This window comes from Streptomyces sp. NPDC055189 (genome assembly GCF_053606765.1).
Genome location: NZ_JBSGSG010000067.1, coordinates 1 through 55031 on the forward strand (window position 1 = coordinate 1; position 55031 = coordinate 55031).

Sequence of the window (55031 nt, forward strand, 5' to 3'; positions counted from 1 at the left end):
GCGGATGAGAATCCGCCGGGGCCCGCCGTCAGTTGCGTACGACCGGTGTCCGGTGTCAGTCCGTGCCGAACTCCATCGCGGCGCGGTCCAGCATCGACTCCTCGTCCGTGGTCTCGCCGCGCGAGGCGATCACCTCGGCGCCGCCGCCGTCCATGGCGCCGATCAGACCGGTCGACGCGGCCTGCGCCGCGCCGATCGGCGTCGGGTGGCCGGAGCCGACCAGGCCGAGGCCCGCGTACTGCTCCAGGCGCGCGCGGGAGTCGGCGATGTCGAGGTTGCGCATGGTGAGCTGGCCGATCCGGTCCACCGGGCCGAACGCCGAGTCCTCGGTCCGCTCCATGGAGAGCTTGTCCGGGTGGTAGCTGAACGCCGGGCCCGTGGTGTCGAGGATCGAGTAGTCCTCGCCGCGCCGCAGCCGCAGCGTCACCTCACCGGTGATCGCGGCGCCGACCCAGCGCTGCAGCGACTCCCGGATCATCAGCGCCTGCGGGTCGAGCCAGCGGCCCTCGTACATCAGGCGGCCGAGGCGCCGGCCCTCGTTGTGGTACGCGGCGAGCGTGTCCTCGTTGTGGATGGCGTTGACCAGGCGCTCGTAGGCGATGTGGAGGAGCGCCATACCGGGCGCCTCGTAGATGCCGCGGCTCTTGGCCTCGATGATCCGGTTCTCGATCTGGTCGGACATGCCCAGGCCGTGCCGGCCGCCGATCGCGTTGGCCTCCATGACGAGGTCGACCGCGGAGGCGAACTCCTTGCCGTTGACCGTGACCGGGCGGCCCTGGTCGAAGCCGATCGTCACGTCCTCGGTGTCGATCTCCACCGACGGGTCCCAGAACCGCACGCCCATGATCGGGTCGACGGTCTCAAGACCGGTGTCGAGGTGCTCAAGGGTTTTGGCCTCGTGCGTGGCGCCCCAGATGTTGGCGTCCGTGGAGTACGCCTTCTCCGTCGAGTCCCGGTAGGGCAGCTGGTGCGCGACGAGCCACTCCGACATCTCCTTGCGGCCGCCGAGCTCCGTGACGAAGTCCGCGTCCAGCCAGGGCTTGTAGATCCGCAGGTGCGGGTTGGCGAGCAGCCCGTACCGGTAGAACCGCTCGATGTCGTTGCCCTTGAACGTCGAGCCGTCGCCCCAGATCTGCACCCCGTCCTCGAGCATCGCCCGCACCAGGAGCGTGCCGGTCACGGCACGGCCCAGCGGCGTGGTGTTGAAGTAGGGACGGCCGCCCGACCGGATGTGGAACGCGCCGCAGGCGAGCGCCGCAAGGCCTTCCTCGACCAGCGCTTCCCGGCAGTCGACGAGTCGGGTGATCTCGGCGCCGTACGCGGAGGCGCGGCCGGGCACGGAGGCGATGTCGGGCTCGTCGTACTGGCCGATGTCGGCGGTGTACGTGCACGGGACGGCGCCCTTGTCACGCATCCAGGCGACGGCGACGGAGGTGTCGAGACCGCCGGAGAAGGCAATGCCGACGCGCTCGCCGGTGGGGAGGGAGGTGAGGACCTTGGACATAGGAAGAGTATGCATGACTTCGCATGGTCATGCAACGCCGTTCACCGGCGGCAGGCCATATCGGCTTAATGCTTAGGGTGTGCAAGTGCTTGATTACCGCATCCGGACGGCCACCGCCGACGACCTCGGCGCCGCACGAGCCGTCATGCTCGACACCGTTTACCACGACTTCGGCACGGGTTACGTGCCGCGCTGGCACGGCGACATCATCGACCTCGACGGCGCGTACCTGACTCCCGCCCGCCACACCCTGCTCGTCGCGGTGGACGAGCGGGACGGGTCGGTCGCCGCCACCGGCGCGCTCGACTCCCGCGGCCCCGCGCATCCGCCGAACCCGAGCTGGATCGCCGAACGCTTCCCCTCGGGCGAGACGGCACAGCTGCGGCGCATCTATGTGCGCGCCGAGCACCGGCGGCGCGGACTCGCCCGGCGCCTGGTCGGCGAGCTGCTCGACTTCGCCGCGGCGGACGGCGGATACCGCTCCGTATATCTGCACACCGACCCGGAGGTGACCGGCGCCGAGGGCTTCTGGCGCTCCCAGGGGAAGGTCGTGCACGACGAGCGCGAGGAATCGGGCACATCGCGGGTCGTGCACTTCGAAGTCCCCATGCGGTCGTAGGCGCCGTCACATCCATCGCCCCCGCACGCATCCAGCGACCCCCAGAACGAGGACCATGCGCTCCGTCCGACACCGCCCGCTCATAGCAGGACTGCTCGTCGCACCCCTGCTCACCGGCTGTTTCGCCGCACAGAACGACTCATCGGGCGACACCGCGGGCGGCGCCCGGCTGAAGGTCGCGCTGGCCTTCCCGCCCTCCGAGAACTTCTCCCCGTACGGTGCGGACGCCACCCTCCTCAGCCGTCTCGGCGTCACCGAGGGCCTGACGAAGCTGGACGCGAACGGCACCGCCGCCCCCGCGCTCGCCGCCTCCTGGAAGCAGGAGAACGACCGCGGCTGGCTGTTCACCCTGCGCCAGGCCACCTTCCAGGACGGCACCCGCGTCACGCCCTCCGCCGTCGCGGCGGCCCTCACCCGGGCGGGCAAGGCCAAGCCCGTCACCGCAGCGCTCTCGGGAGCCGCGCTCACCGCAGAGCCCGTCGGCAAGGACCAGGTCCGGATCACCACCGCCGACCCGGACCCGGCACTCCCGCTGCGCCTGTCCAGCCCCGGCCTCGCCGTGCTCTCCGCGAAGGCGTACGAGAAGGGCGGCAAGGTCAGTCCGGTCGGCACCGCCACCGGACCCTTCGAACTCACCAAAACCACCGGCGCCACCGCGGCCACCCTCGACCGCTTCGACGACTACTGGGGCGGTCGCGCCCAGGCGTCCGGCGTCGACGCCAGGTTCGTCGCCGACGGCACCGCGCGCACGAACGCCCTGCGCACCGGCGACGTGGACATCGCCGAGGCGGTCCCCGTCTCCCAGGCCGCGTCCCTCGACAAGGGCCACGACCGCGAGACCGCCACGGCACGCACCACCGCGCTCCAGCTCAACACCGAGCAGGGCGTCTTCAAGGACCCCGGCCTGCGCGCCGCCGCCCGCGCCGCGATCGACACGTCCGCACTGGCCAAGGACGTGTACGAGGGCCACGCCGATACCGGCGAGGGCATCTTCGGCCCCGCCCTGACCTGGGCCGGCGGAAAGCGCGACAAGCCGAAGGGGCAGGCGAAGCCGACAGCGCCCGGCGGGAAGACGATCACCCTGGGCACCTACGACAACCGGCCCGAGCTGCCCGAGGTCGCCCAAGTCCTCAAGCAGCAGCTGCAGAAGGCCGGATTCAAGGTGAAGCTTGAGGTCCGCGAGTCCTCCCGCATCGAGGGCGACGCGCTGGCCGGGAAGTTCGACGCGTTCGTCGGCGCCCGCAACACCATGCTCGACACCGGCGACCCCGTCTCGGTCCTGGCCAGCGACTACACCTGCGACGGCAGCTACAACCTCTCGCTGCTGTGCGACAGCTCGGTCGACAAGGCCGTCAAGAAGGCCGAGAACACGGCCGACACGGCCAAGCGGCAGGACGCCACCATGGCCGCCGAGGCCGAGATCCTCGGCACCGACGCCGTCGTCCCGCTGGTCCACCAGCGGATCATCACGGGCGTCGGCGGCTCGGTGCGGGGCGAGATCCTCGACCCGTACGAGCGGACGCTGGTCTCCACCGGCACGCGGCGCTGAGGGCGGCATGCGCAGGTTCGCCCGCGCCGGCGGACCGGCGCTGCTCTGGCGCGCGGTCCTCGCCGCGGCGCTGCTGTGCCTGATCGGCCTGCTGCCCTGGCTCTCGCGCACCGACCCGGCGCTGACCGTACTCAAGGCCAGGTCGGCGGAGCGCACACCCACCCCGGAGGCGCTGGCGGCCGTCCGCGACCAGATCGGCCTGGACGACGGCCCGTTGCACCTGCTCGGCCAGTGGACGGGCGGGCTGCTGCACGGTGACGCCGGGCAGTCGTGGATCTCCGGCGAAGCCGTGCTGCCCTCCGTCGTGCAGTCCCTGGGCGTCTCGCTGCTGCTCATGTCCGTGGCGCTGGTGGTGGCCGTCCTCACCGCGGGCGCGGTGTGCGCCCGCACGCTGTGGCTCGGCTCCCGCCGCAAGCTCGCCGGGCGCCGCCACTCGGGCGGCGGCGCCGCGGTCCTTGCCGCGCTGCCCGAGTTCCTGACCGCATCGGTCCTTGCCACCGTGATCGGCGTCCATCTGGGCTGGCTGCCCGCGCTCGGCTGGTACGGGCCGCAGTGGATGGTCCTTCCCGCCGTCTCGCTCGGACTGCCCGCCGGGGCGCTGCTCGGGCGGCTCCTCGACGATCTGCTGCCCGGCGCCTTCGCCGAACCGTGGGCGCGGGCCGCGTCCGCCCGCGGCATCCCGGCCGGACGCATCGCGCGCCAGGCGCTGCGCCGCTGCGTCCCCGCACTGCTTCCGAACCTCGGCCTGTTCCTCGTGGGCCTGACCGGCGGCGCGGTCGCCGTGGAGCAGATCTTCGACATCCCCGGCCTGGGCCGCTCCACCCTGCAGGCCGCGGTGGCACAGGATCTGCCCGTCCTCCAGGCAGGCACCCTCGCGCTCGTCCTGCTCGCCGCCGTGGCGAGCGGCCTGTTCCGCCTCGCGGCCCGGCTCGCGAGCGGTCCGGCCCTCGGCGACGGCGCGCTGCCCACCCTGCACAGCCCGGCGCCGCCCGCCCCGAGCCGCCTTCCGCTGCTCTACGGCGGACTGCTCCTCGGCGTCATCCTGTTCAGCCTGGCCCGCGATCCCCTCGCCCTGGACACCGCCGCCCGGCTCCAGGCACCGTCCTCGGCACACCCGTTCGGCACGGACGCCCTGGGGCGCGACGTGCTTGCCAGGGTCGGACACGGCGCGCTCCACACCCTCGCGCTGGCCTTCGGGATCACCGCTTCCGCCCTGGTGGCGGGTGTCCTGCTCGGTCTCCTGCCCCGGTTCTCCGGTCCGCTGCTCGACACGCTCAACGCCGTTCCGCCGACGCTCGCGGGCCTCCTCGTCGCCGGTGTCGCGGGCAGCGGCGCCGCCACCCCCGCCATCGCGGTGGCCGCCGTCGCCTGGGTTCCCCTGGCCGCCCACACCGCCGCCCTGATCCTCCAGGAGCGCGCCACCCTCCACCTGACGGCGACCCGGAGTCTGGGCGCGGGCCGTCGCCACCTGCTCCGGCACCATCTGCTGCCCGCGGTCCTTCCGCCCGTCACCCGGCACGCCCTGCTGCGCCTGCCCTCCGTCGCGCTGGCCCTGGCCGCCCTCGGCTTCCTCGGCCTGGGAGCCCAGCCCCCGTCCCCCGAGTGGGGCCTGCTCCTCGCCGAGAACCAGCCCTACGCCGAACGCGCCCCCTGGGCACTGCTCGCCCCGGCAGCCGCGCTCGCCCTGCTCGGCGCCCTCGCGGCGACCGCTGCGGGCGGGGTGTGGACTCCCCGCAGGCTGCGGCGCGCGCGCCGGCCCGACGCGCCGACCTCCGTGGCCGAAGTGCGGCCTGCCGAGCGGGAATTGACCACGGCCGGGACGGTGGCCCGGTGAGCGGACGACGTCAACTGCTCCGGGCCCGGCCCGCGGAGCGCTCGCGCCGCGAACGGACCTGGCCGCAGCTCTCCCCCTTGCTGCGCCTGCTGATCCTGACCCAGCTCGCCTTCAACATCGGCTTCTTCGCCGTGCTGCCCTTCCTGGCCGAGCATCTGGGCGCGGCGATCGGCATGGCGGGCTGGCTGGTCGGTTTCGTGCTCGGCCTGCGGACCTTCAGCCAGCAGGGGCTGTTCGTGGTGGGCGGCGCCCTGACCGACCGCTACGGCGTACGGCCGGTCGTGCTCACCGGCTGCGTGTTGCGGATCGCCGGTTTCGCCTGGCTCGGCTACGCGCAGCAGACCTGGTCGGTCATCGGCGCGGTGCTCCTGATCGGGTTCGCCGCGGCTCTGTTCTCCCCGGCCGTGGAATCCGAGGTCGCCCGGCAGGCGGTGCTCTGGGAGGAGTCGGGACGCGGCCCGCGCACCCGCATCCTGGCCCTGCTCACCGTGGCGGGCCAGGCCGGCGCGTTCCTCGGCCCCCTGCTCGGCGCGCTGCTGCTCTCCGTCGACTTCCGCACCGTCTGCCTGGCAGGTGCCGGGGTCTTCGTCCTCGTCCTTGCCGGGCACCTGTGGCTGCTGCCCCAGCACATCCCGGGGCGCGAGCGCGTCCGCGTACAAGGAGGCATGGGCGAGCTGCTGCGCAACCGCCGCTTCCTGGCGGTGTGCTGCGCGTACGGCGCCTATCTCCTCGCGTACAACCAGCTCTATCTCGCCCTCCCGGCGGAGGTTGAGCGCACGGCGGGGTCACAGGCGCCGCTCGCCTGGCTCTTCGCCCTCTCCTCGCTGCTCGTGGTGACCACGCAGCTGCCGGTCACCCACTGGGCCGCGGGCCGGCTCGACCAGCGCCGCTCCATGGCGGCCGGGCTCGTGCTCATCTCCGCGGGGTTCGCCGTCGTGGCCCTCGCGCGCCCGGCCGCCTGGACCGGTGTCGCCGGGCTGCTGCCCGCCGCCGGTTTCGTCGTCCTGCTCACGCTCGGGCAGATGCTGGTGGCCCCGGCCGCCCGCGCCTGGGTCCCCGATCTCGCGCCCGACGGCAGGCTCGGCCTCTACACCGGCGCCCTCTCCTCGGTCTCCGGTCTGATCGTCCTCGCGGGCAGCGCCGCGACCGGCTCGCTCCTGGACGCCGGTCTGCCGTCCTGGGCGCCCTGGCTCGCGCTCGCCGCGATTCCCCTCCTGGCCACGGTGCTGCTGCCGGACCGCGGCCGGGCCGCGCGCACGTCAGCCGCCTGACGCACCGGGCAGCACCGGGGCCGTGAGGGCCGCCAACTCCTCCGGGGTGCGCGGCCCGTCGCCGTCCAGCAGGCCCTTGGTCCGTAGCAGCTCCGTGACGGCGATGCCCCACGGGAGGGTAAGGCCCGCCTGTGCCAGGAGGCCCCGGTGGGCCAGCATCTCGGCGACCGGGCCCGTGCGCACTCCCGAGGGGGTGAGCAGCGCCGCGTCGTCGGCCCAGCGCAGGGCCAGATCCACGTCGTGAGTGGCCATGACCACCGTCGTCCCCGCGTCCCGCAGGCCCTGGAGGGTGGTCAGGAGGCGTTCCTGGCCGTCGGGGTCGAGCCCGGCGGTCGGCTCGTCGAGGATCAGTACGCGGGGGCGCATCGCCACGGCGCCCGCGATCGCCGTCCGCTTGCGCTGGCCGTAGGAGAGCAGATGGGTGGGGCGGTCCGCCAAGCCGCTGATGTCGAGCGCGGCGAGCGCCTCGGCGACGCGCGCCCGGACCTCGCCGTCGGACAGGCCCAGGTTCAGCGGGCCGAAGGACACGTCCTGCTCGACCGAGGCGGCGAACAACTGGTCGTCCGGGTCCTGGACGACCAGCTGCACGGTGGTGCGCAGCCGCGTAAGACCCTTGCGGTCGTACGTCACGGGGACGGACCCGAGGGTCAATTGGCCCTGATCCGGGCGGAGTCCGCCGCTCAGCAGCCGCATGAGGGTGGTCTTGCCGCTGCCGTTGCGCCCCAGGAGGGCGAGGGCGCGGCCCTCGGTGACGTCGAAGTCCAGGCCGCTGAGCACGGTGGGCCCGTCCTCGTAGGCGTAGGAGGCGGCGCGCAGGGCGACCAGGGGCACGCTCGGCTCGCTCATGGACGAAGCCTTCATGGCAGAAGCCTTTGCAGTACGAGGGTGAGAGCCGTGAGGCCCGTGAGAAGGACCGCGCTCGCTGCCACGAAGCCCCGGGAGATCCGGGCGTCGGGCACGAGCACCCGCAGCGTTCCGTCGTAGCCGCGTCCGGCGAGCCCGGCCTGCAGCCGGGTCGCCCGGTCGAAGGCCCGCACGAACGCGGTGGCACCGAGTGAGCCCAGGGAGCGCCAGGTGGCGGCCCGGGTGGTGTGGCCCAGGCGTGCGGCCTGTGCCTGCCGGATGCGGCTCATGGAGTCCAGGAGCAGGAAGCTCATCCGGTACATGACCAGGGCGACGTCCACGACCGGCGCCGGTACGCCCGCCTTCACCAGGCGGGGCAGCAGGTCCGACATGGGTGTGGTGAAGGCGAAAAGCAGGACGCCGAGCGAGGCCGCCGATGTGCGCAGGAGCAGACCGCCCGCCCGTGCGGGGCCGCCGTCGGCGAGCGTGACGAACCCTTCGGGCCCGCCGAGTTGGACGATGAGGGTCAGGGCGCCGGTGACGCAGAAACCGAGCGGCACGCGGTAGGCGCGCCACAGTTTGCGCGGCGGCACACCGGCGGGTCCGAGCAGCACGGCGAGCGCGGTGATCAGTACCAGGGCTGCGCCGGGCCAGGGCGGCAGCGAGACGGCAAGGACAGTGAGGCCGAGACCGAGCACGGCTTTGTCCACGGGGTGGCGGCGGCGCCAGCGACTGCTGTGCGCCGCCGCGTCAATGGGCAGCACGCGGGCTCAGACCTGCTCGGTCCCGGGCCTGCTGCCCGCCGCGTCCGCCATCTGCTCCGCGGTCGCTTCCTGCGCCTGCGCCTGTTCGGCGCCCTGGCGGCGCCCCTTGCGCAGCCCGAAGTAGTACGCCAGGACGCCCGCGCCGAGGGCCGCCTGCAGAGCGAAGAGCGCCGACTCGACCTCCCCGGAAGGGGGTTCGTACAGCGGCGAGAACCAGGGCTCGTAGTCCGGCTTGATCTCGGTGATCGCGGTCTCGGCCTGGGCGTCGGCCCCGGTGAACGGCTCCTTCTTGTGGTCGCCGAGGCCGAGCACCAACGGCAGCACCGCGAGCGCGGCGACGATGACCAGGAGCAGGGTGTTGATCTTCGCGTTCCGGCTCATCAGGCGCTGGCCCCCGTCTCCGTCTTGGTGTCCGTACCGGCCTGCGCGGCCGGCTTCTTGCCCTGGAGCAGTACGCCGAGCCGCGTGAGCTCGCCCTTGCTCGACTGCACGAGCAGCCGCATCACCAGGACGGTGAGCAGGCCCTCGCTGACGGCAAGCGGGATCTGCGTGACGGCGAAGATGCCGCCGAACTTGCCCAAGGCGCCGATGAATCCGCTGCTCGGGTCGGGGAACGCCAGGGCCAGCTGGACGCTGGTGACGCAGTACGTGGACAGGTCGGCGACGAACGCACCGAAGAACACGGCGACCATGAGAGGCACGTCGTAGCGCTTCAGGAGGCGGTAGACGGCGTATCCCGCCCATGGCCCGATGATCGCCATGGAGAAGACGTTGGCGCCGAGCGTGGTGAGCCCGCCGTGCGCGAGCAGCAGTGCCTGGAAGAGCAGTGTGATCGTGCCGAGCACCGTCATGATCGGCGGCCGGAACAGGATCGCGCCGAGCCCGGTCCCCGTGGGGTGCGAGCAACTGCCCGTGACAGACGGGATTTTCAGCGCGGAAAGGACAAATGTGAAGGCACCGGAGGCGCCCAGGAGCAGGGTGCTCTCGGGGTGCTCCTTGACCTCACGGGTCAGGGAGCGGACTCCGTGGACGACGAACGGCGCGGACGCTACGCCCCAGGCGATCGCGTGCGCCGGTGGGAGGAAACCCTCGGCTATGTGCATGGCTAAGCAGACCCTCTCCAGCACCTCGTGGATGGACAACGCGCCTTGGTCGGTCTCCTGGCTTACGGGTCATACCGACCGGACTCCGCCTTCCCGGATGCTTGCGCACCCAGTGGCTGCCGCGAGGGCTGGAGCCGGACTTCCCGATTCACAGTGGCGAGGGCCGCACCGGCATCACACCGGATTTCCCGTTCACCAAGGCGTGGTGACCCTAGTGCGCAACCGAGTTTCCTGACAACTTGCGGGGATGCTGCACCTGTGGCACGCGCGAGCGCACACGACCAGGGCGTACGCCCCTGGTCAGCGCATGTGCCCCGGCCCGTGCGCACCCCCGTGGTCCGGCGGCCGTCAGTCCTTGTCCCCCGCCACCGGGTAGGGCACGAAAGTGCTGCTGTTCTCGTCGATCGCCAGGCGGCGGTCGAGGGGCGGCACCGCGCGCTGGGGGCAGTCGGTGCGTTCGCAGAGGCGGCAGCCCATGCCGATGGGCACGGCGGAGGACGCGCTGTCGAGATCGAGGCCGTCGGAGTAGACGAGCCGCGACGCGTGGCGGATCTCGCAGCCCAGACCGATGGCGAAGGTCTTGCCGGGCTCGCCCCAGCCGCCGCGGTGCCGGGTGACCGCACGGGCGGTCCACAGGAAGCGCTGCCCGTCCGGCATGGCGGCCACCTGGACGTGGATGCGGCCGGGGGCGGCGAACGCCTCGTACACGTTCCACAGCGGGCAGGTGCCGCCCGCGCGGGAGAAGTGGAAGGCGGTGGCGGACTGCCGCTTGGACATGTTGCCCGCCCTGTCGACCCGTACGAAGGAGAAGGGCACCCCGCGCAGCCGGGGCCGCTGCAGGGTGCTCAGGCGGTGGCAGATCGTCTCGTAGCCGAGCCCGAAGTGGTCGGTGAGCCGCTCGATGTCGTAGCGGAACTCCTCGGCTGCCGCGTGGAATCGGCGGTAGGGCAGGATCAGCGCGGCCGCGAAGTGGTTGGCGATGCCGATGCGGGCCAGCGGCCAGGCCGCGGCCTGCGGGTCGAAGTCCTCCGATGCGAGGGCGGAGACCTCATCGCCGTATTCGAGCAGCGCGAGTTGGGTGGCCATCCGGAACGCCTGCTGGCCGGGGCGCAGCCGGTTGGAGAGGTGCAGGACGCGGGCCGTCGGGTCGTAGTGGTGCAGCAGGCCCTCCGCGTCCGCGGCCAGACGGACCCCGTGCCGCTCGGCCAGGCGCGCGGACAGGGCTCGTACGACCTCGCCGGGGCGTACGCCGATCTCGGCGGCGAACTGTTCGGCGGCCAGGTCGATGTCGTGCAGGTAGTTCTGGCGCCGGTAGAAGAACTCGCGGATCTCCTCGTGCGCCGACCGGGGCTGCGCCGCCGTTCCCGGCCCGCGCCTCTCGGCGGCTTCGGAGAGCTGTTCGGTGAGGTGCTGGTTCCGGCGGCCGAGGTCCACCAGGACCGTCGCCACGGCGGGCATGCGCGATGCCAAATCCGAGAGGTCGGACGCGGAGACCCGTCCCGCGGAGACCTCGCCGGTCAGTGCGTCGCGCAGGTCGGCCACCAGGCGGCTGGTGTCGCGCTCGGAGAAGAAGCCGGGGTCGACGCCGAACGCCTCCGTCAGGCGCAGCAGTACGGGCACGGTCAGCGGCCGGGAGTCGTGCTCCATCTGGTTCAGATAGCTCGGCGAGATGGCGAGCGTCCGCGCCAGGTCGGCCTGGCTCATGCGGCGCTCCTCCCGCAGCCGCCGCAGCCGTGCTCCCGCGTACGTCTTGCTCACCCGTGGCTCCTCCTGTCCGGTCACGATCGCCCTCGTCGGCGCTGCCCGTGATGGTAGCCACGCGGACGGGACCACGGGCATTAACAGACTTGGCAATACGGCGGCGAAAGATGCGCAGAACTTGGCATCTTTCCCCGCTTGCTGGCACTGAGTGCCGATGCCAGAGTCGTACCGCGGCCCGCCGGACTCCGTCGGACGGACCGGAACCGGGGTACGACTCAATGCCCTGACGTCGGTGATCCCGACCCTTCCGGCCGGATAGGCACCATTGCTCGGATTGCCCGCCCACGGGACCAGCGGGCCGCACCCTCAGATCTGTCCGGCACTCAGTGCCAGACATTCGCAATGTTCACGAGTCTCCAGGAGACGGTCATGGCACAGGCAGGGACGACGACGGCAACGGCGCAGGAGCTGGCTCGGCGGTGGGCGGCCGACGCCCGGTGGAAGGGCATCGAGCGCACCTACACCGCCGAGGACGTCGTCAGGCTCTCCGGCAGCGTCCGCGAGGAGCACACCCTCGCCCGGCGCGGCGCCGAGCGGCTGTGGAAGCAGCTGCACGAGCAGGACTACATCCACGCGCTCGGCGCGCTGACCGGCGGCCAGGCGGTCCAGCAGGTCAAGGCCGGTCTGCAGGCGATCTACCTGTCCGGCTGGCAGGTGGCCGCCGACGCCAACCAGGCCGGGCACACCTACCCCGACCAGTCGCTCTACCCCGCCAACTCGGTGCCGCAGGTGGTCCGCCGGATCAACAACGCCCTGCTGCGCGCCGACCAGATCGCCACCGCCGAGGGCGGCGACGACACCACCGACTGGCTCGCGCCGATCGTCGCCGACGCCGAGGCGGGCTTCGGCGGCCCGCTCAACGCCTTCGAGCTGACCAAGGCGATGATCGCCGCGGGCGCCGCGGGCATCCACTACGAGGACCAACTGGCCTCGGAGAAGAAGTGCGGCCACCTGGGCGGCAAGGTCCTCGTGCCGACCGGCCAGCACATCCGCACCCTCAACGCCGCCCGTCTGGCCGCCGACATCGCCGATGTGCCCACGCTCATCGTGGCGCGCACCGACGCACTCGCCGCGAACCTCCTGACCACCGACATCGACGAGCGCGATGCCCGGTTCGTCACCGGCGAGCGCACCGCCGAAGGCTTCTACCGGGTGCGCAACGGCATGGAGCCCGTCATCGCCCGCGGCCTTGCCTACGCCCCGTACGCGGACCTCATCTGGGTCGAGACCGGCACCCCGGACCTGGCCCAGGCCCGCGAGTTCGCCGAGGCGATCCACGCCGAGCACCCCGACCAGATGCTCGCCTACAACTGCTCGCCGTCGTTCAACTGGCGTGCCGCCCTGGACGACGACCAGATCGCCAAGTTCCAGCGCGAGCTGGGTGCCATGGGCTACCGCTTCCAGTTCATCACCCTGGCCGGCTTCCACTCCCTCAACCACGGCATGTTCGACCTGGCCCGCGGCTACGCCGAGCACGGCATGACCGCCTATGTCGACCTCCAGGAGCGCGAGTTCGCCGCGCAGGCGCAGGGCTTCACCGCCGTGAAGCACCAGCGGGAGGTCGGCACCGGGTACTTCGACCTGGTGTCCACTGCCGTCAACCCGGCTTCCTCCACGACTGCGCTCGCCGGGTCCACCGAGGCTGAGCAGTTCCACTAGACGCTTCGCTGGGTCGCCGCATTGATGTCCGCGGGCCGGTGGGGGTCGAGCGCGCCCACGCGGCGGAGCCGCACATGTCGCGGCCCCGCTCCCCTGCGGGGCGGCTTCACCGGCCCGTCAGTCCCCACCACCCAGTTGAGGAGACCCGCATGTCCATCTCCGCTACGACCAGCCGTGCCCAGGTCCTCGGCGTACCGGGTCACCGGCACGACGAGGTCCTCACCCCCGGGGCCCTTGAGTTCGTCGGGCGTCTCGTCGACGCCTTCGCCGACCGCCGCCTGGAGATCCTCAAGGAGCGCACGCGGGTCGGGGCCCGCCTCGCCTCCGGCTCTCCGCTGGACTTCTCCATCGCCACCGCCCGCATACGGGCGGACGACACGTGGCAGGTGGCGCCCCCGGCGCCCGGACTGACCGACCGCCGCGTGGAGATCACCGGGCCGCCGGAGCGCGCGATGACGGTCAACGCCCTCAACTCCGGTGCGCAGGTATGGATGGCCGACTTCGAGGACGCCACCTCACCCACCTGGGACAACATCATCGGCGGCCAGCTGAACCTGCTCGACGCCATCGAGCGCAGGATCGACTTCGCCACGCCGGAGGGCAGGCAGTACCGGCTCGGCGAGCGGACCGCCACCATCGTCGTGCGCCCGCGCGGCTGGCACCTGACCGAAGAGCACCTGGAGATCGGCGGCAGGCCCGCCCCCGCATCCCTCGTGGACTTCGGGCTCTACTTCTTCCACTGCGCCCAGCGCCAGATCGACGCAGGGCGCGGCCCGTACTTCTACCTGCCGAAGCTGGAGAACCGCGACGAGGCACGGCTGTGGAACGACGTGTTCGTCCTCGCCCAGGACCTCATCGGCATCCCCCGCGGCACGATCCGGGCCACCGTCCTGATCGAGACCATCACCGCGGCCTTCCAGATGGAAGAGATCCTCTACGAACTCCGCGAGCACAGCTCGGGGCTCAACGCGGGCCGCTGGTACTACCTCTTCAGCCTCATCAAGACCTTCGGTCACCGCACCGATTTCCTGCTGCCCGACCGGGCGAAGGTCACCATGACCGCCCCCTTCATGCGCGCGTACACCGAACTCCTCGTAAGCACCTGCCACAAGCGGGGCGCCCACGCCATCGGCGGCATGGCCGCCCACGTGCCCGCCAAGGACCCCGACGCCCACCGGGCGGCCCTCGCCACGGTCCGCCTCGACAAGGAACGCGAGGCCGAGGACGGCTTCGACGGCTCCTGGGTGGCCCACCCCGCCCTTGTCCCCGTCTGCCGCGAGGTGTTCGAGGGGGTGCTCGGCGCCCGCCCGCACCAGATCGACCGCGTCCGCAGCGACGTCGAGGTGACGGCGGCGCAGCTGCTCTCCGTGCGCCGCATCAGCGCGCCGCCCACATCGGAAGGGCTGCGCACCAACATCGCGGTCGCCGTGCGCTACTTCGCCGCCTGGCTGCACGGGCAGGGAGCCGTCGCCCTGTACGGCCTCATGGAGGACGCCGCCACCGCCGAGATCGCCCGGGTGCAGATCTGGCAATGGCTGCGGCACCGGGCCGTCGGCCGGGAGACGGTGCTGGAGCTGCTCGGCGACGAGCTCGCCGCCCTGGGCGCGGAGTATCCATGGGCCCCGGTCGAGGACATCCGCGCCCTCTTCGAACGCACCGCCCTGGCACGGGAGTTGCCCGCGTTCTTCCCCACGGACGCCTACACCCGACACCTCGTGCACCGCCCGGAGCGACGGTCATGACCGCGGCCATCCGCCGGGTCGGCGTGGTGGGCGGGGGCCAGATGGGCGCCGGGATCGCCGAGGTGTGCGCCCGCGCCGGTCTGGACACCGTGGTCTGCGAGGCCGACGCCCTGGCTGCCCGCGCCGCCCGCGAGCGCGTGGCCGTCTCGCTCGAACGTGCCGTCCAGCGCGGCAAGCTGGACCGCATCAGCGCCGAGGACGCGCTGGCCCGCATGATCTTCACCGGCAGCCCGGACGATCTGGCCGACCGACAGCTCGTCGTCGAGGCCGTCGTGGAGGACACCGCCGCGAAGACGGAGCTCTTCGCGACCCTGGACAAGGTCGTCGAGGACCCCGAAGCGATCCTCGCCACCAACACCTCCTCCATCCCGGTCATGCGCCTGGGCATGGCGACCCGGCGTGCCGACCGCGTCCTCGGGCTGCACTTCTTCAACCCGGCCCCCGTCCTTCCCCTGGTCGAGGTCGTCTCCTCGCTGCACACGGGCGCGCGGACGCTCGCCGCCGTCGAGGACTTCGCTTCGCACACCCTGGGCAAGACGGTCGTCCGGTCCAGGGACAGAGCGGGCTTCGTCGTCAACGCCCTGCTCATCCCCTACCTGCTCTCGGCGATCCGGATGGCCGAGTCCGGCTTCGCCACGGCCGCCGACGTGGACGCGGGCATGGAGCTGGGCTGCGCGCACCCGATGGGGCCGCTGAAACTGGCCGATCTGATCGGCCTGGACACGGTCGCCTCCATCGCGGCATCGCTCTACGAAGAGTTCAAGGAACCCCTGTACGCCCCGCCACCGCTGCTGCGGCGCATGGTGGAAGCGGGTCTGCTTGGCCGCAAGAGCGGGCGCGGGTTCCACACCTACGACCAGGGCTGAGGGGCCCGGGTCCGCCGCCGGGCCGAGGGGCCTGCGGCTGCTGTGGGCGGGGGCGCGGAACAGAGTGGTGATCTGTTCCGCGCCCCCGCATGCGCTGCCCCGCCTCCGCATGCGCCGCCCGCCTCCGCATGCGCTGCCCCGCCTCAGGAGTTGGGGGCCGTGTCTCACCTCACGGTCCGGATTGTGATCAGTGGTGCCCAACAGGCCGACCACCCTTTAGCCTGGCCAGTGCAGCTGGTTCGCCCTGTCCGCCAGACAGGAGCGTCGCAAGAGGGAACCCGGTGGGAATCCGGGACTGCCCCGCAGCGGTGAGTGGGAACGACCGCCGTCATACGCACTGGATCCACGCGGATCCGGGAAGCGACGGCCAGTAGGAATCTGCCCCGGCAGATGTGCCCGCGAGTCCGAAGACCTGCCCGTTGCCCGTACGTGATCCCTCACGTACGGAAATTCCGGTGACCTCGTGGGCGGGTCGGCGTACAGATCAGGCGGAGCACCGCGCTCGTGGCGCGGGTGGGATCCGCCGGGTCCGTCACCCCTTCGCGCCCGTGTCCCGTCACCGGGGTTCTCAGGAGTCATCTCGCGAAGGAGATTTCCGTGACATCGAAGTCCGCAGCCGCGGCAGCACGGTCCACCGTGTACGGCTACCCCCGCCAGGGCCCCCACCGGGAACTGAAGAAGGCCGTCGAGGGCTACTGGAAGGGCCGCGTCACCGCCGACGCCCTGCGGGACACCGCGGCCCGACTGCGCGCGGCCACCTGGCAGCACCTGGCCGACGCCGGCATCAGTGAAGTGCCCACCGGTGACTTCTCGTACTACGACCACGTACTGGACACCAGCGTCATGGTCGGCGCCGTCCCCCAGCGGCACCGCGAGGCCGTCGAGAACGACGCCCTCGACGGCTACTTCGCGATGGCCCGCGGTACCCGGGACGTGGCGCCGCTCGAAATGACCAAGTGGTTCGACACCAACTACCACTACCTCGTACCGGAACTCGGTCCCGACACCGTCTTCACCGCCGACTCCGCCAAGCAGGTCGCCGAGCTGAAGGAGGCCATCGCGCTGGGCCTCGCCGCCCGTCCGGTCCTGGTCGGCCCGGTCACCTATCTGCTCCTCGCCAAGCCCGCACCCGGCGTCGCCGCCGGCTTCGAGCCGCTCACGCTGCTCGACCGGCTCCTTCCCGTGTACGCCGAGGTCCTCGCCGACCTGCGCGCGGCAGGCGCCGAATGGGTACAGCTCGACGAGCCCGCCCTGGTCCAGGACCGCACCCCGGCCGAACTCAACGCCGCCGCCCGCGCCTACCGCGACCTCGGCGCCCTCACCGACCGTCCGCAGCTCCTGGTCGCCTCCTACTTCGGCAGGCTCGGCGAGGCGCTGCCGGTGCTCGCCAAGGCGCCGGTCGAGGGGCTCGCCCTGGACTTCACCGAGTCCGCCGCGAGCCAGCTCCAGGATCTCGCCGCCGTCGGCGGGCTTCCCGGCAAGCGTCTTGTCGCGGGCGTCGTCAACGGCCGCAACATCTGGATCAACGACCTGTCGAAGTCGCTGTCCACGCTGGGCACGCTGCTGGGTCTGGCCGACCGGGTCGACGTCTCCGCGTCCTGCTCCCTGCTCCACGTCCCGCTGGACTCCGCCGCCGAACGGGACATCGACCCGCAGATCGCCCGCTGGCTCGCCTTCGCCCACCAGAAGACCGCCGAGATCGCCACACTGGCCCGCGGCCTGGCCCAGGGCACGGGCGCCATCACGGCCGAACTGTCCGCCAACCGGGCCGATTTGGCGTCCCGCTCGGGCTCGGCCCTGACCCACGATCCGGCCGTACGCTCCCGCGTCGCCGCCGTCACCGACTCCGACGCCCGCCGCGCACACGCCTACCCGGATCGGGCCGCGGCCCAGCGGGCCCGCCTCGGCCTGCCGCAGCTGCCCACCACCACCATCGGCTCCTTCCCCCAGACCACCGAACTGCGCACGGCTCGCGCCGATCTGCGCGCCGGACGCATCGACACGGCGGGTTACGAGGAGCGCATCAAGAACGAGATCCGCGAGGTCCTCGCCTTCCAGGAGAAGGCAGGCATCGACGTCCTGGTGCACGGCGAGCCCGAGCGCAACGACATGGTGCAGTACTTCGCCGAGCAGCTCACCGGCTACCTCGCAACGCAGCACGGCTGGGTCCAGTCGTACGGCACCCGCTATGTGCGCCCGCCGGTCCTCGCGGGCGACATCTCACGGCCCGAGCCGATGACAGTGCGCTGGACGTCGTACGCGAGCTCCCTGACCGAACGCCCCGTCAAGGGCATGCTCACCGGCCCGGTCACCATGCTCGCCTGGTCCTTCGTCCGTGACGACCAGCCGCTCGGCGACACGGCCCGCCAGGTCGCCCTCGCCCTGCGCGACGAGGTCAACGACTTGGAGAGGGCGGGTACTTCGGTCATCCAGGTCGACGAGCCCGCGCTGCGCGAGACCCTCCCGCTGCGCACCGCCGAGCACGCCGCGTACCTGGACTGGGCCACGGAATCCTTCCGCCTGACCACCAGCGGCGTACGTCCGGACACCCAGATCCACACCCACATGTGCTACGCCGAGTTCGGCGACATCGTCCAGGCCATCGACGACCTAGACGCCGACGTCATCAGCCTGGAGGCCGCCCGCTCCCACATGCAGGTGGCGCGCGAACTCGCCGAGCACGGCTACCCGCGCGAGGCGGGCCCCGGCGTCTACGACATCCACTCCCCGCGCGTACCCAGCACCGAGGAGGCAGCGGCCCTGCTGCGCAAGGGACTTGAGGCCATCCCCGCGGAGCGCCTGTGGGTGAACCCCGACTGCGGCCTCAAGACCCGCGGCTGGCCCGAGACCAAGGCCTCCCTGGAGAACCTGGTCGCGGCGGCACGCGAGGTGAGGTCGGAGCTGCCGACGGGCTCCTGACCCGAACACTCCGACCGGGGCGGCCATTCGAGGACGAGTGGCCGCCCCGGTCCGAGGCGTCGGCACTTCAGCCGCCGTCCGTATGCGCCACCCGCGACAGCAGCGCATGCAGCATCTCCCGCTCCCCCGCGCCCAGCGGAGCAAGCAGCTCGTCGGTCACACCCCGGGCCACCTCGTCCGAGTCCCGCAGGAAGTCATGCCCCGCAGGGGCGAGCGCCACGATGCGTCGGCGGCGGTCGTCGGGGGCCGGGCGGCGTTCGACGAAGCCGAGGCGTTCCAGGTCGTCGACCAGGCCGACGATCGCGCTGGGGTCGTAGCCCAGCTCCTGGCTCAGTTCGCGCTGGGCCGCGCCTTCCACGGTGGCCAGATAGCGCAGTAGCGCGTAGTGCCGCAGGCGCAGGCCGGATCTCTGGAGCGCCGCGTTGAAGAGCTGGCCCGAGCGCAGACCGAGGCGGTAGAGCAAGTAGCCCGCGTCGGCGTGCAGGCCTCTCATCCAGGGCGCGCCCTCGTCGACGGACCCTTCCTCGACGGGCTCGGCGGTCGTCTTCCGGCTGGTCATGAGGGGCGCTCTCCCTGATCGGTGGTTCGCGGGGCGTACCGGCGGTCGTCGCCGACGGTCTCAACAGTCTCCAGCATGCCGCATGATCGATGTTGGCAACAATCATTGACGACAACAATGGTTTGTCTTAGCTTCCTTTCCACGGGCCTGCATCGCGGGCCTGCATCACGGGCCGACATCACGGGCCGGCACCGACCGGAATCGCGTGCCCTGTGCCCGCCGACCCATACGCATTCGCAGCCTGTTGAAGGGGTTTCCCAGTGCTGGACTCACACACCGTGGACCTGAGCGGCAAGGCCGCCGTCGTCACGGGTTCGGGGCGCGGCCTCGGTCTCGCCTATGCCTGCGCCCTGGCTCGCGCCGGGGCAGCCGTGGTCGTCAACGACGTCGACGAGCAGGCGGCCGAGCAGGCCGTCAAGACCATCACGGAGGCGGGCGGACGCGCCGTCGCGGAGGTGGCGGCGGTCGGCACGGGTGAAGCCGCCGACCGCCTTGTGGCCCGCGCCGTCGCGGAGTTCGGGCGGCTCGACGCGATGGTGACCAACGCCGGAATCCTGCGCGACCGGGTGCTGTGGAAGATGACCGACGAGGACTTCGACGCGGTCGTCACCACCCATCTGCGGGGCACCTTCACCTGCGCCCGCGCCGCCGCCGTACGCATGCGGGAGCAGGGCGAGGGCGGCAGCCTGATCCTGGTCGGCTCCCCCGCCGGGCAGCGCGGCAACTTCGGGCAGACCAATTACGCCGCCGCCAAAGCCGGGATCGCCGCCATGGTCCGTACGTGGTCGATGGAGCTGGCCAGGGCCGGCATCACCGTCAACGCGATCGTGCCGGTGGCCGCCACCGCGATGACCGAGACCATCCCCGCTTTCGCCCCGTACATCGAGGCGATGAAGGAGGGGCAGCCGCTGCCTGACTTCCTGCGCAAGGGCGAGGGGTTCGGGACGGCCGACGACTGCGCCGCGCTCGTGCCCTTCCTCGCCTCCCGCTCCGCCCGCGACGTGACCGGGCAGTGCGTCGGCATCGGCGGCGACCGCCTGGCCCTGTGGTCGCACCCGCAGGAGAACTCCGTTGCGTACGCGGACGGCGGCTGGACCCCGGAGACCATCGCCGCCGCCTGGCACACCTCGGTGGGCAGCGCCCCGGAGCCGGTCGGCATCCCCGCCCCCAAGATCCCGGGGGCGTGAGGGCGATGGACCTTGCCGAGCTCACCGCCATCGACGTCCACACACATGCCGAGGTCTCCTCGCAGGGGCACGCCTCGCTAGACGAGGACCTCGACGCCGCCTCCAGCGCGTACTTCAAGGTCGAGGGGCGCACCCGGAAGCCCACCTTGGAGGAGATGGCCGCCTATTACCGCGAGCGCAAGATGGCCGCCGTCGTCTTCACCGTGGACGCCGAGTCCGCCACCGGCACCGTGCCCGTCCCGAACGAGGAGGTCGCCGAGGCGGCGGCCGCCCACCCCGACGTGCTGATTCCGTTCGCGTCCATCGATCCGTTCCGGGGGAAGGCGGGCGTACGGCAGGCCCGCCGGCTCGTGGAGGACCACGGGGTCAAGGGCTTCAAGTTCCATCCCAGCATCCAGGGTTTCTTCCCCAACGACCGTGCTCTCGCCTACGCGTTGTACGAGGTCATCGAGGAGACCGGCTGTGTCGCCCTCTTCCACACCGGGCAGACCGGCATCGGCGCGGGTGTGCCCGGAGGCGGCGGGATCCGGCTGAAGTACTCGAATCCGATGCACGTCGACGACGTGGCCGCCGACTTCCCGCACCTGAAGATCATCCTCGCGCACCCGTCCTTCCCCTGGCAGGACGAGGCCCTCGCCGTCGCCACGCACAAGCCGGGCGTGCACATCGACCTGTCGGGGTGGTCGCCCAAATACTTCCCGCCCCAACTCGTCCACTACGCCAACACCTTGCTCAAGGACAAGGTGCTCTTCGGTTCCGACTTCCCCGTCCTCACGCCCGACCGGTGGCTCGCCGACTTCGCGAAGCTGACGATCAAGGACGAGGTCCGCCCCAAGATCCTCAAGGAGAACGCCGCCCGCCTGCTCGGGCTCAAGTAGAGGGGCACGCCATGCGCAACGAAGGACTCGGCTCCTGGCCCGCGCGCCGGGCCCGCAAGACCCCGCACCGCACCGCCCTCACCCACGAGGGCCGCGCCGTCAGCTACGCCGCCCTGCACTCCCGCGTCCTTCGGCTCGCCCACGCCCTGCGCGCAAGGGGCGTCCGGCGCGGGGACCGGGTCGCCTACCTCGGGCCCAACCATCCGGCCTTCCTGGAGACGTTCTTCGCCGCCGGCGCGCTCGGAGCGGTCTTCGTACCGCTCAACACCCGTCTGACCGCGGCCGAGATCACCTACCAGCTCGCCGACGCGGGCGCCCGCACGCTCGTCCACTCCCCCGCGCACACCCCTGTCGTGGTGGAGCTGCTGCGGGCAGCGCAGGTGGATTTCCTCGCCGAAGTCGGTCCGGAATACGAAGAGTTGCTTGAGCACTCCGCCGAGGAGCCCCTGGACGAGGCGGTCGGTCCCGACGACGTGTGCCTCCTGATGTACACCTCCGGAACCACCGGCCGCCCCAAGGGCGCCATGCTCACCCACGCCAACCTCACCTGGAACGCGGTCAACGTCCTGGTCGACACCGACCTCACCGCCGACACCGTCGCCCTGGTCTCCGCCCCGCTCTTCCACGCCGCGGCCCTCGGCATGCTCGCCCTCCCCGTGCTCCTCAAGGGCGGTCACTGCCTGCTCGTCGAGTCCTTCGACCCGGCCGGAGCCCTCGATCAGGTTGCGGAGCACAAGGTCAGCGCGATGTTCGGGGTGCCCACGATGTACGAGCGCCTCACCCGCGAACCGCGCTGGCAGGTGGCCGACCTGTCCTCGCTGCGCACCCTGATGTGCGGCGGCGCGCCCGTACCGACGCCACTGATCGAGGCGTACGCCAAGCGCGGGCTCGCCTTCCAGCAGGGGTACGGCATGACGGAGGCCTCGCCCGGCGCGCTCTATCTCGACGCCGAGCACGCGGAGCGCAAGGCGGGCACGGCCGGGGTGCCGCACTTCTTCACCGACATACGTGTCGTACGCCCCGACCTCAGCCCGGCGGACACCGGGGAGACCGGTGAGGTGCTCGTGCGGGGGCCCCATGTCATGGCGGGCTACTGGCAGTTGCCCGACGAGACCGCCGCCGCCTTCGCCGACGGATGGTTCCGCACCGGCGACGCGGCCCGGGTGGACGCCGACGGCTTCGTCACCATCGCCGACCGCCTCAAGGACATGATCATCTCCGGGGGCGAGAACATCTACCCCGCCGAGGTCGAGAGCGCGCTCCTCGCCCACCCCGACGTGGCGGAGTGCGCCGTCATCGGCGTGCCGGATACGCGCTGGGGCGAGGTGCCGCGCGCCGTCGTCGTGCCCCGCGACGGCACGGCCCCCGCCCCGGACGACGTGCTCGCCTTCCTCGCGGGCCGGCTCGCCAAGTACAAGATCCCCAAATCGGTGGTGTGCGTGCCCGAACTGCCGCGCACCGCCTCCGGGAAGCTCCACAAGCCCAGCCTGCGCCGCGAACACGGCGGCGCGCAGACGACGAACCCCGAGGGAGAAACACTCCAATGACCGTCACCGCCAACGGACTTGCCGAACTGCACGCACTCGCCGGCAGCGACCTCGGCGTCACCGACTGGCTGGAGGTCGGCCAGGACCGTATCGACACCTTCGCCGACGCGACCGACGACCACCAGTGGATCCACACCGACGCCGAGAAGGCCGCACAAGGGCCCTTCGGCGCGCCGATCGCCCACGGCTACCTCACCCTGTCCCTCTTCATCCCGCTCTTCACCGACCTCCTCGACGTGCGGGGCGTCACCACGAAGGTCAACTACGGCCTGGACAAGGTGCGTTTCCCCGCCCCCGTCAAGGCGGGCTTCCGGATACGCCTGCGCGCCGCGCTCGCCTCCGTCGACGACGTGCGGGGCGGGGTGCAGATCGCCGTCGACGGCACGGTCGAGATCGAGGGCGGCGACAAGCCGGCCTGCGTCCTGCGGAGCCTTTCCCGCTTCTACGCCTGAGGAGCACCGGCACCATGACGCATCCGCCCACCGGCAAGACGAACACCGAGGCCGGGCCCGGCGAGAGATCCGGGCAACTGCGCCGCGTCGCCCTGTCCGGACTGCTCGGCACGGCGATCGAGTTCTACGACTTCCTCGTGTACGGCACGGTCGCCGCGCTCGTCTTCGGTGAACTCTTCTTCCCCGATGCCGAACCGGCGGTGGGCACCGTGGCCGCCTTCGGCACGTTCGCCGCGGGCTATCTCGCCCGGCCACTCGGCGGCATCGTCTTCGGCCACTTCGGCGACCGCATCGGTCGCAAGTCGATGATGCTCCTGACCATGGTCCTGATGGGCGCGGGCAGCTTCCTCATCGGGCTGCTTCCCACGTACGACGCGATCGGCGTCTGGGCGCCCGTGCTGCTCGTCCTGCTCCGCGTCGTGCAGGGCATCGCCATCGGCGGCGAGTGGGGCGGCGCCACGCTCATGGTCGCCGAGCACGCGGGCGACCGGCCGCGCGGCCTGTGGACCAGCTTCACCCAGCTCGGCGCCCCGCTGGGCACGGTCCTTTCCACCGGGGTCGTCACGCTGGTGAGCACCCTGCCCGACGACGACTTCCGGGCCTGGGGCTGGCGGGTGCCGTTCCTGCTCTCCTTCCTGCTGCTCGGCGCGGGCCTCTACATCCGCCTCAAGGTCACCGAGAGCCCGCTCTTCGCGTCGCTCTCGCAGCGCCGGGAGCGGGCACGGATGCCGCTGCTCGAAGTCCTGCGCGCGCCGCGCCCGGTGCTGCTCGCCTCGGCGGTCGGCATCGGCCCGTTCACCGCGCAGGCGCTGATGACGAGCTTCATGATCTCGTACGCCGTCGACGCGGGCTATACGCGCCCGCAGGTGCTCACCGGGGTCACCGTCGCCTCCTGCGTGGCCCTGGTGGTCCTGCCGTGCGCGAACCTCCTCTCCGACCGCTTCGGACGCCGGCCCCTGGTCCTGGCCGGGGCCCTGCTCTCGGCGGCCACCGCTTTCCCGGTCTTCGCGCTCGTGGACAGCCACCGGCCCGGCCTGCTGATCCTCGCCTGCGTGATCGGGCACGGGATCGCCCAGTCCGTGATGTACGGGCCGCTCGGCGCCCTGTTCAGCGAGATGTTCTCGACGCGGGTGCGCTACACCGGCGCATCGCTGGGCTACCAGACCGCGACGCTGCTGGGCGCCGGATTCTCGCCGCTGATAGCCAGCGGGCTGCTCGCCGCCCACGACTCCAGCGACGCCGTCGCCCTGCTCCTGACGGGCGGGGGCGTGGTCACGGCGCTCGCCGTCTGGCGGGTCAAGGAGACCAACACACGTGACCTCGCCGCACAACCCGTTCCGCTCGCACAGGACCCCTCACCCGTACGAGGAGAATCCCTATGACACGCACGGCCGGATCACGCACCACGCGACGACACGGCGCCCGGCAGCCCGCGGTCGGTCTCGCGGCCCTGCTGCTCGTCGTGGCGGCGGCCCCCGCATCCGCCACACCGTCCGTCTCCCGCCACCTGGAGGGCACCCTCCCCTCCGGCGCCGCGTACGTGATCGACACCCCGGACCAGTGGAACGGCACCGTGCTGCTCTTCAGCCATGGCTACCGCCCCGAGGGCTCGCCCAACCCGGCCGCCAACGCCCCCGACGAGCCCACCAAGAGGCTGCTCCTGCAGGAGGGTTACGCCCTCGTCGGCTCCTCGTACGCGAGAACCGGCTGGGCCGTCGAGCAGGCGGTGCCCGACCAGCTGGCCGCGCTCGACACCTTCACCGGGGAGATCGGCGCGGCCCGCCGGACGCTCGCCTGGGGCCAGTCGCTCGGCGGTCTGATCACCACGACGATCGCCGAACGCCATCCGGGGCGCATCGACGGCTCCTTGTCCATGTGCGGCCTCGTGCACGGCGGGGTCGCGAACTGGAACTCAACGCTGGACGCCACGTTCGCCCTGCGCACCCTCCTCGCGCCCGGTTCCGGTGACGCGGACGTACGGCTGACGGGCTTCAAGGACGCCGCCGACGCGGCCACTTCAGCCAAGCGGCTCGGCGAGAGCCTGGGCACGGCGCAGAACACCGCGGACGGCCGGGCCCGCATCGCCCTCGCCGCCGCGCTGCACAACATTCCCGGCTGGAACGATCCGCGCACACCACGGCCCGCCCCGGACGACTACCCCGCTCAGCAGGCGAACCAGTACACGGCGGTACGCGGCCTGGTGGCGCAGCCCGGCTTCGCCTGGCGGGAGGAGGCCGAGCGCCGCGCGGGCGGCAACATGTCCTGGAACACAGGCGTCGACTACTCGGCGATGCTGGCCCATTCTTCCCAGTACAAGGAGGTCAAGGCCCTCTACAAGTCGGCGGGCCGCTCCCTCGGCGGCGACCTCCGCGACCTGGCCCGTGCGCCCCGCATCGGCGCGGACCCGCGTGCGGTGCGCTACATGGCCGACCACGCGGCGCCCTCCGGCCGCCTCGACAAGCCCCAGTTCACCATTCACACCACCGGCGACGCCCTTGTGCCCGTCCAGACGGAGAGCGCCTACCGGCAGGCGGTAGCCGAAACGGGCCGCTCCCCGCTGCTGCGCCAGGCGTACACCGAGAACGCCGGACACTGCACCTTCAGCCCCGGCGAACACCTCGCCGCCCTGCACACGATCGACCACCGGATCACGACGGGTAAATGGGGCGACACCTCCCCCGCCACCCTCAACTCCCGTACTCAACAGGCCGATCCGACTTCCGCCGCCCGCTACACGACTTACCTCCCCGGCCCGTACCCCCGTGCCTTCAAGGGTCAGGGATTGTTGAGATAGGTGAGGACGGCGAGAACACGACGGTTGTTGCTGTCGTCATCGGTGATGCCCAGTTTGCCGAACAGGGAGGTGGTGTACTTGCTGATCGCGCTGTCGCTCAGGAAGAGCCGGCGGGCGATGGCCTGGTTGGACAGGCCTTCGGCCATGAGGGCGAGCACGGAGTGTTCGCGTTCGGTGAGCCCTTCGAGCCTCCGGTTCGAGGAACCGCTGGACAGCAGTTTCGCGATGACGGCGGGGTCCATGGCGGTCCCGCCGGCGGCGACGCGTTCGAGGGCATCGATGAACTGATCCGCGTCGAACACGCTCTCCTTGAGGAAGTACCCGATGCCGCCCGCGCCGTCGCTCAACAGCTCCCTGGCATAGAGCTGTTCGACGTACTGGGAGAGGATCAGGACCGGCAGGCCGGGTCGTTCCCCGCGGGCGGCGAGAGCGGCCCGCAGGCCCTCGTCCGTCTGGGTCGGCGGCATGCGGACGTCGACGACGGCGACGTCCGGGCGCCACTTCAGGAGCGCGTCGAGCGTCTCGGGTCCGGTGGCCGCCGTGGCCACCACCTGGTGTCCGCATGCCTCGATGAGGCGGACCATTCCGTCGCGCAGGAGGTAGAGATCTTCGGCTACAACGATTCGCATGGCACCACTATTCTCACGCGGGTCGGTCCCCCTGCCGGGCTGGTGAGCTCCAGGGTGCCGTCGAAGACCGCGAGGCGGCGGCGCAGTCCCGCGAGTCCGCCGTCGGCGCGCACCCTCGCGCCGCCCCTGCCGTCGTCCTCGACCTCGATCGCGAGACGCGCCCCGTCCCGCTCGACGGAGATCCGTGCCCGGTCCGCCCGGGCGTGCTTGACCGCGTTGGTCAGGAGTTCGGCGACGGCGAAGTACAGGGCGGACTCGATGGGCGGGTCCAGGCGGAGCCGGAGGTCGGTGCTGACAGTCGCTTCGAGCGGGCTGTCCAGGGCGAGCGCGCGAACGGCGTCGATGAGCCCGCGGTCGTTCAGGACGGGCGGGTTGATTCCGTGGACCAGTTCGCGGAGCTCGGTCAGTGACGCGGTCGCTCCGGCCCGCGCTTCCCGCATCAGCTTCCTTGCCCGGTCGGGGTCGGTCTCCATCAGCTTCTCGGCAGTGGCGAGGGAGAGGCCGAGCCCGACGAGGCGGGCCTGCGCCCCGTCGTGCAGGTCCCGTTCGATCCGGCGGATCTCGGCGGCCTGCGCGATCGTGGTGTCCGCGCGCTGGGCCGTCAGCTCGTCCACCCGGTCCGCGAGGACCATCGCGGAGGACGGACGCAGGAAGCGCCCGGCCACCGGCCCGACCGGCCGCCAGGCGTAGGGTGCGCTCGCGACGGCCACGACCAGACCGAGCGCCCCGACGAGGCGCGTGGAAGGGTCCGGCAGGCCGAAGCCGATGACCGCCGCGGCGAGGCCGGCCGGCGGGACGGCCGCGATCAGTCCCGCGGTGAACGGGGCGATCCCCGTGAAGCGCAGGTCACGCCAGTTGGCCGGATCACTCAATCGGATCCGCCACCGCTGGTCCATGAGGGCGTCCCGGCGGGTGCGTTCGTAGGAGAAGCCGTTCCACCAGTACCCGGTGGACATCCGCACCACGGGCTCGGCCTGCCGGTATCCGGCGGGGACGACGGTGCCGGTCCACCTCGCGGCGAGGAGCCTGAACATCCGGCAGACGGGGCGCGACAGGGCGAGCGTGCCGCCGCACACCACCACGACCGGCGCCACCCACGACCACGGGTTGCCCGCCCCCCACCGGATCCCCAGCGCCACGGCGGCGGCCCAGACGGCCGGGACCAGCATGCTGACGACCACCACCACGCACGCCCGGAGAAACCCCACGCAGGCGCTCCCCGCCCACGACACGACCTGTCGCATGCCCCGTCCTTCTGCTTCACCGTCCCCGGCCGCTCCGGCTCGGTGCCTCCACTGTGCACGGCGCGGGGCCGGACGCGGTCCGGGTCGGCGTTGAAGTGGGTCTGGACCTACCCGACCGGGCGTCCAGGCCTATACGGCCACAGGCCCGCCGGTCACCCCGGCACCGAGCCGGAACTCCCGTCCCGCCAGTGCCTCGTACAGCCGGACCGGCGTCATCTCTCCTGCCAGGTCGCCGTGCTGGGACTTGGCCCGGCGGTAGATCTGCTCGACCAGGGCCGACAGTTCGGTGGAGACGCCGAGGTCCCGTCCCAGGTCCACGGCGAGACCCAGGTCCTTGCAGGCCAGCGCCATGGCGAACGAGTCGTCGTAGTCGCCGTCCGAGAGGATGGACATGATGTCGCGCTCGAGGAAGTTCGACGCGGCGGGGCTGGCGAGCAGCGCGTGAGCCATGCCGCTCACCGGAGGGTCCAGCGCCACATGCTCGGCGGCGGCCTCGGGGTGGGAGTCGACTCACAGATGGCGTGGCGGACTGTTCCTGATGGCTGAGCGGCGGGCCCACAGTGCGCAGGCGAGCAGCACGAGGCCGGCGAGACAGTAGGCCCACGCATTGATGCTGCCCCTGGCCGCGCCGACGGCCCAGGCCAGCGACCAGATGGCGAGCAGGACGCTCAGGGCGGTCCAGGCGAGCGTCCACATCTGGTTGCGCGCCGCGAGACGTTGCGGAGTACCTCGTTCCATCTCACCCATGTCAGGCGAGTCACGATGCTCATCACGAATCGTCATGACTTGCCGGGTGCCCACGACCGGACGTTCGAATCACCCTCGTACCGTGTATGGCCGCGGCCGCGCACGGCCCGACTGCCGTCGTCAGCGCACGCGCCCCCGCGCCTTCAGCGGCACCGGCGGCAGTTCCGGTGCGGGGATTCGTTCACCGTCGTAGCCCTTCACCTCGCCGAAGCGCGAGCTCTCCATCCAGGCGGCGCGTGCCTGTGCGATCTCCTCGTTCGACCGGCCGATGAAGTTCCACCACATGATCAGTTCCTCGTCGAACGGCTCGCCGCCGAGAAGCATCAGGCTCGCGTCCGACTGGGCCCGCAGGGGCAGTTCGGTGCGGCCGCAGCCGAGGTAGAGCATCGATCCCGGCAGGACGGGGACGCCGTCCACGCGGGTCTCGCCGGACATGCACAGGACGGCGTACTCGAAGTCGGGGTTCAGGGGCAGGCGTACGTCCGCGTCGCGGGCCAGGGTGAGGTCTGCGCCGACGATCGGGGTGTATGTCGTGCCGGGTGACGTGGCGCCGTCGAGCGTGCCCAGGATGAGCGTCGCCGACAGGCCGGGGGCCGTGACCAGGGGCAGTTCGGCGTGGTGCTCGAAGTGCGGGTCGGTGTGGCGGTGGACGTCGGGCAGTGCCACCCACAACTGGGCGCCGTGCAGGAAGCGCGCGTGCTTCCTGGGGCTCTCCTCGGAGTGCGAGATCGCCCGGCCCGACGTCATCAGGCCGAGCTCGCGGGGTCGGATCGTCTGGAGGCTGCCGGTGGAGTCGCGGTGCAGGACCTCGCCGTCGTGCAGCCAGCTCACCGTCTGCAGGCCCATGTGCGGGTGGGGGCCCACCTGCATGCCGGGCTCTTCTGCGATGTCGTCGGGGCCGTAGTGATCCACGAAGCACCAGGCGCCGACCATGCGGCGGCCCAGATTGGGCAGCAGGCGGCGAACCTCCGTGGATTCGCCGAGCTTGACCTTGCGGGGGCTGAGGAGTTCCCGGACCGGTTCGGCGACGACGAACCCGCGCCCGCCGCACAGGGACGGGACCGGCTCGCGATCAAGATTGCTCATGCCGCACAACCTAGCCCCGCGGGGCGCCCGACGTCAGGCGCGCGCTCCGGTCATTCCGAAGGAACCCGCGCCCCCGGGTCGTCTCGAGCCGTCCCTGGCCGCCCGGAGCCGCCCCGGTCCGAACCGGTTGGTGGAATTTTTAATCACATCTTGCCGTTGGACGGCTCGAAGGAGGCAACAGTGGACACGATGTACTACGACCACGGAACCGCGGCGGAGCGCTGGGAGCGCGCGCGGCAGTTCTTCGACGCCAAGGAGTACGCCACGGCGGCGCGCATCCTCGACCCCCTGGCCGACGAGGTGCCGGAGCAGGTCGCCCCGCGTCTGCTGCTTGCCCGCGCCTACTACCACTCGGCTCAACTGCTGCGCGCGGAGACCGAGTTGCGTACGGTCATCGAACTCGACCCCGTCGAGCAGTACGCCCGGCTGCTCCTCGGCCGCACGCTCGAGCGGCAGGGACGCGACGCTGACGCGGCCCCGCACCTGCGGATGGCCGCGGCGCTCTCGGGGGACTTCGCCGAGGCCTGATCCCGGAGCCTGGCCCCGGACCTGATCCCGGGGCCTCGGCTCACACCCACACGGCCTCGGCCAACGCCACGCCCACGAACACCGCGCCAAGCGCCGCGACCACGCTGACCACGGCATTGGTCGCGGCGTAGAAGCGGGAGCCGCTCTCCGCGAGCCGCAGGGTGTCGTACGAGAAGGTCGAGTACGTCGTCAGGGCGCCGCACAGGCCGGTGCCGAGGAACAGTTGGGTGTGGGAGGTGGCGGCGCCCGCGACGGTCGCGCCGGTGAGCACGCCGAGGATGAGGCTGCCCGCCACGTTGACCGCGAGCGTCCCCCACGGGAAGACCGTGTCGTGCCTGGCCTGAACGGCGCGGTCGGTGAGGAAGCGCAGCGGGGCGCCGATCATCGCCCCCGCCACCACGCAGAGCCAGTTCACCGGACCTCCCCGCCGCAGTCGGTCACGGTCATCTCCCCGCCGCGGCCGGTCACGGTCGCCTCCATGCCACGGCGCGCCGCGTCACCCACGTCGCGCTCCACACCGCCGCGAGGGCCGCGAGCAACGTGACGCCGAGATAGGCGAGGCCCGTCCCGGCGTGTCCGCTCTCCACCAGGCGCTCGATGTCCACCGCGTAGGTGGAGAAGGTGGTGAAGCCGCCGAGCACGCCGGTGCCGAAGAAGGGCCGCAGCAGACGGTGCGGCCTGCGCATCACCTCGGTGAACAGCACCATGAAGGCCCCCATGACGGCGCAGCCGACGACGTTCACGAGCAGTGTCGTCGTGGGAAAGGTGCCGGGGGCGGTGGGCCAGATCAGGGACGCGCCGTAGCGGGCCGACGCGCCGATCGCGCCGCCGACGGCCACAACCGCCACCACGGGCCACACGCCGTTCTCCCTCACCCGCACCTGCATCACCTGGTCCGAAGATCACCCACAGGCTAGCCGCCCGCCGGCGTGTCCCGCAGACCGAGGCGCAGGTGCTCCACGTGGAAGAGCGCCTGGTCGAGGAGTTCGGCGACGTGATGGTCGTAGAGGGCGTAGATGACCGAGCGGCCGTGCCGTTCGCCGGTGATCAGGCCGAGGTTGCGCAGCAGGCGCAGCTGATGCGAGCAGGCCGACTGCTCCATGCCGACCGCATCGGCGAGGTCGCCGGCCGCGCAGGGGCCCTCCTGCAGACGGGCGAGGATCAGCAGCCGGGACGGGGTCGCCAGGGCCTGGAGGGTGGCGGCGACGTCCGCGGCCCCCACGGTGTCCAGGCGTTCACGCGTGGTGGCGTTGCTCTTGTCGTCGACTCCGTGGCCCATGGCGCCATCCTATCGACGACACATGAAAAGCTGTTCATTCGTTCCTGTACGGTGATGACGTTGCCGCTCCCCAGCCCGTGAAGGGTTCCTTCGCCATGCCCGCAGCCCCGCCCGCCGCTCCCGCTCCCCAGCTCCCCCGCCCCTCCTCCAGGGGATCCGGAGCCGCGACGGCTCCGCGCCGCCGCACCCGTGTCCTCGCTCTCGCCGAGGCCCGCTGGGCGGCGGCAGCGACGGCCGCGTTCCTGATCGCGCTGCCGCTCCAGCTGGCGGGGGCCGCTTCCTGGACGTGGGGTGCGCTGTACGCCGTCGCGTACGTCGCCGGCGGCTGGGAACCGGCGCTCGCGGGGCTGCGCGCGCTGCGCGAGAAGACCCTGGACGTGGACCTGCTGATGATCGTCGCCGCCCTCGGCGCGGCCTCCATCGGGCAGGTGATGGACGGGGCGCTGCTCATCGTCATCTTCGCGACGTCCGGCGCGCTTGAGGCCCTGGCCACCGCCCGGACCGCCGACTCGGTGCGCAGCCTGCTCGACCTCGCGCCCGCCACGGCCACCCGGCTGGCCGACGGGGGCGACGGGGGTGGCGAAGAGACCGTCGGGACCGCCGAGTTGAGGGTCGGCGACGTCATCCTCGTACGACCAGGTGAGCGTGTCGGTGCCGACGGCGAGGTGCTCGATGGGGCCAGTGACGTCGACCAGGCGACGATCACCGGGGAGCCGCTGCCGGTCGGCAAGGAGGCCGGGGACGAGGTGTTCGCGGGGACGCTGAACGGGGCGGGTGCGCTGCGGGTGCGGGTCGGGCGCGACGCGTCGGACTCGGTGATCGCGCGGATCGTGGCGATGGTCGAGGAGGCGTCGGAGACCAAGGCGCCGACGCAGCTGTTCATCGAGAAGGTCGAGCAGCGCTACTCGCTCGGCATGGTCGTCGCGACGCTCGCCGTCTTCGCCGTGCCGCTGGCCTTCGGCGACGACCTCACCGGGGCCCTGCTGCGGGCGATGACGTTCATGATCGTGGCCTCGCCGTGCGCGGTGGTGCTCGCCACCATGCCGCCGCTGCTCTCGGCGATCGCCAACGCGGGACGGCACGGCGTCCTGGTCAAGTCCGCCGTCGTGATGGAGCGTCTGGGGCAGGTCGACGCGGTCGCCCTCGACAAGACGGGCACCCTGACCGAGGGCACTCCACGGGTGACCGCCGTCCACGCCCTGCCGGGCAGCGGCCTGACCGACGACGCACTCTTGGCGCTCGCCGCGGCTGCCGAGCACCGCAGTGAACACCCCCTGGCCCGCGCCGTCGTGGGCGCGGCGCGCGCTCGCGGCCTGGACATCCCGGCCGTGTCCGGCTTCGCGTCGGCGCCGGGCGTCGGGGTGAGCGCCACGGTCGGGGGCGCGGCCGTGGAGGTGGGCGCGCCGAACCGGCTCCTGGACACCCCGCCGAGGGAGGCGGAGGGCGCGGACGCCCTTGCGCACGCGCGTCAGTTGGGCGAGGACGGCCAGACCGCCGTACTCGTACTGCGCGACGGCGTCCCCGTCGGCGTCCTGGGCATCGCCGACCGTCTCCGCCCCGACGCCGCGGCGACCGTCACCGCCCTGCAGACCCTGACCGGCACCGCTCCGATGCTGCTCACCGGCGACAACGCGCAGGCCGCGGCCCGGCTCGCGGCGGAGGTCGGCATCGGTGACGTACGGGCCGGGCTGCTCCCGCAGGACAAGGTCGCGGCGGTGCGCGCGGCGGAGGGCGCCGGACGCAGGGTGCTGGTCATCGGGGACGGCGTCAACGACGCGCCCGCCCTCGCCGCGGCCCACACCGGCATCGCGATGGGCCGGGCCGGTTCCGACCTGGCTCTGGAGACCGCCGACGCCGTCATCGTGCGGGACGAACTCGCCACCGTGCCCAAGGTGATCGCCCTGTCCCGGCGGGCCCGCGGGCTCGTGGTGCAGAACCTGGTGATCGCCGGGGCGTTCATCGCCGTACTGGTCACCTGGGACCTCGTCGGCAGCCTGCCGCTCCCCCTCGGCGTACTCGGCCACGAGGGCTCCACCGTGCTCGTGGGGCTCAACGGCCTGCGGCTGCTGCGGGACGCGGCGTGGCGGGACGCGGGGGACTGAGCGGCCTGCCCCTCCTCGGCTGCCTCAGCGCGAGAGGCGGTCGCGCCAATCCACCGTGAGGGCCGCTTCGGCCGCCTGTCACTCGGCAAGGGACACGACAAGACAACGGGGCCCGTCACCACAGTGGTGACGGACCCCGTTCAAGCGGGCGGCACGAATGCCGGGCCGGCTAACCCCGATACGTCTCCAGCAACCGCAGCCACACCTCACTGATCGTCGGATAGGCCGGGACCGCGTGCCACAAGCGGTCGATCGGCACCTCCCCCGCGATCGCCACCGTCGCCGAGTGGATGAGCTCGCCGACGCCCGGGCCCACGAAGGTCACGCCGAGCAGGACCTCGCGGTCCAGGTCGACGATCATGCGGGCGCGGCCTTCGTAGCCGTCCGCGTAGAGGCCCGTGCCCGCCACGTTCGCCATGTCGTAGTCCACGGCACGCACGCGACGGCCCGCGGATTGAGCCTCCGCGAGGGTGAGGCCCGCCGATGCCGCCTCGGGGTCGGTGAAGACCACCTGGGGTACGGCGTCGTGGTCGGCGGTGGCGGAGTGCGCGCCCCAGGGGTCGGTCTCCAGGAGCGGGATGCCCTGCGCGCGGGCGGTGATCGCGGCGCCGGCGATGCGGGCCTGGTACTTGCCCTGGTGGGTGAGGAGCGCGCGGTGGTTGGCGTCGCCCACCGCGTAGAGCCAGCTGCTGCCCTCCACCCGGAGGCTGTCGTCGACCGGCAGCCAGGAGCCGGGGTCGAGGCCGATGGTCTCCAGGCCCAGGTCATCGGTGCGCGGGGCACGGCCCGTGGCGAAGAGGATCTCGTCGGCTTCCAGGGTGTCGCCGCCGGTCAGGGTCGCCGTGACCGTGCCGTTCTCCCTGCGCACGCCCGTGACCGAGACGCCGGTGCGGACGTCCGCGCCCGCCTCCGTCAGCGCCTTGGCGACCAGCTCACCGGCGAACGGCTCCATCCGCGGCAGCAGGGCGTCGCCGCGCACGAGCAGCGTGACCTGCGAGCCGAGCGCCTGCCAGGCCGTGGCCATCTCCACGGCGACGACACCGCCGCCGACCACTGCGAGCCTGCCGGGCACATGATCCGCGCTGGTGGCCTCGCGGCTCGTCCAGGGCTTCACGTCGGCCAGGCCCGGCAGGTCGGGCAGGGCGGCGCGGGTGCCGGTGCACACCGCCACCGCGTGGCGGGCGCTGAGGCTCTGCTCGGTGCCGTCCGAGCCCGTGACCGTCACCTGGCGCGTTCCCGCGATGCGGCCGTGGCCGCGGTAGAGGTCCACGCCGATGGAGTCCAGCCAGCCGATCTGGCCGTCGTCCTTCCAGTGCGAGGTGTAGTAGTCCCGATGTGCGAGAACCGCCGCCGCGTCAAGATCGCCCTGCACCGACTGGCGCAGTCCGGGTACCTTTCGGGCGTCCGCACGCGCGATGACCGGGCGCAGCAGCGCCTTGCTGGGCATGCATGCCCAGTACGAACATTCGCCCCCCACCAGTTCGCTCTCCACGATCGCCACACTCAGGCCGCCCGCCCGGGCCCTGTCCGCGACGTTCTCCCCCACGGGACCCGCCCCCAGGACCACCACGTCGTACGTTTTCGAATCCGTCATGAAAGCCAGTGTGGTCGTAGGTGTGCGACGTGGCCACACGGGTACGCGCGCGGAACGAGCACGGGTGAAAGCGTGGAATACGTCTGCCGCCCGGGCCGTTGTGCACAGCGTCGACCGACAGCAGGAAGAGGAAACACCATGAGCAGCACGACCATGGAGCTCACGAAGGAAAACTTCGACCAGACGGTCACGGACAACGAGTTCGTTCTGATCGACTTCTGGGCGGAGTGGTGCGGCCCGTGCAAGTCGTTCGCGCCCGTCTACGACAAGGCCGCAGAGGCCAACCCCGACATGGTCTTCGGCAAGGTGGACACGGAGGCGCAGCCCGAGCTCGCCCAGGCCTTCGGCATCCAGTCGATCCCGACGCTGATGATCGTCCGCGACCAGGTGGCCGTGTTCGCACAGCCCGGCGCGCTGCCCGAGGCAGCCCTTGAGGACGTCATCGGGCAGGCCAGGCAGCTGGACATGGACGAGGTCCGCAAGTCCGTCGCCGAGGAGCAGGCCAAGGCCGAGTCGCAGCAGCCGGGGCAGTGAGGAAGAGCCCCGCGCAGGCACTCGTACAGAGACCCGTACAGACCCCCGTACACAAGGGTCAGCTGGACTCGCGGTGCACGGCCGTCGCACCGAGCACGTCGTGCACCTCGGGCTCCGTGCCCGGGTCGCGCACGACCCGGTCGACGAGCTCCGCGAGCTTCTGACCCGACGGCAGCTCGATGCGGACCGTGCTGAGCCGCGGCCGCAGGAGCCTGCCGAGCATCAAGTCGTCGGCGCCGATCATCGCCGTCTCCCCGGGGACGGCGATGCCTTCGTCCTGCAGCGCCCGCATCAGCAGCATCGCGAACTCGTCGTTGTACGTGAACACCCCGTCGACGCCCAGTGCGCGCCAGCGTGAAGCGAGGCGGGCCGCCGACTCCTCGTCGTAGGCCAGCGGCAGGTCGGTCACCGTGGCGTCCGGGGCTTGCCGGGCGACGGTGCGGCGGACGCCGTCGGCGCGCGGTCGCGAGAAGGGCTCAAGGCCCTGTTCCTCGGGGACCACGACACCGATGTGCCGGCTGCCGCGTGCCAGGAGATGCTCCGCCGCGCAGTTGCCGATCAGCCGCTGGTCCATGAGCAGGGCGTGGGCGCCCTCGGCCCGCTGCGGACCCAGCGTGAAGACGGCCTTGGCGCCCGAACGCTTCAGGACGCTCACGCCGCGCGCGCCGAGCCCCGAGGCGCCGGGGGCCAGGACCGCCACCGGACGCAGCTCGGCCCACGCGCGGGCCGCGTCCTCGCCGGTCAGGCCGAGGCTGCCGTACTGCACGACGGTGTAGTCGAAGCGGCTGAGCGCCCACTGCAGCTCGTTGAAGAACTCGCTGAAGAGCGGGCCCGCGGGAATCTGCGGCGTGGGCATCAGGACGACGCGGGTGTGCCCGGCGCGCAGGCTGCGGGCCGCGGCGTGCGGGACGTACCCCAGTTCCTTGGCGGCCTCGTGGACGCGGCGCCGCGTCGGCTCGCTGATGCGGACGGCGCTCGTGTTGTTCAGTACGTACGAGACGGTCGCGCGCGAGACTCCGGCAAGACGCGCCACGTCGGCGCTCGTCGGCACGGAGTACTGCGCGGGCTGCTGCCGCGCGCTCTTGTTCGTTATCTGCACCATGACGGGGGTCATCTTTCCAGACGGCGCGGGGGCGCTCCCATGCGGGCTTCGGGGCGTCCCTGACCTGCGTGGGAGCGCTCCCGGCGGTCGTGTGCGGCGTGAACTGCCCTGCCCCCGTACCGCGTTCCTGCCCGGCCGGTTAACGTGCGTGCACTCGACCGTCGATCAAAGGTGCCCCCACATGACTGCCGACCGTGCCGACGGCCTCGCGCGCACCGCACGTGCGCTGGCCGCCGGAGAAGTGTCCTCGCGCGCTCTCACGGAGCGCACGCTGGCGCGGATCGAGGCCTCGCAGCCCGTGCTCAACGCCTTCAAGCTGGTGCGCGCCGAGGCCGCGCTCGCCGAAGCGGACGCCGCCGACCGGGAGTTGGCCTCGTCCGGCGGGACGGGACGGCCGCTGCTCGGCGTGCCGATCGCGGTGAAGGACGACACCGACATGGCCGGCGAGCCGACCGCGTTCGGCTGCCGGGGCGACTTCCCGCCGAAGAAGGAGGACGCCGAGTCCGTACGCCGGCTGCGGGCGGCCGGCGCCGTGATCGTCGGCAAGACCAACACCTGTGAGCTGGGTCAGTGGCCCTTCACGGAAGGGCCCGGCTTCGGCGACACCCGCAATCCCTGGCACACCGGTCACACCCCCGGCGGCTCGTCCGGCGGCTCCGCGGCGGCGGTCGCCGCGGGACTCGTCCCCGCGGCGCTCGGCTCCGACGGCGCGGGCTCGGTGCGCATCCCCGCCGCCTGGACCCATCTCGTGGGGATCAAGCCGCAGCGCGGCCGTATCTCGACGTGGCCCTGGCCCGAGTCGTTCAACGGCATCACCGTCAACGGCCCGCTCGCGAGGACCGTCGCCGACGCGGCCCTGCTCCTGGACGCGGCGAGCGGCAACCACGAGGGCGACCTGCACAAGCCGCCCGCCATCCGCGCGGCGGAGGCGGCGACCCGCGAGCCCGGGCGGCTGCGGATAGCCCTCTCCCTGCGCATGCCGTTCACCGCGACGCCCAAGCGCCTGCATCCTCTGGTGCGCCGCAAGGTCTACGTCCTGGCGGACCGCCTCGCCGCCCTGGGCCATGACGTCGAGGAGGCCGACCCGCGCTACGGCCAGATCGGCCTCGACTTCGTGCCGCGCGCCACGGCGGGCATCACCGAGTGGGCCCGCGAGGTGCCCGACCCGCGTCTGCTCGATCCGCGGACCAAGGAGGCGGCCCGCCTGGGACGCCTGCTCGGCGGCGCCCCGCTGCGCCTGGCCCGCCGCGCCGAAGCCGCCCTGCACCGCCGGGTCGGCGCGACCTTCTCGACGTACGACGTGGTCCTCACGCCCACCACCGCCACTCCCCCGCCCCGCATCGGCACCATGGCCGCCCTCAGCGGCTGGCGTACCGACCAGGCGATGATCGCCGCCTGCCCCTACGCGTGGACGTGGAACGTCCTGGGCTGGCCCGGCGTCAACGTGCCCGCGGGCCGGGTCGGCGACGGCCTGCCGGTCGGCGCGCAGTTGCTCGGCCCGGCGGGCAGCGAACCGCTCCTGGTGTCGCTCGCCGCGCAGTTGGAGGCGGACCAGCGCTGGTACGAACAGTGGCCGGCGGCGGCGTAGGGGCCATCGGGCGCCCCCGCCCTGCGGGTTGGTCCTGACAGGTTCTACGGTGGCCCGCGTGACTGCCAACACCGATGACCCGCAGATGTCCGCGCACCCGGGACGCACGGGCCGCACCGCGACCACCGAGGCCGAGCCGCGCGAGGTCGGCCAGGTCCAGACGACGTACTCACCCGCCCACGACGGCGATCCCGACCCCGGCGAGATCGTCTGGACGTGGGTTCCCTACGAGGAGAACGACGGGCGCGGCAAGGACCGCCCCGTCCTCGTCGTCGCCCGCGAGGCGCGCGGCACGCTCCTTGCCGTGCAGCTCTCCAGCAAGCAGCACGCCAACGACCGGGAGTGGGTGCCGATCGGCAGCGGGCCCTGGGACCGCGAGGGGCGTGACTCCTGGGTCGACATCGACCGGGTCCTGCGGGTGCACGACGCGGGCATGCGGCGCGAGGCGTGCGCGCTTGACCGGATGCGGTTCAACCTGGTCGTGCGGCGGCTCCAGGAGCGCTATGGCTGGCGGTGAGCGCCTGACCGGAGATGCGGTGATGGACCCGCGGGCCGGTGGGGGCTGATCGCGCAGTGCCCCGCGCCCCTTATGGGGCGATGCCCCCGAACGTCTCCTCGAAGGCGGTCCGTGTCACCGCGCCGCGCGTGCGGTCGAGCACCCCGAAGACGATGTGCTCGAAGTACCCGTGGAACCGGCCGCCTTCGTCGAGCGACGCCCGGAAGGCCTCCGCCACCTGCACGGGGTCGTTCTGGAAGACCCCGCAGCCCCACGCGCCGAGCACGAGCCGCCGGTAACCGCAGGCCACGGCGGTCTCCAGGACCCGCTCCGCGCGCCCGGCGAGGGCCCGGGGCAGCTCGGCGGCGCGCTCGGGGCTCTGCCGCAGCACGACTCCGGCGTTGGGCGCCGCCGAGGTCAGGAAGCCGGCCTCGTACGCCTCGTCGAGGAGGCGTCCCTTGTCGTCGCGGAAGACCGGCACGGCCGGGGAGTGGATCACCCGGTCGCTGTAGAAGGCGTCGCGGTGGGCGCGGTGGTGGTCGTAGAACTCCCGGGCCGAGCGCACGCACGTGTACAGCGCCGAGGCGCGGCACAGCGCCTCCTCCTGCGCTTGCGCGCCGTTCAGATAGCCGCCGCCGGGATTGCGCGCGGAGGAGAAGTTCAGGACGGCCACCGGGCCCCTGCGCGCGCCCGTCAGCCGGTGGGCGGCCTCCAGGCTGCTCTCGGCGGTGACCTCGACTACCGTGGGGGTCAGCTCGGGCGACCGCACGGGAGTCACGTTCAGGGCCGCCGGACCGAACATCCGCGTGCCGGAGCGCGCGGCGTCCACCGCATCCGCGATCACCACCTCGCGGCCACCCGGAGCGGCATACCACCCTGCCGCAACGATCTCCTCGGTCTGCTGCGCGATGCCACGCAGTCGCGCACTCATACTCGCTCCCCCGCCCCGGACACTGCTCTGTCCCCCGTCTCGTACATGAACGCATCGTGAGCTCCGCGCGACGTCCGCCGCAACACAATTCCCCGGCACTTGCCACGCCCCGGGGCACTCTTGTGCGAATGGCTCACAGGGTCTTGGGTAGGACGAGCGCTGCCAACTCGGTCCAACCCCATATCGAGTTGACCGGGTGGTCCACAACCGCTGGACCAGGCAGAACTTGAACAGGAGGACCCCTGCAATGCCCGAGGGTGACTGTACGACGTACCACGCGCAGTACGGCACCGCGGTATCCGAATCCGAAGCGGAAGCGCTGGTCACCGGCATCTGCTTCAAGACAGGACCGCCGCGCGTCACCGGTGTCGAACTGGAATGGCTGATCCACGAGCCGAACCGGCTCCATCTGCCCGTGCCCCCCGCCCGCCTCGAAGCGGCATATGCCGCACTGCGGGCCCTGCCCCTGCACTCCCTGATCACCGTCGAACCGGGCGGCCAGCTGGAGCTCAGCTCGCTCCCCGCCGCCTCGCTCATGGAGTGCGTGTCCGACGTATCGGCCGATCTCGCTCTCGTACGCGATCGCCTCGCCACCCTGAACCTGACGCTCACCGGCCTCGGTGCCGATCCCTGGCGTCCGCCGTCCCGCATCCTGCACCGGCCGCGCTACGACGCGATGGAGAGCTATCTCGACCGCGCGGGCCCCGCGGGCCGCCGCATGATGTGCTCCACCGCCTCCGTGCAGATCTGCCTGGACGCCGGACACGAGGAGCCGGGCCCGCTCGGCTACGGCCGGCGCTGGCGGCTCGCGCACCTGCTCGGCCCCGTCCTGGTCGCCGCGTTCGCCAACTCGCCGGTCCAGGACGGGCGTGCCACCGGCTGGCGCTCCACGCGGCAGGCCGTGTGGGCGTCGATCGATCCGGGCACGTCGGGCGCGCCGTCCCTCGACACGGAGCCCCGCGCGGCCTGGACGCGGCACGCCCTGGACGCTCCGGTGATGTTCATCAGAGCCGGGCAGGACGGGGAGGGCGGCCAGGGCGGGGAGGACGAAGACGCGGCGCCCTGGGCCGTCCCGGAAGGGCTGACCTTCCGGGGCTGGGCCCGCTCGGGCGCGCCGCGCCCGCCGACCCGCGAAGACCTCGAACATCACCTGACCACCCTCTTCCCGCCCGTACGCCCGCGCGGCCATCTGGAGCTGCGGATGGTCGACGCCCAGCCGGGCGCGCACGGCTGGGTCGTGCCGCTCGCCGTCACCAGTGCGCTGTTCGACGACCCGCAGGCGGCCGAGACCGCCTACCGCACCCTGAAGCCGCTGGCCGAGCGCGCGTTCCCGCCGGGCGCGCCCGCGGCGCCGCGCAGCCCGCTGTGGCTCGACGCGGCGCGGCACGGGCTCGCCGACCCGGAGTTGCGCGAGGCCGCGGCCGCGTGTTTCGCCGCGGCGGCCGACGCGCTGCCCCGGATGGGGGCGAGCCCCGAGGTGCGAAAGGCCGTCGCCGCGTACGCCGAGCGGTATGTCTCGCGGGGCCGCTGCCCGGCCGACGACCTGCTCGACGGGCACCGGGACGGCCACCACTACGACCACGAGCACGAGAAGGGCATCCTCCGATGACCGGAATCGTCAGCGACCCCGATGCGCTTCGGCAGCGCGCCCTGGCGGCGCTGCTCGCCGCCCGGGAGCGCACCTCGCTCCTCACCACGTGCGTCGAGGAGAACGAACTGACCGCACAGCACTCGCCGTTGATGTCGCCGCTGGTCTGGGACCTGGCGCACATCGGCAACCAGGAAGAGCTGTGGCTGCTGCGTGCGGTGGCCGGCCGTGACGCCATGCGACCCGAGATCGACGGCCTGTACGACGCCTTCGAGCACCCGCGCTCCGAGCGGCCGAGCCTGCCGCTGCTCGCGCCCGCCGAGGCCCGCGGCTACGCGGCCGAGGTGCGCGGGCGCGCCCTCGACGTCCTGGAGAGCACGCCGTTCCGCGGTTCGCCGCTGACCGACGCGGGCTTCGCGTTCGGCATGATCGCCCAGCACGAACAGCAGCACGACGAGACGATGCTGATCACGCATCAGCTGCGCTCGGGCCCCACGGCACTCACGGCACCCGACCCGGCGCCCGCGCCGCGGTTCAGCGGACCTGCCGAAGTCCTCGTGCCGGGCGGCCCGTTCACGATGGGCACGTCCACGGAGCCGTGGGCCCTGGACAACGAACGTCCGGCGCACCACCGTCTGGTCCCGCCGTTCTTCATCGACACGACGCCGGTGACCAACGCCGAATACCAGCGCTTCATCGCCGACGGCGGCTACACCGACCAGCGATGGTGGGCCCCGGCAGGCTGGGACATGGTCCGCGGCAACGAACTCTCGGCGCCGCTCTCCTGGCGCCGCGAGGCCGGCCAGTGGCTGCGCCGCCACTTCGGGACCGTCGAGCCCGTTCCGGCGGACGAGCCGGTCCTGCACGTCAGCTGGTACGAGGCGGACGCGTACGCCCGGTGGGCGGGCCGTCGTCTGCCCAGCGAGGAGGAGTGGGAGAAGGCCGCCCGGCACGACCCTGCGAGCGACCGCTCGATGCGCTACCCGTGGGGCGACGCGGACCCCACACCCGAGCGCGCCAACCTGGGCCAGCGCCACCTGCGCCCGGCACCGGCAGGCAGCTACCCGGCCGGTGAATCCCCGCTCGGCGTACGCCAGTTGATCGGCGACGTGTGGGAGTGGACGTCGAGCGACTTCCTGCCCTATCCGGGGTTCTCCGTCTTCCCCTACCCCGAGTACTCCGAGGTCTTCTTCGGCGGCGACTACAAGGTGCTGCGGGGCGGGGCGTTCTCCGTGGACGAGGTGGCGTGCCGGGGCACGTTCCGCAACTGGGACCACCCGGTGCGGCGGCAGATCTTCTCCGGGTTCCGCACCGCGCGCGACGCGGCCCCGACGGAGACCGTCTGATGTGCCGGCAGCTGGCTTTCCTGGGCCCCGACGAGCCGCTCGGCAAGCTCTTGGTGGACCCCGCGCACAGCCTGTTCCGGCAGTCCTGGGCGCCGCGACAACAGCGCTACGGCACGGTCAACGCCGACGGGTTCGGGGTCGGCTGGTACGCCGACGACGATCCGGTGCCCGCGCGCTACCGCCGCTCCGGGCCGATCTGGGGCGACCAGTCCTTCGCGGACCTCGCCCGGGTCGTGCGCTCCGGTGCCCTGCTCGCGGCGGTGCGCGACGCGACCGAGGCGGGCGCGGACGGGGAAGCGGCGGCGGCGCCGTTCTCCGCCGGTACCTGGCTGTTCAGCCACAACGGCGCGATCACGGGCTGGCCGCGGTCGCTCGCGTCGGTGGCCAGGGGCCTGCCGCCCGCCGAGCTGCTCTCCATGGAGGCACGCTGCGACTCCGCGCTGGTGTGGGCGCTCGTCCTGCACCGGCTGCGCAGCGGCGACGACGAGGGCCAGGCTCTCGCGGACACCGTCGTCGAGGTCGCCGCGGCGGCCCCCGGATCGCGCCTGAACCTGCTGCTCACCAACGGCGAGACGATCACCGCGACCGCCTGGGGCGACACCCTCTGGTACCTCGCCGAACCGGGCCGCCGCACCGTCGTGGCCTCCGAGCCCTACGACGACGATCCGCACTGGCGCCAGGTGCCCGACCGCACGCTGCTCGCCGCCAGCCGTACCGATGTTCTGCTGACCCCGCTCAAGGAGCCCACCGCGTGAGCCCGTTCCAGCTGACCCGCACCCTGCCCCTGGACGCCACCGACGCCGCTCTGCGCGCCGACGTCCTAGCGGGCCTCACTCGCTCGCCCAAAACACTGCCGCCCAAGTGGTTCTACGACGCGCGGGGCAGCGCCCTCTTCGACGAGATCACCACGCTCCCGGAGTACTACCCGACGCGCGCCGAGCGCGAGATCCTGCAGACCCGCGCCGCGGAGATCGCCGGGGCGACCGGCGCCCGCACCCTGATCGAACTGGGCTCGGGCTCATCGGAAAAGACCCGCCATCTGATCGACGCGCTCGCGGACCTGCACACGTACGTCCCCGTGGACGTCAGCGAGAGCGCGCTCACCGGCGCCGCGAACACCCTGATCGCCTCGCGCCCGTCCCTGAACGTGCACGCCCTGATCGCCGACTTCACCCGCGGCCTCGCCCTGCCGGGCACCCCGGGCCCGCGTCTCGTCGCCTTCCTGGGCGGCACGATCGGCAACCTGCTGCCCGCGGAGCGCACGGCGTTCCTCGCGTCGGTACGCACCCTGCTCTCCCCCGGTGACGCGCTGCTGCTCGGCACGGACCTGGTCAAGGAGGAGTCGGTGCTCGTCTCGGCGTACGACGACGGGTCGGGCGTCACGGCCTCCTTCAACAAGAACGTCCTGCACGTGATCAACCGCGAGCTGGGCGCCGACTTCGACCCCGACGCGTTCTCGCACGTGGCCGTCTGGGACCGCGAGCACGAGTGGATCGAGATGCGCCTGCGCTCCCTGGCCGCCCAGACGGTGAAGATCCCGGCGCTCGACCTGGCGGTCGACTTCGACCGCCACGAGGAGATGCGCACCGAGATCTCGGCGAAGTTCCGCGAGGAGGGGGTGCGCTCCGAACTGGCGGCGGCCGACCTGAAGCTGACCCACTGGTGGACCGACGAGAGGGCGCGCTTCGCGCTGTCGCTCAGCGTGGCGCGCTAGGGATTTCGGTCTCCGGGCGCGGGCCGCGCCCGGAGACCTCCCTCACGACCGGCTACGGCCCGCCGCGACCCGCTACGACCCGCTGACGTCCAGCTCCTTGGTGATCCGGCGCGAGGCGGCCTTCGCCTCCGTCGCCGGGTCGCCTCCGGCCAGGACCTTCGACATGTATGCCTTGATCGGGTTGTCCGCCTCCACTGCCGCCCACCTCGGCGATGCGGGCGTGGCCCGGCCGTGCGCGGCGCCCGCGGCCATCGCGGCGATGCCTTCCTCGCTGGAGACGGCGGAGGCCAGAGTCGTCTTGTTCGGCACGTAGTTCATGGTCCGGGCCAGGTCCTTCTGCCACTTCTTGCCCGCGAGCGCCTCGATCACCGCGACCGCGCTCCTGCGGTCCTCGGTCTTCCCGCGCACCACGAGATCGGATCCGCCGGTGAAGACGGCACCCGGCTTCGCGGCCGTCTTGCCCGGGATCGGGAAGTAGCCGAGCTTCCCCTTCAGTTCGGGGTTCTTCTCCTCGATGGCCCGCGCCGTCCCCGGCACGGCGACGATCTGCGCCACGTTTCCCTTGGCGAACACCCCGGCCTGCGGCGGGTGCTCCTCGTCCGCGTCCTGCGGGCCCGCGCCCAGCGCCTGCAGCTGCTTGTAGAACTCCATGCCGCGCAGCGCCGCCGCCGAGTGCAGGCTGCCCTCCCACACGCCCCGCGTCCCCTTGGCCTCCGTGGCCAGCTCGCCGCCCTCGTCCCAGATGAACCCGGCCAGGGTGTACCAGTCCTGGCCCGCCAGGTAGATCCCCTGGTTGCCGCCGGAGTTGAGCCGCTGGGTGTCGGCGATCCACTGGGCGCGCGTCTTCGGCGGCTCTTCGATCCCGGCCTGCGCGAAGAGGTCCTTGTTGTAGATGACGACGCGGTTGGCGGCGTACCAGGGGATGCCGTACTGGCTGCCGTTGTAGCGTCCCGGTTCGGCCAGACCCGGCAGCCAGTCCTTCATGCCGAGGTCGCGCGCGGATTCCAGGGTGAGGTCGTAGAGACCGCCCTCGTCGACGTACTGGGCGACCTGGGTGTTGCCGACCTCGATGATGTCGGGCCCGTTCTCCGCCTTGAGCGCGGCCTTGACCTTGCCGCCGATGCCGGTCCACTCCTGGAGGCGTATCTCCAGGTCGATGTCGCTGTTCTGCTTCTCGAAGTCGGTGGTGAACCGCTCGAGGAACTCCGCCGACGCACTGCCCCGCATGAGCCACACGGTGACGGTCCGCCTGTCGTCCCCTCCGCCCGGCAGGACGCTGCAACCGGGGAGCAGCACGGTGACGGCGAGAGCGAGGGACAGGGACATGGCGGCGCGGCGGTGCGGTCTCACGTGGGTCACTTTCTTCCTGCGGACAGGGAAGGTCGGCCCGACGTGGGGGTGAGCTCGGTTGGCTCGAACGGGTACGGCTGGATTTTGGTATGTACCAATGGGTCGGTCAAGTGGGGACGGCACCGGGATCTGAGATTCCGGTGCCGATCCCGGGACAAATCAGCTGCCGGGGACGGTGTCCTCGAACGCGGTGCCCGCGCTGCGGTAGGCGCTGACCTGCGACTTCACCTGATCGGGGGTCAGCACCTGGTCCTTGACGTGCAGGACGTAGTCGACCTGCTGGTCGTAGGCGCGCGGAGCCGTGTCCGACTGTCCGGCCAGATCGATGAGCCACTGGTTGAAGTTGATGGACATGGGGCGTTCCGGCAGGTACTTGGCGTCATGGGCGCCGAACAGCCGTCCGTCGACGTAGTACTTGATGGCGCTGTCGTCGATGGTGAACACCACGTCGTGCCAGCCCGCGTAGCTCTGCCGTACCTCGGTGTGCTGGTTGACCGCCTCCCACGGCTCGGGATTGAAGGTCTCCCAGGACGTGGTGTAGAGGATGTTGCCCGTCTCGCCCCAGCCTCCGTTGGGCAGGTACTCGAAGTCGTACTCGGAGTAGTCGTCCGCCATCGGGGCCTTGAGGTCGTTGATGGCGAAGAACGCCTGGACGAGGTGGTCGCCGTCCGGGCCCGACTTCGGCGCGTCGGCGTACTTCACGCGGGCCGCGTAGGTGCCGTTCTTGAACTTGACCGACTTGGTGAGTATCTCGGCCTGCTCCGTCGAGCCGCCGGTGCCCGCGGTCGACGTCTCCAGGTTCATGACCGAATTGCCGTCGGCGGAGGGGAAGGTGATGTTTCCGGGGACCCAGGAGGCTCCGGGGACGCCGGGGCCGCCCGCGTTGGAGCGGATGCTCCAGCCGTGCTCGGAGATCCTCGGGTCGGTGTGGCCGGTGTAGCTGAAGTCGTCGAAGAGCGCGGGGGCGGCGCCGGTCGCCCTACCGCCGGCTTCGGGCGCGGCGGAGGCGGGCAGCGCGGCGAAGCCGGCGAAGCCGAGCCCTGCGGCCGCCGCGACCGCGATGGCCGCACGGATCCGGAACGTCGCGCTGGAGCGGTGTCGGTTCATCGACCTGATTCCTTTCGGAATGCCGGGAGCGCTCACCGCTCCTGGCGTGGGGGGAGGTGCGGTACAACGACACATCGTGGCCTGACCAATTGGTAAGGTGACCACTCGCGAGGACTGAAGGTGGCATAGACCAATGGGGGCGTCAAGCCCCCTTGCGCTCGCGGGTGTTGCGCGATGCCGACGATGCGGGAAGGACGGCCAGTCCATGGACCAGCGGGGCACATCCGGCGGCGTACTCAAGCGGGAGCGCGTGCGTGAGGTCCTGCTCGATCTGATCGAATCCCGCCATCCCGGCGACGCGATCCCCTCCGAGCGCACGCTCTGCACCGAACTCGGCGTCTCCCGGCCGACCTTGCGCGCCGCCGTCGACACGCTGGTGGCCTCGGGACTGCTCGTGCGCGAGCACGGCCGGGGCATGTTCGTGGCCCGCGCCAAGGTCACTCAGGAGCTGGCGCCGGGCAGCCACCCGCTCACCGCTCCCCGGGCCGCGGGCGACTGGTCGAGCCGCGTCCTGGAATTCGGCACGATCCGGGCCGGGGCGCGCATCGGCCGCAAACTCCGGATCTCCCCCGCCGCCGAGCTGGTACACGTCGTGCGGCTGCGTCTGGTCGACGGCGAGCCCATCGCCCTGGAACGCCTGCACATCCCGGCCGCCCTCGCCCCCGGGCTCACCCCCGCCCAGGTGGAGTCCGGTTTCTACGCCCACCTGCGCGAGGCCCGCGGCATCCGCCCCGCGCACGCGGCGCAGTCCATCGAGCCCACCGTCCTGACGGAGGACGAGGCCGCGCTGCTCGGCGTGCCCGTGCTCTCCCCCGCCCTGCTCTTCGACCGCATCACCACGGACACCGGGGAGCGCCCCGTCGAGTACGTACGCTCCCTCTACCGCGGCGACCGCTACCGCATCGTCTCGCGGCTCGAACTGGACGGTGCCGCCGAGCATCCCGTGCCCACCGCCTCGCGCAGCGCCGCATGGTGGGGCACGGTGGAGTGACGTCACCCCACAGCTGTGAGGTCACCACACGGCGGAGAGGACCACCCTGATGTCCGACCACACCTATCGGGTCACCGAGATCGTCGGCACCTCGCACGAGGGCGTCGACCAGGCCATCCGCAACGGCGTCGCCCGCGCCTCGCAGACGCTGCGCTCGCTGGACTGGTTCGAGGTCACCCAGGTGCGCGGCCACATCGAGAACGGCGAGATCGAGCACTACCAGGTGGGCCTGAAGGTCGGCTTCCGCCTGGAGGACGGCGAAAGCGCCTGACGGGAAGACGGCTGCAGCGCCCGACCCCGACGCCGAGCGGTCACGTCCGCCCCTCGCGCTCCTGCGCGTCCTTCAGCGCGGCGGACGTGCTCGCCCAGCGCGCCCGTACGACCGTGAAGCCCGCCCGCTGGGCCTCGTCGCACACCAGCTCGTCGTCGTCCACGAGCATCCGGACCTCGCGGGACCTGGCGATCTTCTGGAGGATCTCCAGTTTGGTACGGCGGGCGGGCCGCCGGTCGTCGTTGCGGCGCATCCAGATCCGCCCCTCCGGAAGCCCCTGCGCCGCCAGCCACGCCACGGTGTCCTTGCGGCACCGCTCGGGCCTGCCCGTGAGATAGACGACCTCGCACTCCCCCGTGCTCTCCAGGGCCAGCGCCACGCCCTCCTCCAGCGGCGGGTCGTCCGGCGCCGCGGCGAAGAAGGCGGTCCAGTCCCGCGGCTTCAGCTCCAGGAAACGCTGGCGGTGCGCGGTGTCCGCGAGAGTGCCGTCCAGGTCGAATACGGCCAGTGGCCTGCTGTCGTCCGTCACGCGCCCAGGGTAGGCGCCGGGGGGCACGGCCCGGATGCGGCAGGTCACCCGGTGGGTTCAACCGACGGGACGACGGGGCCGCTGAGTCTTCCCGTCCGCGACACCCCGACCAGCCCAACCGTGAGGGGCGACGGGGGACGAAGGCGGCCATGATGGGACCGAAGGTTCGCAGTCGCCCCATCGACCTCAGAACGGTACAGAGATGAACAGCCATAGGGCAGCGGGGAACGAGGTCGTGGTCAGTCGTACGGTGTTCGGCGCGCCCTGCTGGGTCAGTCTGACCACGCACGATCTGCGGGCCGCTGAGGAGTTCTACCACGCTGTGCTGGGGTGGGACTGGCGCGTCGGCAAGCTGGGCGACCAGTACAGGTTCGCCAGTGTGGGCGGAGTACCGGTGGCGGGCATGTCCGCCGTGGAGGCCATGGGGCACGCGGCCGTCGCGTGGACTCCCTTCTTCGCCGCGTCCGACGCGAACGAGACCGTGGCCCGCAGCCATGAGCGCGGGGGGACGACCGCCGTGGGGCCTCTCTCGTTCCCGCCGGGGCGGGCCGCTCTGCTGGCCGATCGCGACGGAGCGGTCTTCGGTGTCTGGGAGGGCGAACTGGTGGCGGACTGGGAGGACTGGCGCCGTGCGGCTCCGGTCTTCGTGGAGCTCCACACCCGCGATGCCTTCGACGCGGCCATCTTCTACGGGGAAGTCCTGGGCTGGGCGTCCGCGGCCGCGGGGTGCTGCGAAGTCGACTACGAGGACGAGGAGGTCGTCCTGCGCAACGAGGGCCACATCGTGGCCCGCATCCACTCGGGCGCGGTGGAGGCCGCGCCCGATCCCGCGATCCGGCCGCGCTGGCAGATCCACTTCACGGTCGCCGACGTGGACGCGTGCGCCAGGGCCGCGCGAGACCACGGTGGCAGCGTCCTGGAGGGCGAGAAGGGGGCCGCGGAGGCCGTTCTGGCGGATCCGGACGGGGCACGCTTCGTGGTGAACTCACGCCCTGCGCCGTGAACTTGTGCGGCTGGTCACGGCAGGCGCGGTGACCGGTCGGCCGTTCTGGCGGGCCGGGACAGCATGAGCAGGCTGTGGGGTCCCACGGAGACCTCGCTGTCCGCCTTGTGTTCCACCTCGTCCGCGGCTCCGCGGGGGTCCGAGGTGTCGATCCGCGTCGTCCAGCGTTCGCCGTACGCGGCGTCCGGCAGGTCGAAGACGACCGGCTCCCGGTAGCTGTTCAGGAGGAGCAGGAAGGAGTCGTCCACCACGGGCCCTCCCCGGGCGTCGGGCTCGGCGATGGCGTCGCCGTTGAGGAAGACACCGACGGCGTGGGCGTCGGGGCGCTGCCAGTCCTCGTCCGTCATCTCGCGCGCGTCGGGCCGCAGCCACACCAGGTCGGGCATCGGCTGGCTCTCATGTGTCGCCGTTTCGCCCCGGAAGAAGCGGCGCCTTCGCAACACCGGGTGCGCCGAGCGGAGTTCGATGGCACGTCGGGTGAAGTCGACCAGGTCACGCTGTTCGTCGGTGAGGTTCCAGTCGACCCAGGAGAGCTCGCTGTCCTGGCAGTAGGCGTTGTTGTTGCCCTGCTGGGTGCGGCCGAGTTCGTCGCCGTGGGCGAGCATCGGTATGCCCTGCGAAAACATCAGCGTGGCAAGGAAGTTGCGCTGCTGGCGCGCGCGGAGCTCCAGAACGGCCTCGTCGGCGGTGGGGCCTTCGACACCGCAGTTCCATGACCGGTTCGCGCTCTCCCCGTCCTGGTTGTTCTCGCCGTTGGCCTCGTTGTGCTTGTCGTTGTACGAGACCAGGTCGCGCAGCGTGAACCCGTCGTGCGCGGTGACGAAGTTGACGCTGGCGCGCGGGCGGCGGCGATCGTGCTGGTAGAGGTCGGACGAGCCGGTGAGGCGGGACGCGAACTCGGCGAGCGTATGGTCGGCGCCCCGCCAGAAGTCCCTTACCGAATCGCGGTACTTGCCGTTCCACTCCGACCACAGGGGCGGGAAGTTGCCGACCTGGTATCCCCCGTCGCCGACGTCCCAGGGCTCGGCGATGAGCTTGACGCGGCCGACCACGGGGTCCTGCTGGACGAGGTCGAAGAATGCCGAGAGGCGGTCGACGTCGTGGAACTGCCGGGCGAGCGTGGCCGCCAGATCGAACCGGAATCCGTCGACGTGCATGTCGGTGACCCAGTACCGCAGCGAGTCCATGACCATCTGCAGGACGTTGGGGTGCCGCATCAGCAGGCTGTTGCCGGTTCCCGTGGTGTCGAAGTAGTGCGCCGGATCGTCTTCCGCCAGGCGGTAGTACGAAGCGTTGTCGATGCCGCGGAAGGCAAGCGTGGGACCGTTCTCGTTGCCCTCGGCGGTGTGGTTGTAGACCACGTCCAGGATCACTTCGAGCCCGGCCTTGTGCAGCGCCTTGACCGTGGATTTGAACTCGGTGACCTGCTCGCCCCGCGAGCCGTGCGCCGCGTAGGCGTTGTGCGGCGCGAAGAAGCCGATGGAGGTGTAGCCCCAGTAGTTGGACAGGCCGCGGTCGCGCAGGAACCCGTCCTGGATGAACTGGTGGACGGGCATCAGCTCGACCGCGGTGACGCCCAGCGACGTGAGGTGGTCGATGACCGGCTCGGTCGCGAGTCCCGCGTAGGTGCCCCGCAGTTCGGCGGGTACCCCGGGGTGTGTGCGGGTCAGGCCGCGCACATGTGCCTCGTACACCACGGTCTCGGCGTACGGCCGCCGCGGCGGTCTGTCGTCCTCCCAGGCGAAGAACGGGTCGGTGACCACCGAGAGCGGGGTGTGCGAGGCGCTGTCGGCCGGTTCGGGTCCCTGCGCCGCGTGCTCGTAGAGCGAGGGGTCGTTGTCCATCTGCCCCTCGACGGCTCTGGCATAGGGGTCCAGGAGCAGCTTGGCGGGGTTGCAGCGGTGGCCCGCCGCCGGGTCCCACGGGCCGTGCACCCGGTAGGCGTAACGCTGGCCGGGGCCGATGCCCGGCAGGTAGCAGTGCCAGACGAAGCCGTCGACCTCGGAGAGCGCCACGCTGCGGTGCGTGTCGTCGTCATCGACGAGCACCAGCTCGACGTGTTCGGCCACCTCGCTGAACAGGGCGAAGTTGGTACCTTCACCGTCGGATGTGGCGCCCAGGGGGAATGGGGCTCCGGTCCAGGTGCGCACGCAACTGCCTCCCTGCGGATGGGCGGTTCTGGGTGAGGCACGGCACGGCGCTGACGCACGGCACGGCGTTCACGCGGACGGCGATGACGACGACGCGGGGAACATCATCATCATGACCCGCGCCCCGGCCTACCGCAGGGCGTGGGCACTCGGCGCGTGGGCACTCGCGGCGGCCGCGGCGATCAGGGGGTCTGCTTCGGGCGGGCCCGCGAGGACGTCGGCGGGCACCTCCCGCGGTGCCTCCAGGGCCTCGCGCAGGCTGGGCCCGGGCGTCCCCGGGGACAGCCGGGCATGTTCGGCCGAACGCACCCGGCGCGAGAACCAGATGATCTTTCCGTCCGTCGACGGGCAGCTCCCCCAGCCGTCACTCAGCGCGGCGATCTGCGTCAGGCACCCCTGCGGCCCGTAGTGCCGCTCGGGCAGGTCGCGGTTGTTGTCCCACACGGCGGTGATGAGGTGCTGGCCGTTCCACCACATCTCCACGACGGCCTTCTTGTCCGCTCCGTGCTCCTCGATCGCGGTCAGCAGCACTCCGGTGCAGTAGCCGACGGGTTCGACGAGAGCCGAAAGGCCCCAGTGCTTCAGATGCGCGACCAGAATGCGTCTGACCTGCTCAATCCTCTCCGAGCTGACCTCCACGTCGAGGTGGTAGTAGCAGGGGATCGCGGATTTCATCGCTCCTGGCTCCTCTCGGGGAAGCTCCCGGTCCCTCTCGGTCGTGTGGCCGAGCCCCGAACACGGAACGTGAGCATTGATCACTTCTGGGTAAGTCTCAGCGTGCGAGCACTACTCCATTTGCGCAACAGGAGCCCCTGGCGCCCGCCCGCCGAACGGCTCAACAGGACGCTGGGTGCTCGCGCGTGCACCATGAGTCATGAAGGCCGGCCGGTGTGACACGCCGGTGTCTGTGCGCGGGACGGGTCCGCATCAACCAGGTGCCACCCCGCGCGCCGTCAGAGAACGAGAAGGTGACCAGCGTGGTGCTGCTGCCTACAAAAGCCACGGTCGCACGGCATTTGGGCGACTACCGGGAATGGGAGCGGCTGCTGCTCGCCGACCCCGCGGACAGCTCCGTGCGGATGCGCTTCGAGGACACCGCGTACACCCTTTGCGTACTGATGGGTGAGTGCAAAGCGCGGATCGCCGCCGACGCGGCGGAGCTCTATCTGCACCCGCGCACCACACGCCGGGCACGACTCCCCCGGGACCTTCAGGATCGGTGACGACAGGCGGCTCCCGGATGAGCCGCCCTGCACGCGAAGACGGGCGCACCTCGGGCGCCGACTCGGCGGAGGAGAGAGAGCGATGACGTCAGCTCCGGAGACGACCTCCGTCCCCACCACCGTCCCCACGACCGTCGCCACACCCGTCCTGGACGTCCACCCGATCGTCGACTGCGGCCGGCGTCCGGCAAAGGCGGTTGCCGGGGAGACCTTCCGGATCACGGCCACCGTCTTCGGTGAGGGCGAGTCGGCGGTCGGGGCCAACGTCGTCCTGCTCGGCCCCGGAAGCCCCGGAAGCCCCGGAAGCCCCGGCGGCTCCGACGAGCCTGCCGAGCCCTGGATCCCGATGCGTGAACTCTCCCCTGGCAGCGACCGCTGGGGCGCGGACGTCACCCCGGACACCGAGGGGCACTGGACGTACGTCGTGGAGGCCTGGGCGGACCCCGTGACGGGCTGGCGGCATGCCGCCGGGATCAAGGTTCCCGCCGGCATCGACGCCGGGCTGATGCTCGAAGAGGGCGCGCTGCTGTACGAGCGTGCGGCACGCGGAGCTCCGGAAGGAGCAGAGCGGCAGGCACTCCTTGCCGCCGCCGACGCACTGCAGGACGACTCGCGATCCCCGGCCGAACGCCTGGCGGCGGCGCTGACTCCGCAGGTGGACGCGGTACTTGCGCGCCACCCCCTGCGCGAACGGATCTCCCGCTCCCCGGCACTCCCCTTGCTCGTGGAGCGGCAGCGGGCGCTGTTCGGGTCCTGGTACGAGTTCTTTCCGCGCTCGGAGGGAGCCATCGTCAAGGAGGGCGAGCCGCCCCGCTCGGGCACGTTCCGTACCGCATCCGACCGGCTCCCGGCGATCGCCGCGATGGGCTTCGACGTGGTCTACCTGCCGCCCGTCCACCCCATCGGCACCACCTTCCGCAAGGGCCCGAACAACTCCCTGTCCCCCGGCCCGCACGACGTGGGAGTGCCCTGGGCGATCGGCTCCCCCGAGGGCGGCCACGACGCGATCCACCCGGAGCTGGGCACCCTGGAGGACTTCGACGCCTTCGTGCGCCGGGCCGCCGGCCTGGGCCTGGAGATCGCCCTGGACTTCGCCCTGCAGTGCTCCCCCGACCACCCCTGGGTGGACAAGCACCCCGACTGGTTCGCGCACCGCGCCGACGGCTCCATCGCCTACGCGGAGAACCCGCCCAAGAAGTACCAGGACATCTACCCGCTGGCCTTCGACCGCGACCTGCCGGGCCTGGTCGCCGAGACCGTACGCCTGCTGCGGTTCTGGATGGACCACGGCGTGCGCATCTTCCGCGTCGACAACCCGCACACCAAACCCGTCGTCTTCTGGGAGCACGTGCTCGGTGACATCAACCGCACCGACCCCGACGTCATCTTCCTGGCCGAGGCCTTCACCCGCCCGGCGATGATGCGCACCCTGGCCGCGATCGGCTTCCAGCAGTCCTACACGTACTTCACCTGGCGAAACACCAAGCAGGAACTCACCGAGTACCTGACCGAGCTCACCGGCGAGACCGCCGCGTACCTGCGTCCCAATCTGTTCGTGAACACCCCTGACATCCTGCCCGGCTACCTTCAGGACGGCGGACGTGCCGCCTTCGAGGTCCGGGCCGTGCTCGCCGCAACCCTCTCGCCGACCTGGGGCATGTACGCCGGCTACGAACTGTGCGAGAACACCCCGGTCCGTGCGGGCCGCGAGGACTATCTGGACTCGGAGAAGTACCAACTCCGCCCGCGCGACTGGGAGTCGGCGGAACACGCGGGCGCCTCGATCGCGCCCCTGATCACGGCACTCAATCGGATCAGGCGGGAGCACCCCGCCCTGCACCTGCTCAGGAACCTGCATTTCCATGAGGCCGACCACGATGCGGTCATCGTCTACAGCAAGCGCGAGGGGCAGGACACCGTTCTGGTGGTCGCCAACCTGGATCCTCATCACGTCCGGGAGGCGACGGTGTCGTTGGACATGCCGGCGCTCGGCCTCGACTGGCACGAGAGCGTGCCGGTGCGCGACGAGCTCACCGGCCACACCTACC

At 71.7% G+C, this 55031-nt stretch carries 50 protein-coding genes, 1 pseudogene and 2 riboswitches; of the genes and pseudogenes, 28 read left to right on the top strand and 23 right to left on the bottom strand.

Features of this window, described 5'->3' with window-relative positions; translation table 11 throughout:
- Positions 1 to 55: 55 nt before the first annotated feature.
- Positions 56 to 1504, bottom strand: coding sequence for an argininosuccinate synthase (gene argG, locus ACWFR3_RS33875; protein ID WP_453738511.1), 1449 nt, complete (start codon positions 1502 to 1504; stop codon positions 56 to 58).
- Positions 1505 to 1589: 85 nt separating this feature from the next.
- Here argG and ACWFR3_RS33880 point away from each other — a divergent pair, with 85 nt between their 5' ends.
- Genes ACWFR3_RS33880 through ACWFR3_RS33895 form a run of 4 tightly spaced genes read left to right on the top strand, consistent with a single transcriptional unit; the run spans position 1590 to position 6777 of the window.
- Positions 1590 to 2123, top strand: a complete 534-nt coding sequence (locus tag ACWFR3_RS33880) for a GNAT family N-acetyltransferase (RefSeq protein WP_453738512.1) — start codon at positions 1590 to 1592, stop codon at positions 2121 to 2123.
- 55 nt (positions 2124 to 2178) lie between these two features.
- Positions 2179 to 3672, top strand: a complete 1494-nt coding sequence (locus ACWFR3_RS33885; protein WP_453738513.1) for an ABC transporter substrate-binding protein — start codon at positions 2179 to 2181, stop codon at positions 3670 to 3672.
- Between the two features lie 7 nt (positions 3673 to 3679).
- The gene (locus ACWFR3_RS33890; RefSeq protein ID WP_453738514.1) at positions 3680 to 5506 is read left to right on the top strand and encodes an ABC transporter permease subunit; all 1827 of its coding nucleotides are present in this window, start codon (positions 3680 to 3682) and stop codon (positions 5504 to 5506) included.
- 14 nt (positions 5507 to 5520) lie between these two features.
- A complete protein-coding gene (locus ACWFR3_RS33895; RefSeq protein ID WP_453738556.1) occupies positions 5521 to 6777 on the top strand; it encodes an MDR family MFS transporter in 1257 nt (418 codons plus the stop codon).
- Here the strand turns inward: ACWFR3_RS33895 and ACWFR3_RS33900 are convergent.
- From ACWFR3_RS33900 to ACWFR3_RS33920, 5 genes are all read right to left on the bottom strand, one after another.
- Positions 6766 to 7623, bottom strand: a complete 858-nt coding sequence (locus ACWFR3_RS33900) for an energy-coupling factor ABC transporter ATP-binding protein (RefSeq protein WP_453738515.1) — start codon at positions 7621 to 7623, stop codon at positions 6766 to 6768. The two genes, ACWFR3_RS33895 and ACWFR3_RS33900, sit on opposite strands and share 12 nt — an antisense overlap.
- 11 nt (positions 7624 to 7634) lie before the next feature.
- Positions 7635 to 8384 (bottom strand): cobalt ECF transporter T component CbiQ, encoded by a 750-nt coding sequence (cbiQ, locus tag ACWFR3_RS33905; protein ID WP_453738516.1) that lies wholly within the window; start codon positions 8382 to 8384, stop codon positions 7635 to 7637.
- A 6-nt stretch (positions 8385 to 8390) separates the two neighbouring features.
- The gene (locus tag ACWFR3_RS33910) at positions 8391 to 8765 is read right to left on the bottom strand and encodes an energy-coupling factor ABC transporter substrate-binding protein (protein WP_453738517.1); all 375 of its coding nucleotides are present in this window, start codon (positions 8763 to 8765) and stop codon (positions 8391 to 8393) included.
- A complete protein-coding gene (locus ACWFR3_RS33915) occupies positions 8765 to 9487 on the bottom strand; it encodes an energy-coupling factor ABC transporter permease (RefSeq protein ID WP_453738518.1) in 723 nt (240 codons plus the stop codon). Before ACWFR3_RS33915 ends, ACWFR3_RS33910 begins: the two co-directional genes overlap by 1 nt.
- Positions 9488 to 9517: 30 nt before the next feature.
- Positions 9518 to 9716, bottom strand: a riboswitch (cobalamin riboswitch).
- Positions 9717 to 9835: 119 nt separating this feature from the next.
- Positions 9836 to 11245, bottom strand: a complete 1410-nt coding sequence (locus ACWFR3_RS33920) for a short-chain fatty acyl-CoA regulator family protein (RefSeq protein ID WP_453738519.1) — start codon at positions 11243 to 11245, stop codon at positions 9836 to 9838.
- Positions 11246 to 11617: 372 nt separating this feature from the next.
- Between ACWFR3_RS33920 and aceA the strand changes: the two genes are divergently transcribed.
- The 4 genes from aceA to metE all read left to right on the top strand — a co-directional run bounded on the left by aceA (position 11618) and on the right by metE (position 18434).
- Positions 11618 to 12907: an isocitrate lyase gene (aceA, locus tag ACWFR3_RS33925; RefSeq protein WP_453738520.1), complete on the top strand. Its 1290-nt coding sequence runs from the start codon at positions 11618 to 11620 to the stop codon at positions 12905 to 12907.
- 149 nt (positions 12908 to 13056) lie between these two features.
- Complete coding sequence (gene aceB / locus ACWFR3_RS33930) at positions 13057 to 14649, top strand: malate synthase A (RefSeq protein ID WP_453738521.1); 1593 nt, start codon at positions 13057 to 13059, stop codon at positions 14647 to 14649.
- Positions 14646 to 15515: a 3-hydroxybutyryl-CoA dehydrogenase gene (locus tag ACWFR3_RS33935; protein ID WP_453738522.1), complete on the top strand. Its 870-nt coding sequence runs from the start codon at positions 14646 to 14648 to the stop codon at positions 15513 to 15515. The genes aceB and ACWFR3_RS33935 overlap by 4 nt, the downstream gene beginning before the upstream one ends.
- 218 nt (positions 15516 to 15733) lie before the next feature.
- Positions 15734 to 15949, top strand: a riboswitch (cobalamin riboswitch).
- A gap of 163 nt (positions 15950 to 16112) precedes the next feature.
- Positions 16113 to 18434 carry a 5-methyltetrahydropteroyltriglutamate--homocysteine S-methyltransferase gene (gene metE / locus ACWFR3_RS33940; RefSeq protein WP_453738523.1) on the top strand — a complete coding sequence of 774 codons (2322 nt, stop codon included), beginning with the start codon at positions 16113 to 16115 and terminating at the stop codon, positions 18432 to 18434.
- 67 nt (positions 18435 to 18501) lie between these two features.
- Here metE and ACWFR3_RS33945 read toward each other — a convergent pair whose 3' ends face one another.
- Positions 18502 to 18993, bottom strand: a complete 492-nt coding sequence (locus ACWFR3_RS33945; RefSeq protein ID WP_453738524.1) for a MarR family winged helix-turn-helix transcriptional regulator — start codon at positions 18991 to 18993, stop codon at positions 18502 to 18504.
- A 263-nt stretch (positions 18994 to 19256) separates the two neighbouring features.
- Between ACWFR3_RS33945 and ACWFR3_RS33950 the strand changes: the two genes are divergently transcribed.
- Genes ACWFR3_RS33950 through ACWFR3_RS33975 form a run of 6 tightly spaced genes read left to right on the top strand, consistent with a single transcriptional unit; the run spans position 19257 to position 25851 of the window.
- Positions 19257 to 20180 carry an SDR family NAD(P)-dependent oxidoreductase gene (locus ACWFR3_RS33950; protein WP_453738557.1) on the top strand — a complete coding sequence of 308 codons (924 nt, stop codon included), beginning with the start codon at positions 19257 to 19259 and terminating at the stop codon, positions 20178 to 20180.
- A 5-nt stretch (positions 20181 to 20185) separates the two neighbouring features.
- The gene (locus tag ACWFR3_RS33955) at positions 20186 to 21058 is read left to right on the top strand and encodes an amidohydrolase family protein (RefSeq protein WP_453738525.1); all 873 of its coding nucleotides are present in this window, start codon (positions 20186 to 20188) and stop codon (positions 21056 to 21058) included.
- An 11-nt stretch (positions 21059 to 21069) separates the two neighbouring features.
- Complete coding sequence (gene menE, locus ACWFR3_RS33960) at positions 21070 to 22605, top strand: o-succinylbenzoate--CoA ligase (protein ID WP_453738526.1); 1536 nt, start codon at positions 21070 to 21072, stop codon at positions 22603 to 22605.
- On the top strand, positions 22602 to 23057 hold the full coding sequence (locus ACWFR3_RS33965) for a MaoC family dehydratase (protein ID WP_453738527.1): 456 nt from the start codon (positions 22602 to 22604) through the stop codon (positions 23055 to 23057). Before menE ends, ACWFR3_RS33965 begins: the two co-directional genes overlap by 4 nt.
- 14 nt (positions 23058 to 23071) lie before the next feature.
- Positions 23072 to 24439: an MFS transporter gene (locus ACWFR3_RS33970; protein ID WP_453738528.1), complete on the top strand. Its 1368-nt coding sequence runs from the start codon at positions 23072 to 23074 to the stop codon at positions 24437 to 24439.
- The gene (locus ACWFR3_RS33975) at positions 24436 to 25851 is read left to right on the top strand and encodes an alpha/beta hydrolase family protein (RefSeq protein ID WP_453738529.1); all 1416 of its coding nucleotides are present in this window, start codon (positions 24436 to 24438) and stop codon (positions 25849 to 25851) included. Before ACWFR3_RS33970 ends, ACWFR3_RS33975 begins: the two co-directional genes overlap by 4 nt.
- Here the strand turns inward: ACWFR3_RS33975 and ACWFR3_RS33980 are convergent.
- From ACWFR3_RS33980 to ACWFR3_RS34000, 5 genes are all read right to left on the bottom strand, one after another.
- Positions 25833 to 26480, bottom strand: coding sequence for a response regulator transcription factor (locus tag ACWFR3_RS33980; protein WP_453738530.1), 648 nt, complete (start codon positions 26478 to 26480; stop codon positions 25833 to 25835). The genes ACWFR3_RS33975 and ACWFR3_RS33980 overlap by 19 nt on opposite strands.
- The gene (locus tag ACWFR3_RS33985; protein WP_453738531.1) at positions 26465 to 27724 is read right to left on the bottom strand and encodes a sensor histidine kinase; all 1260 of its coding nucleotides are present in this window, start codon (positions 27722 to 27724) and stop codon (positions 26465 to 26467) included. Before ACWFR3_RS33985 ends, ACWFR3_RS33980 begins: the two co-directional genes overlap by 16 nt.
- Positions 27725 to 27853: 129 nt before the next feature.
- The gene (locus ACWFR3_RS33990; RefSeq protein ID WP_453738532.1) at positions 27854 to 28201 is read right to left on the bottom strand and encodes an NAD-binding protein; all 348 of its coding nucleotides are present in this window, start codon (positions 28199 to 28201) and stop codon (positions 27854 to 27856) included.
- Positions 28202 to 28234: 33 nt separating this feature from the next.
- Positions 28235 to 28462: a hypothetical protein gene (locus tag ACWFR3_RS33995; RefSeq protein ID WP_453738533.1), complete on the bottom strand. Its 228-nt coding sequence runs from the start codon at positions 28460 to 28462 to the stop codon at positions 28235 to 28237.
- A gap of 129 nt (positions 28463 to 28591) precedes the next feature.
- Entirely contained in the window at positions 28592 to 29557 is a 966-nt protein-coding gene (locus tag ACWFR3_RS34000; protein ID WP_453738534.1) for a pirin family protein, read from the bottom strand.
- Between the two features lie 180 nt (positions 29558 to 29737).
- Between ACWFR3_RS34000 and ACWFR3_RS34005 the strand changes: the two genes are divergently transcribed.
- Positions 29738 to 30085, top strand: coding sequence for a tetratricopeptide repeat protein (locus ACWFR3_RS34005; RefSeq protein WP_365860845.1), 348 nt, complete (start codon positions 29738 to 29740; stop codon positions 30083 to 30085).
- Positions 30086 to 30125: 40 nt separating this feature from the next.
- Here the strand turns inward: ACWFR3_RS34005 and crcB (ACWFR3_RS34010) are convergent, their stop codons facing one another.
- Genes crcB (ACWFR3_RS34010) through ACWFR3_RS34020 form a run of 3 tightly spaced genes read right to left on the bottom strand, consistent with a single transcriptional unit; the run spans position 30126 to position 31364 of the window.
- Entirely contained in the window at positions 30126 to 30500 is a 375-nt protein-coding gene (crcB, locus tag ACWFR3_RS34010; protein ID WP_453738535.1) for a fluoride efflux transporter CrcB, read from the bottom strand.
- Between the two features lie 49 nt (positions 30501 to 30549).
- Positions 30550 to 30972, bottom strand: a complete 423-nt coding sequence (crcB, locus tag ACWFR3_RS34015) for a fluoride efflux transporter CrcB (protein WP_453738536.1) — start codon at positions 30970 to 30972, stop codon at positions 30550 to 30552.
- A 26-nt stretch (positions 30973 to 30998) separates the two neighbouring features.
- Positions 30999 to 31364 (bottom strand): ArsR/SmtB family transcription factor, encoded by a 366-nt coding sequence (locus tag ACWFR3_RS34020; RefSeq protein WP_453738537.1) that lies wholly within the window; start codon positions 31362 to 31364, stop codon positions 30999 to 31001.
- 95 nt (positions 31365 to 31459) lie between these two features.
- On the opposite strand from ACWFR3_RS34020, the gene ACWFR3_RS34025 reads away from it, so the two are divergent.
- Positions 31460 to 33466: a heavy metal translocating P-type ATPase gene (locus ACWFR3_RS34025; RefSeq protein WP_453738538.1), complete on the top strand. Its 2007-nt coding sequence runs from the start codon at positions 31460 to 31462 to the stop codon at positions 33464 to 33466.
- A 169-nt stretch (positions 33467 to 33635) separates the two neighbouring features.
- Here ACWFR3_RS34025 and ACWFR3_RS34030 read toward each other — a convergent pair whose 3' ends face one another.
- The gene (locus tag ACWFR3_RS34030) at positions 33636 to 35060 is read right to left on the bottom strand and encodes a dihydrolipoyl dehydrogenase family protein (protein ID WP_453738539.1); all 1425 of its coding nucleotides are present in this window, start codon (positions 35058 to 35060) and stop codon (positions 33636 to 33638) included.
- Positions 35061 to 35198: 138 nt separating this feature from the next.
- On the opposite strand from ACWFR3_RS34030, the gene trxA reads away from it, so the two are divergent.
- The gene (trxA, locus tag ACWFR3_RS34035) at positions 35199 to 35594 is read left to right on the top strand and encodes a thioredoxin (protein WP_453738540.1); all 396 of its coding nucleotides are present in this window, start codon (positions 35199 to 35201) and stop codon (positions 35592 to 35594) included.
- Positions 35595 to 35652: 58 nt separating this feature from the next.
- On the opposite strand, the gene ACWFR3_RS34040 is transcribed toward trxA, so the two are convergent.
- Positions 35653 to 36696, bottom strand: coding sequence for a LacI family DNA-binding transcriptional regulator (locus ACWFR3_RS34040; protein ID WP_453738541.1), 1044 nt, complete (start codon positions 36694 to 36696; stop codon positions 35653 to 35655).
- A 181-nt stretch (positions 36697 to 36877) separates the two neighbouring features.
- On the opposite strand from ACWFR3_RS34040, the gene ACWFR3_RS34045 reads away from it, so the two are divergent.
- On the top strand, positions 36878 to 38284 hold the full coding sequence (locus ACWFR3_RS34045; RefSeq protein ID WP_453738542.1) for an amidase: 1407 nt from the start codon (positions 36878 to 36880) through the stop codon (positions 38282 to 38284).
- Positions 38285 to 38342: 58 nt separating this feature from the next.
- Positions 38343 to 38801, top strand: a complete 459-nt coding sequence (locus tag ACWFR3_RS34050; protein WP_453738543.1) for a type II toxin-antitoxin system PemK/MazF family toxin — start codon at positions 38343 to 38345, stop codon at positions 38799 to 38801.
- 70 nt (positions 38802 to 38871) lie between these two features.
- Here ACWFR3_RS34050 and ACWFR3_RS34055 read toward each other — a convergent pair whose 3' ends face one another.
- Positions 38872 to 39711: a TIGR02452 family protein gene (locus ACWFR3_RS34055; protein ID WP_453738544.1), complete on the bottom strand. Its 840-nt coding sequence runs from the start codon at positions 39709 to 39711 to the stop codon at positions 38872 to 38874.
- Positions 39712 to 39958: 247 nt separating this feature from the next.
- On the opposite strand from ACWFR3_RS34055, the gene egtA reads away from it, so the two are divergent.
- The 4 genes from egtA to egtD are packed head-to-tail and all read left to right on the top strand — an operon-like array spanning position 39959 to position 44359.
- Positions 39959 to 41320, top strand: coding sequence for an ergothioneine biosynthesis glutamate--cysteine ligase EgtA (gene egtA, locus ACWFR3_RS34060; protein WP_453738545.1), 1362 nt, complete (start codon positions 39959 to 39961; stop codon positions 41318 to 41320).
- Entirely contained in the window at positions 41317 to 42645 is a 1329-nt protein-coding gene (gene egtB / locus ACWFR3_RS34065; protein ID WP_453738546.1) for an ergothioneine biosynthesis protein EgtB, read from the top strand. The genes egtA and egtB overlap by 4 nt, the downstream gene beginning before the upstream one ends.
- On the top strand, positions 42645 to 43400 hold the full coding sequence (gene egtC, locus ACWFR3_RS34070; protein ID WP_453738547.1) for an ergothioneine biosynthesis protein EgtC: 756 nt from the start codon (positions 42645 to 42647) through the stop codon (positions 43398 to 43400). Before egtB ends, egtC begins: the two co-directional genes overlap by 1 nt.
- Positions 43397 to 44359: an L-histidine N(alpha)-methyltransferase gene (egtD, locus tag ACWFR3_RS34075; RefSeq protein ID WP_453738548.1), complete on the top strand. Its 963-nt coding sequence runs from the start codon at positions 43397 to 43399 to the stop codon at positions 44357 to 44359. The genes egtC and egtD overlap by 4 nt, the downstream gene beginning before the upstream one ends.
- A gap of 72 nt (positions 44360 to 44431) precedes the next feature.
- Here the strand turns inward: egtD and ACWFR3_RS34080 are convergent, their stop codons facing one another.
- Both ACWFR3_RS34080 and ACWFR3_RS34085 read right to left on the bottom strand, forming a co-directional pair.
- On the bottom strand, positions 44432 to 45685 hold the full coding sequence (locus ACWFR3_RS34080) for an extracellular solute-binding protein (RefSeq protein ID WP_453738558.1): 1254 nt from the start codon (positions 45683 to 45685) through the stop codon (positions 44432 to 44434).
- Positions 45686 to 45868: 183 nt separating this feature from the next.
- Positions 45869 to 46672, bottom strand: a pseudogene (locus ACWFR3_RS34085) (glycoside hydrolase family 16 protein); the annotation flags it as partial.
- A 349-nt stretch (positions 46673 to 47021) separates the two neighbouring features.
- Between ACWFR3_RS34085 and ACWFR3_RS34090 the strand changes: the two are divergent.
- Positions 47022 to 47807, top strand: a complete 786-nt coding sequence (locus tag ACWFR3_RS34090; protein ID WP_453738549.1) for a GntR family transcriptional regulator — start codon at positions 47022 to 47024, stop codon at positions 47805 to 47807.
- A gap of 49 nt (positions 47808 to 47856) precedes the next feature.
- Positions 47857 to 48078 (top strand): dodecin, encoded by a 222-nt coding sequence (locus ACWFR3_RS34095; protein WP_453738550.1) that lies wholly within the window; start codon positions 47857 to 47859, stop codon positions 48076 to 48078.
- Positions 48079 to 48118: 40 nt separating this feature from the next.
- On the opposite strand, the gene ACWFR3_RS34100 is transcribed toward ACWFR3_RS34095, so the two are convergent.
- Positions 48119 to 48607, bottom strand: coding sequence for a phosphatase domain-containing protein (locus ACWFR3_RS34100; RefSeq protein ID WP_453738551.1), 489 nt, complete (start codon positions 48605 to 48607; stop codon positions 48119 to 48121).
- Positions 48608 to 48809: 202 nt separating this feature from the next.
- Here ACWFR3_RS34100 and ACWFR3_RS34105 point away from each other — a divergent pair, with 202 nt between their 5' ends.
- The gene (locus tag ACWFR3_RS34105) at positions 48810 to 49610 is read left to right on the top strand and encodes a VOC family protein (RefSeq protein WP_453738552.1); all 801 of its coding nucleotides are present in this window, start codon (positions 48810 to 48812) and stop codon (positions 49608 to 49610) included.
- 14 nt (positions 49611 to 49624) lie between these two features.
- On the opposite strand, the gene glgX is transcribed toward ACWFR3_RS34105, so the two are convergent.
- Complete coding sequence (gene glgX / locus ACWFR3_RS34110; RefSeq protein WP_453738553.1) at positions 49625 to 51760, bottom strand: glycogen debranching protein GlgX; 2136 nt, start codon at positions 51758 to 51760, stop codon at positions 49625 to 49627.
- A gap of 129 nt (positions 51761 to 51889) precedes the next feature.
- On the bottom strand, positions 51890 to 52435 hold the full coding sequence (locus ACWFR3_RS34115; protein ID WP_453738554.1) for a pep a2: 546 nt from the start codon (positions 52433 to 52435) through the stop codon (positions 51890 to 51892).
- 305 nt (positions 52436 to 52740) lie between these two features.
- Between ACWFR3_RS34115 and ACWFR3_RS34120 the strand changes: the two genes are divergently transcribed.
- Together ACWFR3_RS34120 and ACWFR3_RS34125 are read left to right on the top strand one after the other, a co-directional pair.
- Positions 52741 to 52983 carry a DUF5133 domain-containing protein gene (locus tag ACWFR3_RS34120; protein WP_453738559.1) on the top strand — a complete coding sequence of 81 codons (243 nt, stop codon included), beginning with the start codon at positions 52741 to 52743 and terminating at the stop codon, positions 52981 to 52983.
- Between the two features lie 82 nt (positions 52984 to 53065).
- Positions 53066 to 55031: maltotransferase domain-containing protein (locus ACWFR3_RS34125; RefSeq protein WP_453738555.1), on the top strand; the 1966-nt coding region annotated here is incomplete at its 3' end.

Excerpts from the sequence above, each read along its gene's own strand:
- argG (WP_453738511.1), bottom strand. The coding sequence starts at position 1,504 with ATGTCCAAGGTCCTCACCTCCCTCCCCACCGGCGAGCGCGTCGGCATT.
- ACWFR3_RS33885 (WP_453738513.1), top strand. The coding sequence starts at position 2,179 with ATGCGCTCCGTCCGACACCGCCCGCTCATAGCAGGACTGCTCGTCGCA.
- ACWFR3_RS33890 (WP_453738514.1), top strand. The coding sequence starts at position 3,680 with ATGCGCAGGTTCGCCCGCGCCGGCGGACCGGCGCTGCTCTGGCGCGCG.
- ACWFR3_RS33900 (WP_453738515.1), bottom strand. The coding sequence starts at position 7,623 with ATGAGCGAGCCGAGCGTGCCCCTGGTCGCCCTGCGCGCCGCCTCCTAC.
- ACWFR3_RS33910 (WP_453738517.1), bottom strand. The coding sequence starts at position 8,765 with ATGAGCCGGAACGCGAAGATCAACACCCTGCTCCTGGTCATCGTCGCC.
- ACWFR3_RS33915 (WP_453738518.1), bottom strand. The coding sequence starts at position 9,487 with ATGCACATAGCCGAGGGTTTCCTCCCACCGGCGCACGCGATCGCCTGG.
- aceA (WP_453738520.1), top strand. The coding sequence starts at position 11,618 with ATGGCACAGGCAGGGACGACGACGGCAACGGCGCAGGAGCTGGCTCGG.
- aceB (WP_453738521.1), top strand. The coding sequence starts at position 13,057 with ATGTCCATCTCCGCTACGACCAGCCGTGCCCAGGTCCTCGGCGTACCG.
- ACWFR3_RS33935 (WP_453738522.1), top strand. The coding sequence starts at position 14,646 with ATGACCGCGGCCATCCGCCGGGTCGGCGTGGTGGGCGGGGGCCAGATG.
- ACWFR3_RS33945 (WP_453738524.1), bottom strand. The coding sequence starts at position 18,993 with ATGACCAGCCGGAAGACGACCGCCGAGCCCGTCGAGGAAGGGTCCGTC.
- ACWFR3_RS33955 (WP_453738525.1), top strand. The coding sequence starts at position 20,186 with ATGGACCTTGCCGAGCTCACCGCCATCGACGTCCACACACATGCCGAG.
- menE (WP_453738526.1), top strand. The coding sequence starts at position 21,070 with ATGCGCAACGAAGGACTCGGCTCCTGGCCCGCGCGCCGGGCCCGCAAG.
- ACWFR3_RS33965 (WP_453738527.1), top strand. The coding sequence starts at position 22,602 with ATGACCGTCACCGCCAACGGACTTGCCGAACTGCACGCACTCGCCGGC.
- ACWFR3_RS33970 (WP_453738528.1), top strand. The coding sequence starts at position 23,072 with ATGACGCATCCGCCCACCGGCAAGACGAACACCGAGGCCGGGCCCGGC.
- ACWFR3_RS33975 (WP_453738529.1), top strand. The coding sequence starts at position 24,436 with ATGACACGCACGGCCGGATCACGCACCACGCGACGACACGGCGCCCGG.
- ACWFR3_RS33980 (WP_453738530.1), bottom strand. The coding sequence starts at position 26,480 with ATGCGAATCGTTGTAGCCGAAGATCTCTACCTCCTGCGCGACGGAATG.
- ACWFR3_RS33985 (WP_453738531.1), bottom strand. The coding sequence starts at position 27,724 with ATGCGACAGGTCGTGTCGTGGGCGGGGAGCGCCTGCGTGGGGTTTCTC.
- ACWFR3_RS33995 (WP_453738533.1), bottom strand. The coding sequence starts at position 28,462 with ATGGAACGAGGTACTCCGCAACGTCTCGCGGCGCGCAACCAGATGTGG.
- ACWFR3_RS34000 (WP_453738534.1), bottom strand. The coding sequence starts at position 29,557 with ATGAGCAATCTTGATCGCGAGCCGGTCCCGTCCCTGTGCGGCGGGCGC.
- crcB (WP_453738536.1), bottom strand. The coding sequence starts at position 30,972 with ATGCAGGTGCGGGTGAGGGAGAACGGCGTGTGGCCCGTGGTGGCGGTT.
- ACWFR3_RS34020 (WP_453738537.1), bottom strand. The coding sequence starts at position 31,364 with ATGGGCCACGGAGTCGACGACAAGAGCAACGCCACCACGCGTGAACGC.
- ACWFR3_RS34025 (WP_453738538.1), top strand. The coding sequence starts at position 31,460 with ATGCCCGCAGCCCCGCCCGCCGCTCCCGCTCCCCAGCTCCCCCGCCCC.
- ACWFR3_RS34030 (WP_453738539.1), bottom strand. The coding sequence starts at position 35,060 with ATGACGGATTCGAAAACGTACGACGTGGTGGTCCTGGGGGCGGGTCCC.
- trxA (WP_453738540.1), top strand. The coding sequence starts at position 35,199 with ATGAGCAGCACGACCATGGAGCTCACGAAGGAAAACTTCGACCAGACG.
- ACWFR3_RS34040 (WP_453738541.1), bottom strand. The coding sequence starts at position 36,696 with ATGGTGCAGATAACGAACAAGAGCGCGCGGCAGCAGCCCGCGCAGTAC.
- ACWFR3_RS34045 (WP_453738542.1), top strand. The coding sequence starts at position 36,878 with ATGACTGCCGACCGTGCCGACGGCCTCGCGCGCACCGCACGTGCGCTG.
- ACWFR3_RS34055 (WP_453738544.1), bottom strand. The coding sequence starts at position 39,711 with ATGAGTGCGCGACTGCGTGGCATCGCGCAGCAGACCGAGGAGATCGTT.
- egtA (WP_453738545.1), top strand. The coding sequence starts at position 39,959 with ATGCCCGAGGGTGACTGTACGACGTACCACGCGCAGTACGGCACCGCG.
- egtB (WP_453738546.1), top strand. The coding sequence starts at position 41,317 with ATGACCGGAATCGTCAGCGACCCCGATGCGCTTCGGCAGCGCGCCCTG.
- egtC (WP_453738547.1), top strand. The coding sequence starts at position 42,645 with ATGTGCCGGCAGCTGGCTTTCCTGGGCCCCGACGAGCCGCTCGGCAAG.
- ACWFR3_RS34080 (WP_453738558.1), bottom strand. The coding sequence starts at position 45,685 with ATGTCCCTGTCCCTCGCTCTCGCCGTCACCGTGCTGCTCCCCGGTTGC.
- ACWFR3_RS34090 (WP_453738549.1), top strand. The coding sequence starts at position 47,022 with ATGGACCAGCGGGGCACATCCGGCGGCGTACTCAAGCGGGAGCGCGTG.
- ACWFR3_RS34095 (WP_453738550.1), top strand. The coding sequence starts at position 47,857 with ATGTCCGACCACACCTATCGGGTCACCGAGATCGTCGGCACCTCGCAC.
- ACWFR3_RS34105 (WP_453738552.1), top strand. The coding sequence starts at position 48,810 with ATGAACAGCCATAGGGCAGCGGGGAACGAGGTCGTGGTCAGTCGTACG.
- ACWFR3_RS34115 (WP_453738554.1), bottom strand. The coding sequence starts at position 52,435 with ATGAAATCCGCGATCCCCTGCTACTACCACCTCGACGTGGAGGTCAGC.